Here is a 52028-nt window from a genome sequence, read left to right as displayed (position 1 = left end):
GGCGGAGGAGTTCTGCGGCGGAGCGGTGCGGGATCGCTCCGCCGGGCCCAGCAGCTCGCGCACCATCTCGATCAGGGCCGACGGTGGATAGGGCTTGGGGAGAAACCGCATTCCCTTCGGCAGATCTCCTAAGTCCGGTCTCCTGTACCCTGACGTGACGATCACCCGGATGCCGGGCCGCCTCATATCGACAATGCGTGCCAGGGCGAAGCCGTTCAGCGGACCGGGCATATCCACGTCCGTGCAGACCAGGCGAACGTCGTGCCTGGCTTCGAGGATGGAGAGCGCCTCGTCCGCGTTCACGGCCTCGATGATCCTGTATCCGCCCTCTTCGGCGAGGATCTCAGAAGCGACCATCCGCACCAATGCTTCATCCTCGACGAGGAGGATGATGGTGGGTCTGTTCTCGGACGTCATGGGCAGCCCTCTCGCGCGCGATGCACTCAGTCGGGAGTGCTGGGGCGCTCATGGCTGGGTGGTATGAAACCAAAGCCTGCCGGACGGGGCCGACGGCGAGGGACTCTATACCCCCGATTCCACAGGCTCGATAGTGTGGCGACATCGCACGCGGCAAAAGAAGTGCGGGCTCGATCCGGCAGGCGAGGGCGGCCGGATCACCCTTGGACGTCCGTTTCGGGCCGATCCTGTCCGCGGGAAACCTCGTCATGCCAGCGGCCGTCTTCGTCCTGGTATGCGATGGTCTCGGTTTCACCGGGGACCTGCTGTTCGGCAGCGGCGCGCTCAGCGGCCCGCCTTGCGTCATCGTGCGTCCGGAACGTTTCCGAGTAGACGTCCCCGACCTTGTAGGCCCAGCCGCCGTCGTGCTCGACGATCTCATAGTGAACAAGCGCCATGGCTGCTCTCCGAACATCTTCCTGGACTGAACAGCCTGTCGGGCGGGCAGTTCCCAAAATCGCCGCCGCAGCTTGTGTTGCGCCGGGCGGCCGCTCACGAACGGCCAAGGCCGGTCATCAGGCGGGCAATCTCGTCCAGAAGACGCTGGCGCTCACTCTCGCCGATCTTTCCGGACATGCTGGCCTCGACGCAGGCCTGAAGGTGATCGCGCAGCATGTCCACCTGCACACGCCGAAGCGCGGCGATGACCGCGTTGATCTGATCCGCCACGTCGCCGCAGTAGCGCTCGTCCCGGATCATCTGCTGAAGGCCCCGCACCTGGCCTTCGACGCGGCGCAGGCGCGGAAGCTGACGTGCATGATCGACGGCGACGCCGCCGTGCTCTTCCTCCGAACCAGCCATGGCGTTCCAACCACCTCCTCCGCATCAACGCGTGAGCCGCCGATTGGTCCGGAACTATACCCCCTGCTGGTATGTTGGTCCGGCAACGGCAAGACCGCGGCGCGACGCGACGCGCCTGGAGGCGGTGATGACGCCGGTGGGGACGCCTTCTCGATTTTCGACCCGCCGCACCACTGTTCTCCTTCCTGACGTGGAGGCGACCGGAAAGATGGCGGACGAGAAGAAGACGGGCGCGGCCCGGCACAGGAAGGGCACTGGCCTCGGCATTGCTGCCGGTGCCCTGGGCGTCCTTGCGTTGCTCGGGGTCGCCGGCCTGGTGGTCGTCTATACGGGCGCCTACAACGTGGCCGCGACGGAGGAGCATGCCTCGTTCACGCGCTGGGCCTTCGACACCACGTTCCACAATTCCGTCGAGCGCCGGGCGGACGACGTCGTCGCGCCCGCCAACTTCACGCCGGACATGATCGCGGCGGGAGCGACAGCCTACAAGTCGATGTGCCAGCACTGCCATGCCGGACCGGGCGTCGAGCGCTCCGAATGGGCGAGCGGGATGCGTCCGAGACCGCCGCACCTGACCGAGGCGGCGGCCGAGTGGGAGCCGCAGGAGGTGTTCTGGATCGTCAGGCACGGGGTCAAGATGTCGGGAATGCCGGCTTTCGGCCCGACCCATGACGATCGGGCGATCTGGAACATCGCCGCCTTCGTCAAGCAACTGCCGGCCATGACGCCCGAGCGCTACGCGCAGCTCGGCAGCGCGCAGCATGGCGGCGGGCATGGCGGCGGAGCGCAAACGACCGGAGCGACTGGCGGTGCGGCGCAGGGCGGCGGGATGCAGAGCCCGGCGCCCGGTGGTGCGCACGGCGCGCATCCGCACTGACTTGGAGCAGGCTTCTCATGGGTATGTCCTACTGGCGCTTCGCTACGATGATCGCGACCTCGACCGTCGTGATGTACGGGTTGATGTACCTGAACACCTACGCCGCCGAGCACGTGTTCTGGAGCGAGACGCGCGCCTGGATGGCACTCGTCATGGGGGCGACCATGTCCGTGATCATGCTCGCCTTCATGATCGACATGTACAAGAAGATGGCGCTCAACCTCGCCATCTTCGGAGGCTCCATCGTGGTGTTCGCCTTGAGCCTCTGGCTCGTCCGCAGTCAGGCCACGGTGGACGACGTCGAGTACATGAAGGCGATGATCCCGCACCATTCCATCGCCATCATGACGAGCACGCGCGCGCAGATCTCCGATCCGCGCGTCCGCAAGCTCGCGGACGAGATCATCGAGGCGCAGGAGCGGGAGATCGCCGAGATGAGATACCTGGTCGACGATCTGGAGGCGCGGGATTGATGCGGGCGCTTTCCTCACAAGCCCGTCAGGCGCGGCTGGCCCTGGCCGCCGCAATCGGCCTGCTCGCGGGATGCGGCGAAAGCGCCGCGCCGGACGATGTGGTCGATCCTGTCAGGGCGCCCGGGATCGCCCGGATCGTGCCGGCTGGCGAAGCCCTGTCCGGGGCGCACATTCCGACCATTGATCCCGCCACGATGGTCGATGCGGAAATCCAGAAGGCGCTGGGCGCCGGTCCCCGTTGCGATTTCCGATATACGGGCGGAGGGAAACCTGTCCTGGCGATGAACATGCAGCCGGATGGGACGGCCTCGGGCGGGGTCGTGAAGCTGAACGGAAACCTGGTTCCCCTCAGCCCGGCACCGGCCGACGCCACCGGGCCCGAGGGTCGCCTTCTGCTGACGGCCGACCCGGTCCGGGTGGTCGTGGCGCCCGCGGCCGACAACGAGGCCGAGGATCGCGAGGGCATGAGGCGCCGGGAGGCGACCATGATGTTCGAGATCGGGCAGAACCTCAGGGTCGGGTATCGCGGCTACATGGATTGCGGGGCCGCGCCGCCGGTGAGATCGTCCCGCCAATAGGTCGGGATGCCGCATCGGCCCTTTCGCTACGCCCGGATCGGCGAAGGGCTTTCTTCGCGGCCCGAGCCGTGAAACAGGTAATCCGCAGTGAACTCGCCCGCCTCCTGAAGGCGGGCCCGGTCCAGAACCCTGATCTCGGCACCCCGCGTGACGATCAGCCCCTCGCCGCGCAGCCCATCGGCAGGCCGCCGAGGTCGCACAGGTCGCCCGCGATCTGGAAGCCGATGATCTGGCGCTTGCCCTCGCGCAGGAGCTCGTAGCGGCCCTCCCTCGCGCCGCCCCGGCGCGAGGGTGCTGATCCTGCCCTTCGCCGGAGGCGGGACCGAGGGCTGATTCCACCAGCAGAGTGATGGTACGCCTGCGCGCCGAGACGCTTCGTCCGTGCTCCTGCCGGGCGGCAACTTCCCCGCACCGCCTGCGTTGACGAGAACTCTTCAGGTCCGGTCGGACCTTGAGCGTTTCGAGAGCTCGACCCGAACAGTAACAGGTGCCATGAGCCGCCCCAGGTCTTCACATGCGACGAAGCCCATCCTGAATGCAGGACGGAACTGCTGGCGCATCGAGACCGCCCGCCGAGCCGCCTGTCTGGTCGACGGCGAGGAGTACTTTGCCATGGTCAAGCAGGTCCTGCTGGAAGCACGGCATTCCGTTCTGCTCCTCGCCTGGGACTTTGCCGAGCGCGCTCGCCTGGAGCCTGGCAATCCTGATGCGAGCCGGCCGGACCGGATCGGCGATCTGCTCCGGACGCTTGTCGAAAGCAGGAAGGATTTGCAGGTTCGGATCCTGGTCTGGGACAAGGCGATGTGGCTGGCTCTTCAGCGCCGGCGCGTGCCCGGCGCACAGGCCCGCCACCTCGATGGCGAGCGCCTGCGGTATGTTCTGGACGACCGGCACCCGGCCTTGGCCTGCCATCACCAGAAGGTGCTGGTCGTCGACGATGCCGTTGCCTTCTGCGGCGGGTTCGACCTTGCCGCCAACCGCTGGGACACACGCGCGCACCCGAGAGCCGATCAGCGGCGCCACAAGCCCTCCGGCCAATCGTACAAGCCGCATCACGACGTGATGTTGGCCGTCGACGGCCCAGCCGCCAGAGCGCTCGGGGACTTGGCGCGAGAACGGCTCTGTCGTGCGACGGGCGAGCGTCTCGAGCCGGTTCCGCCTGGACATGATCCCTGGCCCGACAGCCTCGAACCCGACTTCCGGGACGTTCCTGTCGGGATCGCGCGAACTGTGCCGGCATGGCACGGACGTACCGAAACCCGGGAAGTGGAGCGGCTCTATCTCGATGCCATCGAGGCAGCGCGTCGGACGATCTACATGGAAAACCAGTACCTCGCCTCGAGGCGCATCGGCGACGCTCTGGCGAAGCGGCTGGCCCAGCCGGATGGGCCCGAGATCGTCGTGGTCAATCCAAGGAACGCGCCAAGCGCGATCGAGAAGATGGCGATGGATCACGTCCGGACGGTGATCGTGCAGCGCCTGCGGGAGGCCGACCGCTTCGATCGCTTCCGCTGTTATGCGGCTCTGACGGAGGATGCCGAGATCGTCATCCATTCCAAGGTCATGGTCGTGGACGATCGTTTGCTGCGGGTCGGCTCGGCGAACCTGAACGAAAGGTCGATGGGCACCGACATCGAATGCGACCTCGCGATCGAGGCGGTGTCCGGACGGGAAGACGAAGCGAGGATCCGCGGGACGATAGCGCAAATACGGGACGGGCTCATCGCCGAGCATGTTGGCACCTCCGCTCGCGATTTCGCGAATGCCGCCGATGAAGCCTCCTCCCTCATCGGCGCCATCGAACGGTCGAACGGTCGCAGTTCCCGGAGGCTTGCGGAGTTTCCGGATGCACGGCCTGCTCATGCCTCCACCTTCGCGCACGACCGCCTCACCGATCCGGGACGGCCGCCCATCGGCAGCACGGGACTGCAGCATGGCTTCGGCAGGAAGTCGCCCGGCGCCAAGCTTGCCCTGTATGGGCTGATCTCGCTTGCGGGCTGCGCCACCTTATGGAGGATGCGCGGCCTCTTCGTGAACGGAGCGGGGAACGGCCGCTGATGCGGGATGTGCCGAACGGGAGGGCAGGCGCTGCAAGACGTGCTGAACGCCGGCGCCTCCCGCATTCGGGCGAGCTTGGCCGTCAATCCATTAACAGGTATCATCCGCGTCGATTCCAACCATGCGAGGACGGTGAATGACGCGTAAGGATTCGATGGCGACGTATTGGCGGATCGGGCTCACCGTAGCGGCCTTCGCCCTCATAGCCGGCATTATCGCCGCACCCATCTTTCCGAAGCTTGGATCACCGGACGTCGTCGCCTCCACGCCGCACCAGGGACCGGCCCCGCGCCTGCCGGTCTCGCCAGCGAGCCTCCAGACCGACTAGCGATGCGGTTCGCTTGAGCCGTCTTCGGCCCCGCGCATTCCGGCGACATGGGAGGCATGGCCCTTTCCGTCCGGCATACCAGGCGGCAACCGGGCGAGGGAGGTCCGGGCTCGGCCGTGGATGAGGTCTTTGGCACCAATGGGAGCGAGGCCGGGACCGTCCGACCTTGCCTCGAACGCAGGATGCGATATGAAGGGCTCGGACCTCCTCCGGGCCATTCCCTTCCGATGGGATGAACCGGTTGCGGGGCCCGTTCAGGGTCCGAACGACCGTGAACGGCGCATGACGAGGGGTGACGAACGGGACCCCTTCGATTATGCGATAGCCTTACATCCCTTCGGGGCCTGTAGCTCAATGGTTAGAGCCGGCCGCTCATAACGGTCTGGTTGCAGGTTCGAGTCCTGCCGGGCCCACCAATGCAAACCCTTGCATAGCAAGGGTTTCTGAAGCCCTCCGGCATCACCCGCCGGAGGGCTTTTTGCGTACAGGGACCGAAATGGGGACCGATACACGTGAAAAGGTCCCGGAAAGCGGTGCTCGCCAGGAGGACGGCGACCGGGGGACCGTCTATTCAGTAGGCGGTCCGGCATGTCGCGAATCCCAGGCTGCATCGCGGGGCGTGACCGGAAACAGGCCACGTCAAAGAAAAGGGCCGGCACCCGAAGGCCCGGCCCGTGACGTCGCTTTGGCGGTGTGCAGTCGAACGCAGTGACCCATTCCGCAGCGCGTGGACACCATTCTATGCAGCGCGCCGGATTCGGCTAGTCGCCTGGCGATCTCCGTAGCGCCTCACCATGCGGTCACACCCCGCCTCATCGGCGACGGGGAACACCGCGACCATGCCGTTCCCGTTCGGGTTGTCGCGAACGATTTCCAGCTCGACCGCCATGCGGCCGCCGACCATGACGGGCCATAGGGCGATGACCCTGCTGGCGTTCCCGATCAGCCACCGCTTGGCCTGCTTGCGGTTCGGCTTCGAGGCGATGAACTCCTCGGTGCGCCTCATGGTGTCGAGCAGAGCGGTCAGGTCCTTGGCGAGCTCCGCCTTCGGCACGATGTCGTTGAGCACTACGGCCACGTGTCTCTCCTTGTTCGGTTGCTGCAGACACCATGCCGGAATCCTGCTGCGCGTCCAGCATCCCGAACACGCTTGGTTAGCTCCGGCTTACCTGCGAGGACTCCGCTGGCCGGTTGACGGCGTTCTCATTCCGTTCGCATTCTGCGGCATGGAAGAATCGGACCGGCTATCCAGCTATCCCTTCGTTGTCGTGCGCGTGGGCTGCGCGCTGTGCGGGCGCAGCGGCCAGTACCGGCTCGCCCGCCTGGCGGCGAAGTTCGGCCCGGAGATCGCGATGCCGGACTTGCTGGAGCGCCTGGCGCTGGATTGCCCGTGGCGGCGTGAGCCTGGCCGCCGCCCGCCCGGCAAGTACGACGCCAGATGCGGCGCCCGCTTCATCGACCTGGACGGTCCGCCGAGGCCTCCGGACGTTCCCCCGCCCATGCGCAGGCTGACGGTGATCCCGGGCGGCAAGGGATAGCCGGGCAGCACAGCCCACCACCAGGTCACCGCAGGCCCGCCGTCAACCGTCTCCCGGGCGGACGGGAGACGCACGCCGACCTCTCTCTTTGGCGGGTCATCGCCTACCGGTCCCTGTCCTCCGCAACAGCAAGCTGTCCTCCACTTCGTTCCGGCCTCCGGTGCGGATCGGTCCCGTGCGGCGCCCAGACCGCCACGACGTCGCGCGGTGCGACCCCAACCGAAGGAGACGACAATGACGACGACGAACCTGGGTTCTTTCCGCAAGGTGGGCACCGGCTGGACCGGCCACATCCAGACCCTGGCCTTCAAGGCTCCCCTCGACATCATCCCCGCCACGGATACCGGGTCCGACAAGGCCCCCGACTTCCGCGTCCTGCACGACATGCGCGAGGTCGGCGCCGGCTGGAGCCGCACCAGCAAGAAGGGCGGCGAGTACGTCAGCCTCAAGCTCACGGATCCCGCTCTCGGCGGCCTCCCGATCTACCCCGTCCTCGTCGAGGGCCGGGACGGATTCTCCCTCCTCCTCAACGGCCGCGAGCAGGCCTGAGCAACCGGGCCCGCCTCCAGCGGGCCCCGCCACTTCACCCGGAGGACAGCATCATGACCGGCACATTCGACATCCACGCCACCGTCACCCAGCACATCCTGGACGCCCTCGAAACCGCAGACGTCAGCAACTGGCAGTGCCCCTGGCACCGCACCCGCGGTGGACTCCCCCGCAACGCCCTGACCGGCAAGAGCTACCGCGGCATCAACACGGTGTCCCTGTGGGTAGCCAACCAGGTCCACGGCTACGGCGACCCGCGGTGGGCCACGTACCGCCAGTGGCAGGAGCTCGGGGCCCAGGTCCGCAAGGGCGAGAAGAGCTCCCTCGTGGTCTTCTACAAGGACTTCCAAGTCGACCCCTCCGAGGAGGGCGACGACGGCCGCCGGATGGTGGCCCGGGCGTCCTACGCCTTCAACGCGGCCCAGGTCGACGGCGCCGAGCCCCTCGACACCATCCCAGCCGGCGGGTTCGACCCGATCCAGCACGCGGAGGACTTCTCGATCAGCAGCGGGATCCGCATCGAGCACGGCGGTGAGGCAGCCTGCTACATCCCGGCCCAGGACCTGGTGCGGATGCCATCACGCGACCGATTCGTCGGCGCCGACGGCTACTACGGCACCCTGTTCCACGAGTTGGTCCACGCGACCGGCCACGAGAGCCGGCTCAACCGGGACCTGACGGGCCGGTTCAAGACCCGCCAGTACGCCGCTGAGGAGCTCGTCGCCGAGTTGGGCGCCGCGTTCCTGATGGCGGAGCTCGGCCTGGAGGCCTCGGAGCCCCACCCGCAGCACGCCATCTACATCAAGAGCTGGATCAGCCTCCTGCAGGACGATTCGCGCGCCGTCTTCACCGCGGCTTCCCTGGCGTCAAAGGCCGTCGACTACCTCAAGGGGGCCGGGGCGCCGTGAGCGCCCCGCAACCCTTTGTCAAAGCAGGCGATTTTAGAGCGTGCGCCTTTCGTCAGGCGCACGTCGGCCCGACGTCGGCCTGACCGAGGGGGAAGGCAACAAAAACGGCGAAAGACGCCCGCGGCCATTGTGGCTTGCAGCGGCGGGGATTCCTCTCATGGCGGTAATACAGGAGGCCCTTTTGCTCCACGCCCTCATCAGATTCTTCGGGTTCGACCGACCCGCGCGACCGGACCTGTTCACGGGCGCGCTTGCCCAGAAGTACCCGCCGCCGCCCCGCGCGGGCACGGCCGGTCGGCCTCTGCGGCAGATGCCCCCGACGCCGACGTTCGCGTTGAGCTGCACGTGGATCGCCAAGGCCCTGGACGGCAACAGCCTGCGCCCGTCCTCCGACAAGATCCGCGCCGCGAAGATCAAGTTGGGCGGGATCGTCTACCAGTACCTCAGAGCGATCTACTTCGCAGGCGGGCGGATCCCGATGATGGGCAACACCGGCCTCGCCAACAAGCGCATGTGCGCGGCCTTCGAGCGCGACCTGCGCGAGCGTGCCGTCACCGACATCAACACCTGGGAGCGCGGCCGCGAGGAGCTCACCAAGATCCAGGTCCGGGCCCACCGGCTTGCCCGCAGGGCGCCGCCCGACCTGATCATCCCGTCCGAGGTCCGCATCGCCCTTGCGGCGCTGGCGGAGGAGCGCGCCAAGCGTGCCGCCGAGCGTGGCCGCCGCGGCCAGGCAGGGGCTCCGGCCAGACCCGCAGGGACGCCCGGGCAGGTTCCCGGCCAGGGCACCACGGGCGTCATGGAGGCCATCGCGGAATAGGCCGCAGCGCGCATGCCGGCCCTGACCCCGACCACCACCGGCGACGATTGAGGAGGCCTGTATGACCGACTTGTATGACACCGCGGAAACGGAAACGGCAGAAAAGGGAGTTAAGCCAGCCATGGAGGTAATACAGCCGTCCCGGCTTCCTCACCTCCAGACGCCTCCGGCTGACTGGGCAGGGGCTCCGCCCCGTGCACCCCGGGTAGACCACCGCAAGCTCGGTGGCGTCATGACCATGCGCCTGTCGGGCGACCTGCGCTGCGGCCTGCAAGCGGCCGCCAAGGCCGAGGGCATCACCGAGTCCGCGCTGGTGCGCCGGCTCATCCTCGACAGGCTCGGCCTGGAGAGCGACGCCGACCGGGCCTCGGGCCGCCGCCCGCGCATTCCGGACCAGGACCTGCAGGTGCTGGCCGGCCTCGTCAGGGAAGTCGGCAGCCTCTACGGGCCGGCCCGGTCGCAGCCGCCGAAGATCGACAAGATCATCGGGGGCCTGGACCGCCTGCGGGCGGCGCTGGTGCCCATGGTGGCCCGGGCCGGGAGGGATGTGTGATGGCGCGCCACCTCACCCCCGATCAGGTCGCCGAGATGCGCCGACGCGTGGCGGCCGGCGACTTCCTCGAAGACGTGGCGCGCGACCTCGGCGTCACCGTGCCGTGCGTCAGCAAGCGGACCCGTGGCCTGTCGCCGCTGTCGCCGGTGGCCAAGCGGTCCCGGGCCCAGGCTGCCCGCAAGGGCGTCGCGCTCGCCGTCGACCAGGTCGCGGCCTACCTCGCCCTGAGGAAGGCGATGCCGGACCTGACGACGGAAGAAGCCGCCAACTCGATCCGGAGGGCGGCATGAGAGGCGGTCGCACCCCCAAGCAGTTCCTGCGCGACTTCTGGCCGGCCATGGTCGGCCTGTCACTGTCGTTCGGGACGATCCTGTCCGTCATCATCGGAGGTGGCCGATGATCTCCGGTGCAGTCCGCGGCAAGGGCGGGAAGGCTTTGAGCGCTCACTTGCTGAAGGCCGAGAACGAGTCCGTGCACGTCGTCGAGCCGCGCGGCCTGGGCAGCCCGGACCTGCATGGGCAGCTCGCCGAGCTAGTGGCCGGCGCGCTCGGCGGGCGGACCGACAAGGTGTGCTACCACGTCCACGCCGATCCGGATCCGGGGATCACGGATTCGCAGGCCGCCCTGGACCGGTTCTGGTCCCTGTTCGAGGCCGAGTTCGGGCTCACCGAGCAGCCCTACTGCGGGGCGCGGCACGTCAAACATTCGAGGCACCATGAGCACCGCGTCTACAGCCTCGTGCGCCCGGACGGCGGTGTCATCGACCTGTCCTGGGACTACCTGCGCAGGGAGATGTGCTCGCGCATCGTCGAATGCGAATTCGGCATGCATCCGGTGCCCAGCAAGCACGCCCGCGCCATCGAACGGCGGCTGCGCGAGGACAACCGGCACGACGTGGCCGACTGGCTCATTTTGAGCGGGCAGACCATGACCGAGCGACCGGTCGCTGACCTGTCGCCCGAGGAGCGGCTCATTCAGGAGCGCACCGGGATCCCGCTCGACGAGATCCAGCGCAAGGCCCTGGACGCCTGGAAGGCCTCGGCCGACGGCGCCGGGTTCGTGACCGCGCTGCGCGAGCGCGGCCTGGACCTCAGGCAGGGGCGCAGCGGGGCCGTCATCGTCGACGCGACGGGGACAGCGCACCTGGCGACGCGCGTCCTCGGCGCCGCGTCACGCCGGATTGACGGCGACAGAATTCCGGCAGCCGCCGTCAAGGCGCGGCTCGCCGGCATGACACTCATTGATCACGTTCCAGGAGAAGCCAATGTCTTCACACTCATTCAATCCCAATGCCCAACAGGACCTGGCCCGGGACGTCAGGACGCTCTCGACCGTCGTGCAGGCGCTGCTGTCGGCGCTGCAGCCGCCGGAGAACGAGCCGGACCCGGCGGGCGACCTGCTGACGGTGCTGGGCGAATTGGTGGCGGCGGTGGACGACCAAGCGGCAGCCCTGGAGCTGCTGCGCTCCGACGTCTCCAGGCTCTCCCGCGAGCTAGCCGCGTTGCGCTCGCTGCCCGCGTGAGGGCGGAGGCGCGCTGGATCCGCGAGGCGGAGCACCTGGCGGACAGGCTGGAGGGCATGCGGAAGAGATACGCCGGCCCGGACGATTGGGTCTGGACCGGCGAGGTTTCGATTTGGGGCGTTCCCATCGACCGCGCATGGGAGCGCAAGAACGGGCGCTGATCCAGGGCGTTGCGTTGGGGACAATCCCTCGTAACGCCTTGAGCGCCGGCGCATTTTCCTGGACTCTCTGAGGTCAACAGAGGAGGCCGACGTGAGAGCGGCAGCACTGATACTCGTCGCGACGGCCGGCCCGGCGCTGGCGCAGCCGGACCTCGACGCGCCGATGTGGAGCGCCGAGACACGTCAGGTCCGCGGGCACGTGTCGCATGACACGGTCGCCCTGTTCGAGCGCACGGGCCCGGGCGCGTGGAACGTGCAATTCGACTGCCAGGTCACCGACACCCGGAGCAAGAGGTGGACCTCCCACAAGAGCGTCGGCCAGGGCCGCCTCCACCAGGGCTTCATCGTTGGCGTCGCTGGCCCGCTCGGCCGGTTCATCCTGGCGGGCGACCGCCTGTCCGTCGACAGCGACCGCTGCGCCTCGGACGTCGTCACCTTCGGAACGGGAGACTGATCATGCTGGATTTCCACCGCATCGGGATGGCGCTCGGCTACCGTCATTCCGTCGAGGCCGTGCGCGACGTGTTCAGCGCCCGTCTCGACAACGCCAACGCCGAGATCGGCAGGGCCAACGCGGTCATCGCCGATCTGCGGGGCCGGCTCGCCGCGCAGGATGCCGGCCGGCGGGCGCAGCTCGCCGTGCTCCGGGCGGCGCTGCCCGCCGGCCACGAGCTGCTCCAGCCGACCGGATGCGTGTACGCCGACGGGCAGCCCGAGGTCGCCTACGAGCAGGCCTACCATGAGGCCCATGACCAGGTCGCCGGGCAGTACGGGATCCCGTCCAGCGTGCGGGCACGGACGCCGGCCGAGTGGCGGGCGGAGCAGGCCGAGCGGGAGGTCCTGGCGGAGGGGGTCCAGGCCTCACGCTTCCTGTGGTGGGGGCGCTACCATTGGAAGGGCCAGGATTACCGGACGCGGACCGGGGCGGAACGGGCGCGCCTCGACGCGGCCCAGGCTGCCCGGCAGGCAGCGCTGGCAACCGCGGCTTAACCAAGCGGCCTCGCCATCGTTGCCGAATCCGGGCGGCCAGGGGTAGTGTGGGTCATCCGCTCCCAAGGAGCGGGCAGACCACACGTCTGGACTGTGGTCCTCCTGGACGACGACATCCGCTCCCTGAGAGCGGGCAACCCTTTGATCGCTAGCGCCTGCCGCTGGCGTGTCCCATCCGCTCCCTGTGAGCGGGAAATCAAAAGCCCCGGCCTTGCGGTCGGGGCTTTGTTATTCAAGGGCTTGGGCGGCACGTGCGTAGCGCAGGCCGGTTTACTTCCGATTACTTGGGGCGGAATGGAATGATCGTGCCGTCGACCACGGAGACGACGACGCCGGGCTCCAGCGGCTCGTCCGCCGGCAGGTCCTCGTGCACGCCGTCGGCCGTCTCGGGCCAGGGGTCGGCCGTCGCGGCGTAGAGGACGAGGAGGACAGCGTAGACCGCCACCGCGTGGCCCAGGGCGACCAGGGGCAGCACCCAGGTCCAGCCGACCACCGCCAGGCCCAGGGCGCAGCCGAGCACGAGGGACGCCCAGCGCAGGAAGCCCCGGTGCGCGTCGGCCCACATCTCCATCTGCAGGGCGGGGATCCGGCCCATCAGCGCCCCCCGGTCCGCTTGTGGATCTCGCGCTCGATCCGGCGGAGGCGGAGCACCGCGAGCACGAGGGCGACCAGGTAGATCGCGGCGACGATCCAGATCGGCGACAGGACCCAGAGCCAGCTCCAGGCGATGTAGCCCATGAGCTTGAGGGCGATGAAGAGGATAGCGAGGGCAGGCACAAACGGCATGGCGAGGAGGCCTTCAGATCGCGCTGTCGCCCTGCGCTTGTTGTGTGGCTTCAGGCGCCTGCGCTCGGCCGACGGGGACCAGGGCGCAGGCCACCAGGATGGCGACGAATCCTAAGACGATGTTCAGGGCTCACGTTGCGAGCCTCCAGCGCGCCGACGGCCTCGGCAGCGCCCACACCAGGACGACGGCGAGGACGAGCAGCCGGATGACCAGGTCGGCGATCACTTGGCGGATTCCTGCGCGTCCGCCGCAGCGTTGACCACGTCGGCCGCGGGGGCGCCGGCCGGGAGCCGCGGGCGCCGGGCCCACGCGTTCCCGAGGCTGATGACGCCCTCGGCGAGCGACATCCCGATCAGGCCCAGACCAAAGGCGATGGCGTTTTGCGTCGCCATGTCGGCATCGGCAAGCCCGAGCCAGGTCTTGACGACGGGCGTCGCGTAGGCCGCGCAGAGCACGCCGACGACGGCGGTGGAGACGTTCGCGGCCAGGGTCTGCCCGGGCCGGGTGAGCGCCCGGACGACGCCCCCGGCGATGCCGGCGACGATGTGGCCGACCTCGACCCCGAAGAGGTTGTTCATGTCGGCCATCACTCGGTTCCTTCCAGCTTGAGGATTCCGCGCACGCTCCCGAGCTTGGTGCGGCAGTCGCGGCCGGCCTTGGCCAGGTCGACCTGCCAGTGCGCCACCGCCTTCGGGTCGCGGGGCTTGCCGGGCCGGGGCGAGCGGGCGGGGCCGGCTCGTCCTGGCAGGTCAGCAGGTGCTCGGGGACGTCCGGGCCGGTGGCCTGGACGGTGATCTGCGGGCGCTCGCCGCAGCCGCCCAGGGCCATCGCGAGCACGATCACGGCGACACCGAAGGGCCAGAGCGGGATGAATGGGATTCGGTTGATCAGGTTCACGGCTTGCTCCCGAGGATGTCCAGGGCCTCGTCGATGACGGCGGGCGTCCCCGGGCAGGCCGGGTCGACGGGCACGCGCTCCAGCCGGGCGTGCGCGTCGGCCATGGCGCGCTCGCGCTCGTCGGCCTGCAGGCGCTCGCGGGCGACGGCGTCGAGCACGGCCTTGTGCTGGCTGTCCTGCAGGATCAGCAGGGCCTCGGCCCCGGCCAGCTTACCCTCCGCGACGATGGCCGCGGCCTGCGCTTCGACCAGGGACCGGCGCAGGCCGGCGACGTAGAGCCAGGCAGCCGCCGCGGCGACAACCAGGAGGCCGGCGCCGAGCAGCCGGCGGGCGAGCGGAGAGGCGAGCAGCGCGGTCATGCGAAGGCGCTCCCGGCGAGCTCGGCCTCGAAGGCGACCTGGACCTCGTCAGCCATGTTGTCCTCGAAGGTGACGCGCAGGCCGTAGACCGGCTCGCCCGAATCCTTCCTGCCGTCGAAGTCGAGGTCCCGGATCCCGAGGTAGGCCAGGCGCTCGGAGTTGCGGCGCCGGGTCAGGCCGGCCAGGGGCGTGAGCACGCCCTTCACCCGGGCCTTGTTCCAGGCGAGGAACGCGTCGGCCGCGCCCTGGGTGTCGCCCGCGTTGTGCTTGCGCAGCACGGTGCTGCCCGAGAGGTTGCCGAGTCCAATGTTGAACGCGAGGGATGTCAAAGCATCGAATTCGCAATCCTTCGCCGGCCGCTTGAGCAGACGCTCGACCCCGGCCTCGAACTTGTCCAGGTCGGCCCGGAGGATGGCCATGGCCTGGTCACGGGTGATGACCATGCCGGCCGTCACGACCGGGGATCCGGCGGCGCTGGTGTGGCCAACGCCGATGGTGAGGACGCCCGCGCTGCAGCGGTAGGCCTTGAGGACACAGCCCTCGAAATTGGTGATCAGGTTCTCGCCCCAGGGGGTGACGTTTCTCATGCGCGGTGCCTCTTCGCTTTGACCGTCACCACCCGGTCCTCCATCAGGACGAGCCCGATCCCGTCGATGACGAGGCCGTCGGCGCCGAACTGCAGGAGGACGCCGCCGAAGTAGGCGAGCCGGTCGCGGATCGCGCCGACGGGGAAGCCCATGCCTTTGAAGGCCTCGACGGCGTCCCTGTCGGAGACGCCGTCCATCAGGTCCTCGCCCACGCGCAGCGCGCGCTCGACGTAGCGGCGGACGGCATGGTGCGTGACGCGGGCGCGCAGGCCGCCGGAGCGGTCGACGCGGACGTCGCAGGGGACTGGAGAGATCGACTGCACGGGCTGCCTCACGGTGACAGCACCAGGGTCAGCCACGGACGGGACCGGTCACGGAAAGGCACCGAATCGACGGCCTGGATTCGCGCCCGCGGATTGACGATTCGGCGCCCTTTCACATGGATTCGGCACCGGATTCAGGCCCCGGCGGGCCCGGAAAGCCCGCTTGGACCTGAGCGACCAACTTTATTTCAGGGGGGTTTTAGGCCTCTGGAGGCACCTTCTGGCGGCCTGTTTTTGGGAATCGCCGGACAAGGGTCGGCGCGGACTCGACCCCCTGGCGGGCGTCCTGGCGGCTTATCGGCGGGGTCGCGCCGCCGCCGCGGCGACGGGTTAACCGGCGGGTAAGGTTAAGCAATTCGGCATTTTGACCTGGCTAGGCGTCATGGCAGCCTGGGCTTGCGACGGGGCAGAGGTGCCCCCGGTTCGCGAGCGACACACCATCCCCGAGGCCCCTATGATCCCCCAGATCGCCTACTACCCCGATGCCCCGATCCCGCTGCCGGTCGAGCCGGCCGAGCGCGCCTTCGAGTACACCGGCTTCACGGCCGACCCGGACGAGGTCGACGAAGACGACGCCGAGGCCTGCGCCCGCGCGTTGATCGCGTCGTTCGCCCGCACCGCCCCGGCCGTTTCCGCCCCCGTCGCCGAGACGGTCCCCGTCCAGATCGAGCAGCCCGCACCGGCCGCCACCGGCGACTACCTGCCGGTCGACGTGGTCGCGGCCGAGACCGCCGCCGAGCACGCCGACGACGCCATCCGCTTCGACCGCCTCGTCCCCGCGGAGGTCGTCGAGCGGATCCTGGCCGAGGCCGGGGTCGAGCTGCCCGCGCCCTCCACCCGCAAGGACCGGAAGGGCCGCCGCGGCGAGGTCCTGACTGCCTTCGGCGCGATCTTCGGTTCCGCCCTGATGGCCGCCGACGCCGGCCGCCGGTGCTCCGTGTCGTTCCACCGCCCGCACTACACCCGTCGGGCCCAGTACGAGGGCAAGAGCTACACCCACGCCAACATCGCCGATGGTGTCCGCAAGCTGGCAACCGCCGGCCTCCTCGGCCTGCGCGTCGCCGGCGGCGGCAAGAAGCGGGTGCCCGGCACCCAGTCGACGTTCTGGGCCACGGACCGCCTGCTGGAGCTCCTCGACGGCGTCGAGCTGCAGCACAACCCCGAGCTCAAGGCGCCGCTGCGCCTGAAAGACGAGAACGGCAACCTTTTGCCCTTCAAGCACAGCGCGGTGACCAGGGCGCTGATGCAGGATTTGAATGCCCTGAACATGTGGATGCGCTCCTTCACGGTCACCCTGCCGGGGGTCGAGCCGACCGAGCGCGGCCAGTGGCGCTTCCCGAAGGAGATCATCCACGACGACGGCACTAGGGAGACCGTCGAGAGCGTCGTCTGCCCGACCCTCTACCCGCAGGTCTACCAGGTGTTCTCCCGCGGCCGCTGGGACCTGCACGGCCGCCTATATGGCTACTGGCAATCGATCCCGTCCGACTGGCGCCCAGGCCTCATGCTCAACGGCATGCGGACGGTCGAGTTGGACTTCTCGGCCATGCACCCGACCATCCTCTACGCCGAGCGGGGCCATGACATCGTCGCCGAGGGATTCGACCCCTACAAGGTGTCGGGCTTCGAGGACCTCCGCGCGGCCTGCAAGCTGGCCCTGAACATAGCCATCAACGCGGCCAGCCTGGAAGAGGCCGTCGGCGCCCTCATGGCCCGTCGCAAGGCCAAGGACCCGAAGAAGCGGTGGCGCCTGAGCCGCAAGCGCACCGTGGCCCTGCTGGAGGCCGCCATCGCCCACAACGCCAGCATCGCCGACGCCATCTGCTCCGACGCCGGCATCCGCCTGATGCGGGTCGACAGCAGGGTGATGAGGGAGGTCCTGTTCGACTGCATGGCCGCCGCGATCCCGGCCCTGCCGGTCCATGACAGCGTGGTCGTCCCCGCCCGTTACATGGAGCAGGTCAAGGCCATCATGCAGGCCGCCTACCTCCGGATCGTGAATGTCCTAACCCCTTGCGTCATCAAGGATTCTTCCAAAAAAGTGACACAAGTGGTAGCTGGGGGCCTGCCCGCCCCGGTGGCCCTGCCGGTCCCGGCACCCCGGACCTCCGTCCCGGTGACCCTGGTGCGCCGGCCCGCCGTCACCCAGGTGCCTGTCGCCGGTGCCCTGGAGGGGGGATCGCGTGGTCCCGTGTCCCTGGTCGCCTCCCTGCGCCGCCCTGTCCCTGCCGTCTCCTCCGTGACCTCCTCGGACCTGTCCAAGGGCGTAGCCTCCGCCCCGTCCTCTGACCGTCAGGCCCCCGTTTCGACGGTCCAGGCCCTGGGAGGCTCCGTGGAGACCCTTGAGGCGTCGGACGTCTCTTCACCCGTCCCGTCGCAGAAACCCTGCCCCTTGGCCGCCCTGGGGCTTCGGGTTATCGACCATGACGACCGCGACGAGGCCCAGCGCCTGGCCGACGACGCGGCTGATGCCCTGTTCGAGGCCGCCCTGCACGCCCCGCTGCCCCCGGCCCCCGTGGCCGTGCGGGACGAGGCGGCGGAGGCGCGTGCCGCCGAGGCGAAGCGCAAGGAGGCCGCCCGGCGCCGGGCGAAGCGCAAGGACGCGGCCGACCGGGTGCTGTGCCGGGGCAAGTACCGCCGCGTGGCCGGGCGGGACGCCGACATCGTCCTCCCGAACGACCCGTGGGGGATTGTCCCTCGCAACGGCACGCACTAGATTCGGAACTGCCAGGGATGGCGCTCAGTTTGCACCTCACTCTGAGAGAAACCCGTCTTCCGTAACCCGGAGGGCGGGTTTCGTCGTTCTGGCACCCGTGCGCGGTCCCGGCCCTGGCCCCATCCTCCCGGCATGAGCATGGACATGGGCGTCACCGTCGACCTCAAGGCCTGGGAGGCATACCTGGGGAGCTATGCCTCCTTCATCCTCCCGGAGGCGACCGCGTACGCCCTAAACGGGTCGATGTACGCCGCCAGGGACGCCCTGAGGGCCCACGTCAAGGACGTGCTCGACCGCCCCACCTCGTTCACCGTTCGGCAGGCGTTCGGGGTCAAGGCGGTCTCGAAGCAGTCCGTGCTGCACGGCAACCCGACCGCCCGCGTGTTCGTCATGAAACGGCAGTCGGCCTACCTGTGGTTCCAGGTCCAGGGGGGCGGCGGTGGCGTCCGCCGGCCGGGCAACATCGGCCCCGGCGCCGAGTGGTTGTTCATGCCCGTCGCCAAGGAGCTCATCGACAACCGGCACGGCGGCATGAAGCGGGGCATCCTGCGCGGGTTCACCCGCCGGGCCGGCCTGACGGGGCAGGACAAGCCCGTCTCGGCCCGGACGCAGCAGCGCGACCAGGCCCGGCGCCCCGTGTTCTTCGCCCGGCTGTACGGGGTGGACGGCATCTGGGAGCGCCCGGACCGCAGCACCATGATGATCCCCCGCCAGCGCGGGTTGCGTCAGGTCATCAACATGTCGACGCCCCGGCTGCTCGTGGCCGCCTACCGGCAGGAGACCTACGACAAGCCCCAGTTCGACTTCGCCGGGGTGGCCGCCAAGGCCCATGACGACTTCGCCTTCCGGTTCTCCGAGGCGGTCGACCTCATGCTCACGATGGAGCAGGCGAGGACGGGCCTGGACTAGGCCGGCGCGCGATAGGGGCCGGTGGAGGGTTGTTTCGCTATTGCACACCCCCGCTGTCCAATACCCCATCCAGGTCCTCGTCAGCATCAGCATTCGTGCGCAAGTCAAAAGGACTGGCTTTCTCCCATAACACCTGGTTTCATCATGGTTCCAGGCGAAGAAGGACCTCGGAGTAATAATAGAAGCGTCAGGAGGAAACGGTGAAAGGCAAGCATGCATCTCAACCAGCTCTGACAATACACTTTGGTAGCGCGAACAATCTTGGTCCCGCCCACACAGAGTTCCCCTCGGTACGGAAGGCTGTCCTTCGACTGATCAGTGAGGCCCAAAGCAGCAGTAAGATCGCCTATTGGACGCATAACCTGGGGAGGTACATCGAGTACCTGCAGTACTATCGCCCGTGCTGAGGGTAGCAGGCCAGGACACCATCATGATGGTCTATCCGGCGGGCCTGCGCGGCCAGGAGGCGTGACAGCTTCACTCATCTCTCCCGACGCAATCGCGGCGCGACCACGACCAACATGCAAGCCGACGCCAGGGTGTACCCCGCCAGCATCAACAGTTGGCTTGTAACCGACACCCCATAGTCGAGTAAGACACCCATGAGCCCTGGCGCCAGAGCCGAGGCAAAGACACCACCGGCGGATGCGACGGCGCGGATCGACCCCAGGTGTCGGGTTCCGTAGAGCTCCGCCCACATGGCGCCCAGAACCGTGTTGGCGCTGCCCAGGCTGAGGCCGGACAGGACCATGAACACCGGAGCGGCGTAAGGGCTGTCGAACAGCGCGAGAACACCAATGCCGATAATCAGGGGCGCGAGAAAACCCGGGAGGATACGGGACGAGCCGAAGCGGTCGACGGCCCATCCCGTGGCGAACGTGGCACCAATGGTGGCCAGCGCATGCGCAGCGTACCAGCCGACGAACCAGGCCAGATCCCAGCCCTTCGCATGCACGATGGAGACCTGGTGGAAGAAGATCCCCGTGACCACGAACGGTGACGCAAGCACCCCCGGCATCAGGGCGTAGAAGATCGGATCCCGCAGAACCTCGGCCCGCGTCCATTGGCGCCTCGCCGGTGCGGCCCTCGGGCTGGCCTGATCCTCGGAAGCCGCCTCAAACCCTCCAGGCTCCCTTCGGAAGAGATAAATGGTCAGCGGGGCCGCAACACCCAGCAGAGCCGCGGCGCCGAGCAACCAAGTGGTCCGCCAGCCATAGGCGCCGGTGAGTGCGACCGCGACGATAGGGATGACGGCCTGGCTTGCGGGAAATCCCATCGCGGCGATTGAGATCGCGCGGCCCCTGCCGGCGACGAACCATCGGGCCATGGCTGTCATGGATATATGGCCGAGGAGCCCCTGGCCGAAGAGCCTCAGGCCGAACAGCACCGGGATCAGCATCCAGGCCGATGCCGTGGCGGCCATGGCAGCCGAGACGAGCGCCAAGCCGCCGAGCGTCAGCACGGCAACCCATCGCAGGTGGCTGCGGTCCGCCACGCGACCGATGGACATCAAGGTGGCAGCGCTCGCGAGTGTTGCGACCATGTAGAAGGCCCCGAAACCCCCGTCGCTGAGGTCGAATTCCGCTTTGAGGTCGTTGGCGAAGACGGCGATGAAGAAGGTCTGGCCGAACGCGGACGAAAACGTCAGCAGGAACCCGCCGGCCAGCCAGTGCAGCCTTCTGAGGCCGCTGGAGTGAGCGCTCAACACTATTCGATCCAACTGTGATGGGGCGTCAGGACAGCACCTGGGCCGGTGCGGTCAATTAGGTCGCAGCGATGGGCGACCCTGGATTTCTAGCGTGCCCTGCCAGCAAGAGCAACTCAGATGTGACAGTGCATGCGTGGCCTGGCTGGTGTGGCGGAGCAATCTCGGACTGACGTGGAGCGCTCATGGTGGGGCGACAGCGCGCCCTCCGATCCCATCACCCTGTCCTCGGCTGCCCGGGCGTGGGTCTGCTTGGTACCTCTTGCGGCGTGCCCGGCGGGATGCCGAGCGGCACGTCCCGGGCGGGCACCTCGCTTGGCGATCCTGGCGGAATGCCGGCAGGCGCGTCATTGCCTGGCAGCCCAGGAGGTCCGGGAGGCGGCAGGATGGGATCAGGAGTAGGGGCCGGCACACTCGGCTGCGGAGACGGAGCATCGGGCTGTGGCGTGTCGGACATGCGGCGTTCCTCCCATCCGGGTCTCCTCTGGGGAAGCCTTCACACCGGCCGCGGTTCCCTCTCGCCGTGGGATCCCTCGCCGGCCCAAGCTCCCGCCGCGGCGGAGCAGCGCCTTGTCACGAGTTGGTGACAGGGCGAAGGAGCGCGAATTCCCGATACACAGACGCGCGCCCAAGCACTATGTTTGACGGAGCGGCCAGTTGGCCGCTCCCCACCATGATCTGGTGGGCTTCGATGCGCGCAATCGCGGAACAGCTAAGGCGAAATGATCCATGGGATCGTGGATCCTGCCGTCCGTGGTCGCCCAAACAACAAGGGTTGTTCTGGCTAGCGCGGCAGGATCCCGTTCGACGGTGCATAGCTGCGCCCCGTCAACTCGCCGTTGGCTGCCCCGCCACATGACGGAGGCAAGCATGGCGCTGGACAAAGAAGATTTCGCACTGCCGGAACAGGGCGGCCTCGTTCTGGGCTCGTCCGCGGACGAGGTACACGCTGATCCCGACGGAGACCATTCCGGCTCAGGAAAGGCCTCAACCCCCAAGCCGCCCTGGGAGGGAAATGGGCAACCTGTGGGGCGCCGCGACGTCCCGCTGGTCGATGGGGCCATCGCAAGGGTTTATCTGCGACGGGAGATCAGCGTGTCCCAACTGCGCCAGATGCGGGAGCACCTCGACAGCAGGGCGCAGGGGCAGTTTGCCTTCGGATCGGTTCTCAAGTGGACCGTGATCGAGCTGGACCGCGAGGAGGACCTGCTCTCGATCCGGGAGTATTTCCCCCGCCTGATCGACGGCTGGAGGGTGCTCCCTTGACCCCGTCCGTCCTGCGGGTGCCGCTTCACTTTTCTGAGCGGGCTCCTACTTACCGCACCATGACGCCTTTCGCGCCCTCGCATTCCCGCTCTTCAACGCCGCCGTAGGTCCGAGGCGGCTGGTCCGAGGATCAGCCCAGGCCAGGCCCCACTGGGTCCGCCTGTCCCGGCCGTCGTTCACGCGTGTGAACGTCACTCTCATTCCTGACACCCACAGTGGCGAAGTGGATTGCGCGATGCCGCTCCCGCACATCAGGGAGGTCGCATGGACCTCCTAGAGCGTCTGATTTTGGAGAACCCGTCGTTCCAGGCCTGGAGTGACGGCACGCCGGCCAACTGGTCCGTTCATCCCGACGTCCTCCGTTTCATCGTCCGCCACGTCACGCCGGGAATGCGGACCCTGGAGACCGGCTCGGGGCAATCGACGGTGGCCTTCGCCCTCGCCGGGGCCCGGCATACGGCGATCACCCTGGATCCGGGCGAGGCGCAGCGGATTCGCGCCTGGCTCGCGGAACACGGGGCGCCGGCCGACCTGACCTTCATCCATGAGAGCTCGGACGTGGCGTTGACGCGGGACGCCGGAATACCGAGTGAGCTGGACTTCGTGTTCATCGACGGGGCGCATCGCTTCCCGTTTCCCTGCCTGGACTGGCACTACACCGAGCAAAGGCTCAGGGTCGGAGGCCTGATGGCCGTCGACGACTACGCCATGCCCTCGGTCCGTATCCTGCATGACTTCCTCCTCGGCGAGGACGAGTGGGACCTGCTCGAAGTCATCGGCCGCACGTCGTTCTTTCGGCGCGTGCGCGAGACCGTGGTCATCAACGACTGCCAGGGACAACGGATCAACCAGCGCCCTTGGCAAACCATCATGGAACGCGTCGACGAGGAAATCTCATATGGCAACTAAGGATGGGCCGCTGAAGGTCGCGGCAATGGCAGACCTTCACATCAAGGAAACGCAGAAGTCTGCCCATCGGGAGCTCTTTGCGGAGATCTCGGAGAAGGCAGATGTTCTGGTGCTGGCAGGGGACCTGACGGATCTCGGCAAACCGAGCGAGGCGGAGATCTTCGTCGATGATCTGAAATTCTGCTCGATTCCTGTTGTGGCGGTCCTGGGCAACCATGACTACGACTGCGGGCACGTGGAGGAAGTGTCACACATCGTCAGGGATGCCGGTGTCCACCTGCTCGATGGCACGGCGGTTGAGATCGGCGGCGTTGGCTTCGTCGGCGCGAAAGGCTTTGGCGGCGGCTTCGGCCGTCGGATGCTCGGAGCCTTTGGCGAGCCGCTCTACAAGCAATTCGTCTCCGAGACCGTCAACGAGGCGCTGCGTTTGGAAAACGCCATGCGGACGGTGCGGAGCGAGCGCTCTCTCGTCGTCCTCCACTACGCTCCGGTCACCGAGACAATCGAGGGAGAGCCGTTGGAGATCTATCCCTTCCTGGGCTCGTCGCGCTTGGCCGAGACCATCGACCGCTTCAAGGTCAGCGCCATCGTGCATGGACATGCCCACGTGGGCAAGTATGAGGGGCGCACCCCGGGCGGGCAGATCGTGTACAACGTCGCCTCCCATATCGAGAAGCCGACCGGGCGGCCCTATGCGATGCTTGAGCTCTGATCCGCCATACGAGGATGAGCCCGCCCAAGCAGGGTGAGCTCGTTCAGGATCAGTGACCAGCCTGTCACCTCAGGACTGGTCCTGCGGTATCGGCCCCCTCAGGATGGCACCGGCTGGATGTTATTCAATGCGGCGACGAGCTCCGGGCGCAATGTCCACATGATCAGGTGCGGATCAGCAGCCTCAGTGGCCTCGGCAAGGGTCAGAATGGGCTTGAGACGTGCATCCAACCCGGCTGGCCTGAACTTGAGGATGGTCGAGAGGCGGCGCCCAAGCCGCAAGTAGGCTCCGGTGACGTCCTCAGGATGCGATCCGGCGAGCCGGGAGAGGTCGCCGAATGTGGTGCGCTGATCCGGTGCTCGCAGATGCCAGAACAGGAAACCGCGGGCGCCGTTCAAGGCGGAGGCGCCGCGTTCGAGGGCTTCACGATACTCTTCAGCCGAGGGGATGCCCTCGATGCGAGCCTCCGCGTAACGCCGGCGGCGCTCGTCGAGGCTTTCGATGAGGCTAGCGACAGCATCCTCAAGACGGTCGGCGACCACCTGGTCGATCCGGCGTTCCCCGAGATAGGCGATGGCAACATTGAGCCCTTTGCGCTCGCCCGCGATCACACGGTAGTGGCCATGGGTGAACTCGCGCCGTCCCGGCTGCAACATGCCGGCGGACGCGGTCAGCCTCGTCCGTGTCTGGTTGTCGTCGCCGGCACTGCGGCTGTCCCGCTCATCGAGTGGGATCAACACTTCACGATTAGTCACATGATCCATTCAAGGCTCCTTTTCCGATCATGCCGCGGCAAGGCGCGGCCTCGTGGAATGCGAAGCTATCGGGATCACTGACGATGCATCCGGGATGCCGGACCATCGATGCGCCAAGCCCAAACCGGAGCGGGCGCATTCAGCTCATCTTCCCAGGCTGCCTGAACAGGCAAGCTGTGCGACGAGCGATCAACGACCGCGATAGTTCTGAACTTGGCTCAACCAAAATGTGGGGGAACCGAGACGCTCAATAGAATAAGCCGTCCGGTTTGTGAATACCTTTGGGGGTGTGAAGTTCCAGATCTGGCCCAACCGAGGTTGCTGTGCGCAGGCGGTTTCCCAAGCGTTGCCGTGTGGCTTGACTGATCTTCCAGAATGTTGCTGACGCCCAATTGGGTATTCACAAGCGCAATCGGGTCGCCTATATAAACATCTGGTTCCCCGAAAAATTCGGTTGAGCCAAGTTTAGATCGGTGTGGACGCTGTTCCGCTCGTCTGACCGCAAGCGCATCGCGCTTGCGCATCTGACGCAGCAAGCGCGCCACGATTTGAGCTTGGCGCGCATGTTCCCTGGTTTCCAGGGAAATCGGCGTGCGCATGGGTCATTGGTAACAAACCCGTGAGCATTTATTTTGGAATTGCAAACTTTCATCAAACCAGACCGTCACAGTGAGGCCGGGCCTCCAGAGCCGGTCAGCACCGTGTATTTCATGCGGCTGATGCTGGCCCTCGTCGATTTGGCAGGCGAGGAAGGCCTACATCTCACCGCCGACAGCCCCCTAGTCGAGCAGGCAAGATCCCTGCTTGAGAATTCGCCCTCCACGCCACCTTCCACGGCAGCCGCCCTTCGGGATCTGGTGTGGCGCATCGATACGGCGCGGTACCTGTTCGATGATCTGACATCGTTGCAATACGAGCAGCTTTTCGAACTCCTGGACACCACCCATGCACGGAGGTCCTTGGGCCAGGAACCATAGGTCGCCGTCATCCACCCTTTGGCCCAACTGGATGACGGATCATGCTGCACGTTTCACCTCTTTCGCCCACCCCAATCGCCACTGAGGCCCGGCAACGCCGCACCTTTGCCATCATTTCGCACCCGGACGCGGGAAAAACCACGCTCACTGAAAAGCTGCTTCTCTTCGGAGGGGCCATCAAGCTCGCCGGGCACGTGAAGGCCCGCGGTGAACGCCGCCGGACGCGCTCGGACTGGATGGAGATCGAGCAGGCCCGCGGGATCTCGGTCACAAGCTCCGTCATGACCTTCGAGCGGGATGGGATCGTCTTCAACCTCCTCGACACGCCCGGCCACTCCGACTTCAGCGAGGACACGTATCGCACCCTCAGTGCCGTCGATGCCGCCATCATGGTCATCGATGCCGCCAAGGGCATCGAGAGCCAGACCCGCAAGCTGTTCGAGGTCTGCCGCCTGCGCGACATTCCCATCGTCACGTTCATCAACAAGGTCGACCGCGAGGGGCTGGACCCGTTGGCCCTGCTCGACGAGATCGCCTCGGGCCTGGCCCTGGATCTGGTGCCGATGACGTGGCCCATCGGCATGGGATCGGATTTCCGGGGCTGCCTCGACATCAAGGGCAAGCGCGCGCTCCTGCCGGTGGCGGAGCGGACGAGCCCGTTCGGGCACGCCGTCGCCCTCGACCGCCTTGATGATCTGGCGTCCCGCACCGGGATCGAGGAGCGGATCGCAGGCCCCGCTCTGGAGGAGGTGCAGATCGCCCGGGGGGCTCTGCCCGACTTTGACGCGCAGTCCTTCAACGAAGGCCATCTCTCGCCGGTGTTCTTCGGCAGCGCCCTTCGCAATTTCTGTGTCAGTGAACTGCTGGACTGCCTCGCCCGCTGGGTGCCGGGGCCGTCGGCCCGCCAAACCGATGAGCGGACCGTCCAGCCGCACGAGGAGACCGTCACTGGTTTTGTGTTCAAGGTCCAGGCCAACATGGATCCGAACCACCGCGACCGGGTCGCCTTCGTGCGCCTGTGCTCGGGCCGGTTCCGGCGCGGCATGAAGCTGTTCCACGTGCGGGACAAGCGCTTCATCACCGTCTCGTCGCCGATCCTGTTCTTCGCCCAGGAGCGCGAAACGACCGACGAGGCGTATCCCGGCGACATCATCGGCATCCCGAACCACGGCACCCTCAGGGTGGGCGACACCCTGACGGAAGGCGAGGTGCTACGCTTCGGCGGCATCCCGAACTTCGCCCCGGAACTCTTGAGACGGGTGCTGATCGAGGATCCGATGAAGGCCAAGCAGCTCAACCGGGCCCTGCAGGACCTCGCCGAGGAGGGGGTGGTCCAAGTCTTCCATCCGGTGCTTGGCTCGCAGCCCATCCTTGGCGTGGTCGGAGCCCTGCAGCTCGACGTGCTCGTCTCCCGCCTCAAGCAGGAATACGGTGTGCCGATCCGCTACGAAGCCGCGCCGTCCGAGGCCGCGCGGTGGATCACCAGCCCGGATCCTGATGTGGTAGAGCGCTTCTCGGCCCAGCATCGCGCCAACCTGGCGGAGGATCGGGACGGTAATCTCGTCTTCCTCGCGCGCAACGATTGGACGCTGCGCCGGGTCATGGAGGAATGGCCGGCCATTACCTTCGCGACGGTCCGTGAAAGGGGACAGGTATGACCAGGGACCTCGACCGCCTGATCGCCCGCATCCTCGTGGCCCGTCCTGCCTCCAGCGCCTTCGACATCCGCCGTCTTGTGCCGGAGGCCAGGGGCATGAGCGAGAGCGCGCTTGCGCAGAAGATCGACTACCTGCGGCCCCGCGCCCGTCAGCGGGCGCTCGCCCGACCACAGTGATTGATGAAGAAGGAACAGGAAATGCCACCCCTCACCGAACAGGATGTCGAACGCTGCAGTCGCTTCCGCCCCCGGCTACTGGAAGAGCTGAACGAGCTCGACACGCTGTTGCAGGAGAACGCCAGCGCCACGGCTCCGGTCCAATTGGACCAGCAGAGCGTCGGCAGGCTTGCCCGCATGGACGCCATGCAGGTCCAGGCCATGGCCAAGGAGGGCGAGCGCCGGCGCAAGGTCCGACAGCAGAAGATTCTCAGAACGCTGGCTCGGATGGACGAAGGCGAGTTCGGCTACTGCACAGACTGTGGCGAGGAGATCTCGGAGGGCCGCCTCAATGTCGACCCGACGTTTCACCTCTGCGTCGCCTGCGCCGGCAAGGCCCATTGAGCCATGGAGGCCTGAAATGGACGAAGATCTCAACGAAGGGCATTCCACCTCGTCAATTCCGGCCAGGACCATCGGCGTGGTCGGTGCAGGTCAGATGGGCAGCGGCATCGCCCAGGTTTGTGCCGTTGCAGGGTTCGATGTTCGCCTGAACGATCTCACTGAGGAGCGGACCAGCGCCTGCCTGGAGACCATCGACAGCAACCTGGCGCGGCAGGTTTCCAAGGGGGTGATCTCCGAAGAGGCCCGCCAAGCCGCGTTGGGCCGGATCGTTCCAGCGCCCAGCTACGACGACCTGTCCATGTGTGACCTCGTCATCGAGGCCGCAACCGAGAACGAGGAGGTGAAACGCGAGCTCCTCGCCGACCTCTGCCCATCGTTGCACCCCGATGCGATCATCGGGACCAACACGTCGTCGATCCCGATCACCCGCCTGGCGGCCGCCACCGACCGTCCTGAGAGGTTCATCGGCATCCACTTCATGAACCCGGTGCCCGCAATGCAACTCGTCGAGCTGATCCGCGGCATCGCGACCGAGGACTCGACCTACGAAGCGGCGAAGGCGTTCGTCAGCACGCTTGGCAAGATCGCGACCGTGTCCGAGGACTCGCCCGCCTTCATTGTCGACCGCATCCTGCTGTCGATGATCAACGAAGCCATTTATGCCGTCCACGAGCGCGTCGGTTCCGTCGACGCCATCGACACGGCCATGCGGCTTGGGGCGAACCATCCCATGGGACCACTCCAGCTCGCCGACCTCATTGGCCTCGACACCTGCCTGTCCATCATGCAGACGCTGCACGAAGGGTTCGCGGATACGAAGTACCGGCCTTGCCCATTGCTGGTGAAGTATGTCGAGGCCGGGTGGCTGGGCCGAAAGACGAGGCGCGGCTTCTATGACTACCGCGGTGAGAAGCCGGTGCCCTCGCGATGAGAGCTGAGGCCGGGATCGACAGGAGAGGTGATGATGTCTTCGACTGGTTTTCCTGACGCGACGGCCCTTGGCGTCAAGTTCTGGGGGGTGCGGGGATCTTTCTGCGCCTCAGGACCGGACTATTCCGAGTTTGGAGGACACACCGCCTGCGTGGAAATCCGCTGCGGTGAACGTCTGTTTGTCGTGGACGCCGGAACGGGTCTCACGGCCCTCGGGATGGAGCTTGTCGACAAGGCTCCTCCGGAGATCGATCTGCTGCTGAGCCATCTCCACCCGGATCACACCTCGGGCCTGCCCTTCTTCAAGCCCGTTCTCCTCGGGGGGCACCTCCGTATTCACTGCGGCAACCTCGGGGGCGATAGCTCCGAAGCCGCTCTTGAGCGGATGTTTTCGCCGCCGTTGTTTCCTGTGCATCTCGATCAGCTGCCAGGGGACATCGAGCATGTTGGGTTCAGGGCCGGCGAGACGCTCCGCTTTCCTGACGGCCAAGAGGTGCAAACCCTTCCGCTCAACCATCCTCAAGGGGCCACCGGATATCGCTTCGAGCATCGCGGCCGGGCTGTCTGCTACATCAGCGACATTGAACATACCGAGCCCTGGCCCCCGGAGCCGCTCCTTCATTTCGTCCGGGAGGCAGACCTTGTGATTTTTGACGGCATGTTCCTGGAGGCAGAGTACCCCGACCGCAAGGGGTGGGGCCACTCAACGTGGAAAAAGGGTGTGCAGTTGTGCCAGGCGGCGGGAGCGAAGGCCTTGGCCATCGTCCATCTCAACCCAGCCCACGACGATGGCTTCCTGAGGGATCTCGAAAAGCACGTCAAAAGCGAAATGCCAGAGGCCTTCATTGCCCGGGAGGGCCAGAGCCTCGTGTTTCCGGCCGATCCGCTGTCCGCGCCAGGTACACGGTCTGGGTGAAGTCCCGATCCTGAAGCGGATTGTGAAAGGTTACGCGCTCGGAACGAGCCTCCGCGAAAACCGTAGCGAGGCGCGCCGTGAACGCCTCGTCCGGCAACGCGTCGGACCAGAGGCCGAAAACGCCGCCCGGGTTGAGATGGCCTGCGAGCCGGCGCAGCCCCTCAGGCTGATAGAAAGCGGCACTCCGCGGGTCGAGCAAAAAATCCGGGGAGTGGTCGATGTCCACGAGGATCGCGTCGAAGCGCCGGCCGGGCGCATTCGGATCGAACCCCTGCGGTGATGCCGCCATCGCAAAGAAGTCGCCGAGCACGAGCCGGCACCGGGGATCGGCCTTCAGAACGGGGCCGAGCGGCAACATGCCGTTCTCGTGCCAGTCGATCACCGGCTCCAGCATCTCAATGACGATGAGCGATTTCACCACCTCATCCTCCAGCACGGCCTGTGCCGTATAGCCGAGGCCGAGACCGCCGACGACCACATCATGGCCGGAGCCGGCGAGCTCCGCCAAACCAAGGCGAGCCAACGCGATCTCCGATGCGGTGAAGAGGCTGGACATCAGGTGCTCGTCGCCGAGCTTGATCTCGAAGACATCGATGCCCAGAGAGTGTTCCCGGCGGCGGCGCAGGCTCAGCGCCCCAATCGGCGTTGGCCGGTAATCGAGCTCCTCAAAGTACAGGCTCATTCGCTTGCTTCCTCTCCCAACCTGTCCCTGCGTTTCCTGAGCGGCCTTGATGTTGCTGACGACGCGTTTCGCAAGTGCCTTGAGCAGCGGTCCAATCGGATAATCCATGGATGACCACCATCTTCTCGGAGACGTTGTCCTCAATCGCTCCCCTTGCGGATGGCCAAGGCCAGCCTTGGCCAAGAGGGCATAACCTCCATGTCTGCGTTGGACAGTGTCATCACAGCTGTCCGACGGTGGAACGCCGGGGCTAAAGGGCATCGGCGTTCCGCGCTTGGCCGAAGAGCCTTATCGGAAGAGCAGCACCGGGACCTTGCAGCGCTGGATCATGGCCGTGGTCGTGCTGCCGACCATGAGGCTGCGGATCCGGGTGTGGCCGTAGGCGCCCATCACCAGAAGGTCGATCCCATCCTGCTCCACCCTGCTGCCGATCACCTCCTCGGGGCTGCCGGGCAGCAGGTGCGCCTCGACGTTGTAGCCCGCATCCCGCAGCCGCTGGGCCGCAGCGTCAAGTTGGAACCGCGGCTGGCCCTCGCCGGAGCCGACCATCAGGATCTCGCAATCCAGCCCGCGCAGGAGAGGCGAGCGGATCACGTGGTCGACGGCCTTGTTGGCGCTGGCGCCACCGTCATAGGCGATGAGAAAGCGGTTGATCGGCCGGAAGGCCCGGGCCGCCACCAGGATCGGCTTGTGGCTGGAGCGCACGACGCGCTCCAGGTTCGATCCGAGATGCCCCTTGGCGAAGTCCGCCGCCTCGCCCCGCTTGCCGATCATCAGGAGGTCGGCGCCGCCTTCGAATTCCTCGACGGCCTCGACGATGTCGCCGTTGCGGAGCTTGGTGGACACCTCCGCGACGTTCGCTGCCTTCAGACGGGCTTTCGCCTCGTCAAGAAGAAGGCGGCCCCGCTTGAGCGCCAGCTTCGAGCGCTGCTCGTCGAGGGCCGCGAGCTCGCTCAGAAGCTCGTCACGCTCGTCGACCTTCAGGTTGCCGCTCAGGTCGACCGGGGCGCTGGCGACCTGGCGCCGGCCCAGGACGTGCAGGATCTCGACGGAGGCCGGGGCCCGGCTGGCCGCCCAGGCGGCGAGGTCGCAGACGCTCTGCGCGTACTGCGACCCGTCTATGAAGGCGAGTATCTTTGTCATGGCGTTTCCTCCTTAGTGGCCCATCAGGCGCTCAAGGGCGCCGGGCTTGTCGTGGATGGCGAGCTTGTCGACGATGGTCGTGCTCGCCTCGTTGAGGCCGATGATCTCGACCTCGGTGCCTTCCCGGCGGAACTTGAGGACCACCTTATCGAGCGCGGCCACCCCGGACAAATCCCAGATGTGCGAGCGGCTGACGTCGATCCGGACCCGCTCCAGCGCTTCCTTGAAGTCAAAGGCTGCCGCGAAGTCGTCCGCGGAGGCGAAGAACACCTGCCCTTCGACGATGTAGGTGCGCTGGGTCTCGTCTTCCGAGAGTGTGGAGGTGACGCGGAAGATCTGCGCCACCTTCGAGGCGAAGAAGATGCCCGACAGCAGCACGCCGATGAGCACGCCGATGGCCAGGTTGTGGGTGGCCACGACGCCGATGACGGTTGCCAGCATGACGATGCTCGACCGGCGCGGATGGACCACGAGGTCCTTGAGCGAGGTCCAACTGAAGGTGCCGATGGACACCATGATCATGATCGCCACCAGGGCCGCCATGGGGATGATGCTGACCCAGTCACCCAGGACGACGATCAGGAACAGGAGGAACACACCCGCGGCGAAGGCGGACAGGCGCCCGCGCCCGCCGGACTTCACGTTGATCACCGACTGGCCGATCATGGCGCAGCCCGCCATGCCGCCGAGGAACCCTGTCGCGACGTTGGCGATGCCCTGGCCGACGCACTCCCGGTTCTTGTCGCTGGGCGTGTCGGTCAGCTCGTCGACGATGGTCGCGGTCATGAGGGATTCGAGCAGGCCAACCGCCGCCACGGCCGCCGAATAGGGCAGGACGATTAGGAACGTGTCCAGGTTCAGCGGCACGTCCGGCAGCAGGAACACCGGCAGGGTGGAGGGCAGTTCGCCCATGTCGCCGACGGTGCGCAGATCCAGCCCGAGCACCAGCGAGATAGCGGTCAGCACGACGATGCACACCAGTGGCGACGGGATCACCTTCGTGATCCGGGGAAAGCCATAGATGATAGCCAGCCCGCCGGCGACCATGACATAGGTCAGCCACGGAACGTTGGTCAGCTCAGGGAGCTGAGCCATGAAGATCAGGATGGCGAGCGCGTTGACGAAGCCCGTCATGACCGACTTCGACACGAACCGCATGACGTAGCCGAGGCGGAGGATGCCCGCCAGGATCTGGAGGACGCCCGCCAGGATGGTGGCGACCAGCAGGTATTGCAGGCCGTGCTCCTTAACCAGGGTGATCATCAGCACGGCGGTGGCTGCGGTAGCCGCCGAGATCATGCCCGGGCGGCCGCCCACGAAGGCGATGATGACCGCGATGGAGAAGGAGGCGTAGAGACCGACCTTGGGGTCGACCCCCGCGATGATGGAGAAGGCAATCGCCTCGGGAATGAGGGCGAGCGCGACGACGAGGCCGGCGAGGAGGTCGCCGCGGATGTTGCCGAACCACTCGGCACGCAGACGTGCGAAATTCATGGGAAAATGCTCCAGGATGCTCTCGGGCCTAACCAGGCCAGAAGCTGGATGTGAAGAGGTGTGACAGGAAATGGAACGCAGGATGCGTGCAAGCCGAGATAAGGATGTGCTGATCAACACCACGGGTGCCGCGAGCCCCGAGAGGGCGCGACAAGACGTACAAGGGTGGCGGATTAGACTACATCGGCTCGCTTTGTTCTGGGGTTGAAACCGTGCTGCGCTGCAGCAATCAGGTGCAGTCCTCCTAACACAGTCGAACTGTCATTGAAAGAGGAAGCCTTAGTGAAGCCTTAGTGAAGCTTACCCTGAGCCATGATGCGGCTTACCAGTCTCTAGGGGCTAGATTCGCGTTTTTGTGACTACGAGACCGTAGGGTAGTTGGAGCGCAATTTGCTTGGCTGTTCCTGTTTCTGATCCCACTTCGGGCTTGCATCATTCCCAACCGGCCCACAAGCAGCAGGCCTTATAATACTGATCACCCTGCTCGGCGCCGGCGGCATGCTGGCTTTCGAGCCCGCCTCGGAGGTACAGGGGGGCTTCGCCAGCTATTGGGATGCTCTGTGGTGGATCGGGATGCTCCTGACGACCATGGGAAGCGAGTTCTGGCCCAAGAGCCTGGAGGGCCGCATCCTCTGTTTCCTGCTGTCGCTGTATGGCTTTGCCGTGTTCGGCTACATCACCGCAAGCTTCGCCTCCTTCTTCGTTGAACGCGATGCCGCGTCCCCGGAGACGGACACCGCGAGCAGTACCGACTTGGCCGCCCTGCGGGCAGAGATCGCGGCTCTGAGAGCGGACATCGCCGCCCGCATGTGACCCTGCTTGGGATTTGCAGAACTCTTTGCGGCGGTGCCGGCTCCTCCGCACAACAGTGCTCCAAGAGTCCGTTGATCGCGGACGCCGCAACCGATGTGGGCTTTTCCTTTTTGACCGTTCGAACGCCTGAGGTCGGGCTCTCGGCGGAAAGTTTCTGCTTCCCGGCGCGTTGAGCCAGCATGACCATTCTGAAGCTGGACATTGCCAATGATGACCGCCTCGCGCTGGAACAGGCCGTCGCAATCTTGGAGCAACCCAACTGGATCACCCGGCTGGCGGGGCTGGCCGGCAAGCCGGTGGAGATCATCGGCAACCTGACACCTAAGGCGATCTCTGGGCTGGTGGCCCGCACCAGCCAGAAGGCCCTGATGGTAGCTTTGCGGCTGGCGATGACGACCATGACCGCGAAGCCCTTGTGGCGCAGCGAGCTGCTGCACAAGGTGGCTGCCGCCAGTTCAGGCGCTCTTGGCGGCGCCTTTGGTCTCGCCACGCTGCCGGTGGAACTCCCCGTCTCGACCACCTTGATCCTGCGGTCCATCGCCGAGATCGCGCGTCAGGAGGGCGAGGACTTGTCGGATCCGGAGGCGGCGCTGTCCTGCGTCCAAGTCTTCGCTCTGGGCAGTGGCAAGGAGGACGCGAACCCTGCGGAGAGCAGCTACTTCGCCGTGCGGGCGGCGCTGGCGCAGTCCATGGCGGAGGCGGCGCGCTTTATCACTGAGCATGGCTTCGTTGGGCAGGGCGCACCGGTGTTGATCCGGCTGGCCTCGGAGATCGCCACTCGCTTCGGCATCGCGGTCTCGCAGAAGGTCGCGGCGCAGGCTGTCCCCGTCATTGGGGCGCTCGGTGGCGCGGCGGTAAACACGGCCTTCATGGACCACTATCAGGACCTCGCCCGGGCCCACTTCACCGTGCGGCGGCTGGAGCGGACCTATGGCCGGGCGGTAGTACGGGAGGCCTACGACGACATCCAGGACCGGGCGGGCATCGGCCCCGCCTCCGACAAGGAGCCGGCCTCTCTGCCGCGGCCGTAAGGCGCATTCGGAGCCGAGTGCCGCTTGACCAGGTCACCTGGCTCACGGGCCAAGGCTTCGAACGGGACGGCGTCACGGCATTGTTGGCGTGATTGCGTTGACATGACTTCTAGGCCACAGGCCGGGGCTGTGGTGTCCGGCAGAGTTCGTGCTCGCGCGATGCGGATCGCGTACCGGTGAACGGAGGCGATCCGATATTGCGACTCTGCTGTCTCTGGCGGGATGCAGGTGATAAGGGTGCGCCGCGATCAATCCTCCACGGAGGGCTTCCGCCTTGCCGCGGCATCTTTCGCTTGAGGGCCCAAAGGGCCCGGTCAACGTTGTCTCTGACCAAAACCTGCAAAGCGTGTCCATTCTTGGTACCGGGAGCTCATCTCCCCCGGGATTCGCTAGCCTGGTGTGCGCGTGATCTTCTTGATCGGAACGCGGGGGCGGCCAGCTTTCTCGGCAATCGCATTGTCCTGCTCCTCAATGGTTCTCCGGGCGGGCTCATCACCTTCGAGCCCACCCAGAAGAGCGCGCGGGACGCGCCGGTTCGAGCTGCGGGAGCCATCCTCGTAGACAACGTCGAACAGGGCATAGCCGCTCTCAACGGGCTTTGACTTCTTGCGGGCCAATGGTCGTTTTCCTTTCCTTCGACGCGTGGAAATGTTGGATCAGCAAAAACGCAGAGGCCGCCCCATGGTTGGGCGGCCTCTGTCGCAAAACGGATGAAAGGCCTGATCAGGCCGTCTTCAAGTTCCCAGCCGACTCCTTGCCGGTGCGGCGGTCAGACTCGACTTCGTAGGAGATCTTCTGTCCCTCAGCCAGACCGCGCAGGCCGGCACGCTCCAAGGCCGATGCATGGACGAAGACGTCCTTGCCGCCGTTGTCAGGCTGAATGAAGCCATAGCCCTTTGTTTCATTATAACACTTCACAATACCCGTCGCCGTTGAAGATTCCTTCAGTCTAGTAGGTGCGCTTGTGCAGGATTATCCTGCCGCGCCTGCCCAGGAGGTCAAGAGCCTGCCGCCGGCTGGGGTTTGATTTCGGCGTTGTGCCGGATTGTTGAGGACAGCGCGTCCGACCATCCAGCCGCCTCGGACTGTCTCAAGGCTTATGACCAGGCGACTTGGCCCGGGTTTGCTTTATCGCTTGGGCAGCTTCATGAGTGAGCTTGTTGAACGAGCCCTGGCCCTGTTCCAAATGGCTCAAACTGCTCTGGGATTAGTCGGATCGTTGGAAGTAGGCATGACAGGTGACCGCAAAGTGATGGGATGCTCAAACTGTTCTGCTTGGTTCCCCTACAAAGGGGCCAGCAGAAACTAACATAGGTTAATGCCTGCGGTTGACCCGGATGTGACATCTAGTCCTAAGGGATCCTCTAAAGCTTAAACCCAGGCGTCGAGGTATAACAGATTGACACCACCCGCAGGGAAACCTGCACCCTCCGCGCTTTTCCCGCATTATCACCATGACGACACGATCCCCACCCTCATCCCCACCCTCAAAGAAGACGGCCACAGGGGCGGCCAAGAAGGAGGCCGTGGAGGCGGCACTGGAAAGCGCCGACAAGCTCCGCCGCCACATGCGGATCATCGTTGATCTGGGTCGGCTTGCCTCCCAGCAACTCGACCTCAACCGCTTCTTCGATCAGGCTGTTGTCCAGGTCGCACGTGCAGTCGAGATCAAACACGTCAAGATCTTGCAGTACCGCCGTCAGACTGGCGACCTTTTGCAGGTGGCCGGGATCGGCTGGAAGGAAGGCGTTGTCGGCACCGCAACCTTCTCCACCGCTCTCGGATCCCCGGCAGGACGCGCTTACCAGACGGGAGAGGCGGTGGTCGTCACGGACACTGGCACTACGACCGAATTTACGATCTCACCCGTCATGAAGGAGCACGGCATCGTGTCTCTCGCGAACGTCCCGATCCTTGTCGATGGAGCGGCTTGGGGTGTGCTGGAGGTAGACAGCGCCACACCCCGTGAGTTCAGCGCCGACACCCTGAACTTCATGACGGCAGCGGCGGCCACGCTCGGCACCGTCATCCGGCGCTTTCAGGCGGCAGAAAGGGAGGCTGAGGCTATCGCCACGGCCTCCAGAGGGGCGCAGCAGCGGCAGGAGCTCCTGGCCGAGATGCAGCACCGGGTGAAGAACAACTTCCAGATCATCCTCTCGATGATTGCCTTACAGCGCCGGCGCATCGATGAGGAGCCCGCACGACGGGTTCTGGACCACGTTGCGAACCGCATCAACGCGATCTCCCTGGCGCATGACCAGCTCAACCCCTCGCAGGGGCTTGGGTCTGGTACGCGGTTGATCGATCTTTCAGCCTACCTCCGGGCATTATGCTCCAACATCGAGCAGCAGCTTGAGAACATCACCATCGAGGTTCAGGCGGATGAGATCGAGCTTCTGATCGACCGGGCTGTTCCCGTGGGGCTAATCGTGAATGAGACCATCACCAACAGCGCCAAACATGCCTTTGGGGTCGACGGAGGGGCAATCACGGTTCGGCTCGTGACGGGTGTGGGTGTGGGGGAGGCTCGCTTGACTGTCTCCGACAATGGCCGCGGGATTGACCCGTCCCGACCTGAGGGGTCGGGTACGCGGCTGATCGCCTCTCTCGCGGCTCAGGTTGGTGGTCAGGTCGAACAGGACAGCTCGAAGAAGGGCACCACGACCACCGTCCAATTCCCGGTCATCACCTGATCCCTGCGAGTTCGAAAAGGGGATTTTGCGAAATGTGTGGCCTATGTGAGCGATCAGGCGCATGATCGGGTAGCATGCCGGACCAACAGCAAGAACGCGAACACTTGGCCAAGGCTAACCGGGACATCGCTGCGGGTGAGAGGCGTGTGGCCGAGCAGATCATCCTCATCCAGCAAATGACCGAGAGGGGGCAGGATACGACCCAAGCCGAGCGACTGCTTCAGAACTTCGAAGAGGCGCTTGAGCAGTGGCGTATCCACCGGCAGCTCATCCTGGATGCCATCGCGCAAGGATGAACCGCCTGTCAAAGGGGCGTCTTCTTGAAGTTTCTGCCCTCAGGCATGCAATGTATTCAAGACGCCAACCACGTGAGCCATCCTGTAGGGCTTCGAGATGATGATCCCTCCGGGGACAGGCTGCATTTGCTCCGCATACCCTGTCACATACACCACGGGCAGATCGGGAAAGCGCTCGCGGCAGGCCTTGGCGACCTCCCAGCCATTGGCCTCCGGCATGCGAATGTCGGTGAGCAGGGCATCAACGGTAATCCCGGCGTGCAGGAGCCGCAGGGCTTCCCCGCCGCTTGCCGCTTCGACGACCTCGAACCCGGCATCTTCCAGTCCCGCCACAGCCATCTCACGCACGAAGGCATCATCTTCTACGACTAGAATTTTCATACTGCTCACAGGATATGGCGTGCGTGCACGGACAGCCAGATTACTTCATCAACCCTATCCGGCTGCATACGGCTTACCGGAACGACGCGGCTCTATTGTGCAGCCTCAGGGAACGAGATCGTCACCGTCACCCCCGGATCGCTGCGCACGTCGATCTCACCCCGGATCTGTTGAATGAGGGACCGAACGAGGCCGTATCCCAGCGATCCTTCTCGAAGCTGCGATACCCCAATTCCATCATCCCGGACAACCAATTCGACCCATCCCGGCTGGCTGCGGTACCCCTGGACAAGGATCGTCCCTGATCGTGGTGCCGGGAAAGCGTACTTGACGGCGTTAGTGACGAGTTCGGTGAGCACAATCCCAAGCGGCACCGCCGTGTCGGCATCCACCAGGATCCCATTCTCCATAGTCGTCTCAAGGCGGATGCGATTATCGTTTTCCGTGATCGGCCTCAACGCCTGGCACAAGTCTGCCACGTACACGGAAACGTCGACGCGTTGAGCCTTTTCCGACTTGCTGAGGAGGTCGTGTACCCGCGCCATGGCGTTGAGACGTTCCTGAGCCTCCTCAAACTGAGCCCTGACGGCCGGATCGGGCTGCCGCCGTCCCTGGATCGCCAGGAGGGAGGCCGCAATGGCAAGGCTGTTCTTGGCGCGGTGGTTGACCTCCACCAGGAGCATCTCCCGCTCGGCGACCAGAGCCGACAGCCTGGTGTTGGCTGCTTCCAGCTCCCGGGTTCTGGCCGCCACTCGGACTTCCAGTTCCGAAGCAAGGATCCGAAGGTCCTCTTCGGCGTCGTAGCGTCGGGTGATGTCGAGGTAGGAGAGAAAGTGGCTGGTGACGGTACCCTGTCCGTCATCAATAGGACTGGCGAACAGCATGGCCCGAAACGGGGTGCCGTCCTTGCGGTACTGGAGGATCTCCAGCGTCTCGTCCCGTCGCTCCAGAATCGCGGCCTCATAGCGCCGGATGGCCTCCGGGTCGGTACCCTCGCCGTTCATGAAGTGCGGGTCTTGCCCGAGCAGCTCGTCCATGCTGTAGCCCGACAGGTCGACAAACGATTGGTTGGCAAAAACAATGGGGTTGCCCGGCAGGGTGGCGTCGGTTACGAGCATCGGCATGCGGGTCCGCCGAACAGCCTCGACGAACAGCCCGCCTTCCTGCCGAACACCCTCGATGTGGCGTTCAGAGACAGTTCGTTCAGGGGTGCCTGCCTTGTTCTCCTCAAACTCGTTCATGGCCACTCCGGTGTGATGTGGGTGAAGTGACAGGTCGCTAGGTGTTCTGCCGATATCCCGGCTCAGCTCACTTGCGCGCCTTTCGGGCGGCATAGCGGGCATCGCGAGCTGCCTTTTGCTCGGCTTCCAGAGCAATCTGACGCTCGGCTGCCTCTGCTCTCTCTACAATTTCGTTAGCTTCCTGAGCAAGGAGCTGCTCCTGTTCGGCAGTTTGGCGCGCCTCCCGCTCCGCAGTCTCGCGGACCTGCTCGGCGATCTTGGCGGCCTCGCGTTCGGCCAGCCGCGCCTCACGGGCGGTGCTGATCGCCTGCCGTGCTGCTCTGCGCTCAGCCACAGCCGGATCGTCGGCACCTGGCTTTGCCCGGACGCGCTCCAGCATGGCCTTGCGGGCGTTCTGGGCCGTGCTCAGCCGGTCGCTAAAACCCTTGTCCCGGAAGCCGCTCATGCTCTGATCTCATGCTCTCGAACAGCACGCTCCGTCGCACCTGATCGGATCCGGTACGAGACTTCGCCGGTCTCGTCGGCCGGCATGAGGCGGGTCACCTCGTAGACGCCGCTGCCGCTGACACGGCTGTCGGAGATCGGCGCACGTACGAGGCGCACCATCTGTCGGATCTTGTATTTATGAAACATCTTGGTTCTCCAGTGTGGGACTGCGCAGTGGCAGCACCATGAAGGCAAACAAAAAAGCCGCTCCCATGGGGAGCGGCCTTGATGGCTCGGTGCAGGTAAGACTGCACCGAAGAGACGCGCTTTATGCCGCCTCGATGTTGTTGACGGCGATCTTGCCGGAGCGGCGGTCTTCGGCCGTATCGAAGGAGACCTTCTGGCCTTCGACGAGGTTGCGCATGCCGGCGCGCTCAAGCGCGGTGGCATGGACGAACACGTCCTTGCTGCCATTGCTCGGCGCGATGAAGCCGAAGCCCTTCATGTCGTTGTAGAATTTTACGGTGCCCGTATCCATGGGAATATCCTTGAGTATGCGTGAGTGCACGTGAGCAAAGGCGCGCAGAAGCGCGGCCTGAACTCGGTTCGTCGATGTAATGGTGAGAAAGTCCGAACGTGCGCCTGGCAATACCAAAAGCGAAACGACCCGATTGTCCGGCCAAAATCCGATAATACTTATATAGAACGTATCTTAGATATTAACAAGTGCTGTGTGTCTTGCTGTTTGATTTAGACAAATCTTGAATGTGCCCATATGCAAACCAGCGGCAGGAGAACATGCCATGAGCGCCCTCTTCCAGGAACTTGATTACCGTCCCACTCCGATGGGAGTGCTCAGCCTTCGGCCCCGGCGCGATCTCCTGAGTGGACGTGACATCTACGAGATCAAGCTCAGCGACGAGTTCCTGATGTCGAGCCTGTTCGCCGCATTCGAGATCGCCCTCGCACGGCTCGGCCCTCGCAGCGCTGTCCGGAACGTCCCTTGATGTGATCGTTGGCGGCCTCGGCCTCGGTTACACCGCACGCGCCGTGCTGGAGCATGCCCAGGTGGGCTCGCTCCTGGTAGTCGACGCCCTTGCAGAGGTGATCGAGTGGCACCAGCGGGGGCTGCTGCCCCTCCGAGCCGGGCTGACCTTCGATCCGCGCTGCCGGCTGGTTCTTGGCGACTTCTCTGCCGGGGCTGCTTCGGAGGCGGGCTTCGATGCCGACCAACCAGGACGCCGCTACCACGCGATCCTGGTCGATATCGACCACTCGCCAAAGAACGTCCTGCATCCGAGCCATGCAGCGCTCTACACTGTCGATGGTCTGACGCGCCTTGCAGCGCACCTTCATCTTGGCGGCGTCTTTGCCCTGTGGTCGAACGATCCTCCGGATGATGAGTTCCAACAGGCCCTTCGCCAGATGTTTGCCACCAGCGAAGGCCCACATCATCGCCTTTGACAACCTGCGGAACGATGGCGAGGTGACGAACATCGTCATACGTCGCAACGCGCGGTCGCTAACAGCCTTGGCGGAGCTCTCGTTCCTTGGGCCGGCGCCACCCACTGTCCATCCGCTCGCTTAGAGTGGATCACTCGCGGGTGCACAGGTGTTCTCGCTATGCTACGGAGACACGCATGACCCAATTTCCTATCATGAAGACTATCGCCCACGTTGCCGTCACCCATGTTGATGGAGAGTACCGCATCCGGATTGAGGATGAGTCCGGCGACACTGCGGTTTTTCGCGCCTCGTCCGATCAGGTGGTGGATCTTGCTGACATGCTCGACGATCTCCTTTCTGACGAAGACGAGGAGCAGACCGCTGGTTAAGGCTCTCGGAAGCGATCTGTGACCAGGAGGGACACGAACTGTTCCAGCAGGCGTTTACAGAGCGCATCGCTTCCTTGGGGAAGACGCACTCCCTCCTGACCGAAGTACGCTGGCGGGCTCTCACGCTGCGTGAGCTCGTCTGCCCGGAACTGGAGCCGTACGACCATGCTGGCGGGAAGCGTAATCAAATCCTTAGGGCCACAGGTTGAGCTGTCGCCGGATCTGGTCGTGCCGATTGGCATGGTGATCTCGTAAGATGACAACCAACGCGGTGAAGTATGGCGCCCGGTCGGAATTCGGCGGGATGATCACGGTGGTGTGGAGCCTGCTGACCGACGAGGGCCGGCGAATGCTGCAGTTCGAGTGGATCGAACGGAACGGGCCACCGGTTGAGCCCCGGACGCACAGGGCTTCGGCTGACATCTGCCGGAGCGCGTACTCACGTCCCCAGATCCACGCGGACGTGACGACCGATTACAGGCCCGAGGGATTGCACATCCAGGTTACGGTTCCGCTGACGTAGAGAGGCAGGCCAGAGGAGCAGGCCGGTCAATGAAGGGCCGGAGCCCGACGGGGCAGAGACGTCTCCTTGGCCGGGATCGTCGCCTGTGCATCGCTGAGCGACACCAGCATGCGGCAGCCAAGACCCTCGACAGCAAAGTCAAGGTGAGTTTCGCCATCCAGATCCCGGGCAATCCCCTGTTGGAGGAGGCGTGACCCAAATCCCGTGCGGGACGGCTGGCTCACGGCCGGACCGCCCATCTCCTTCCAGGTCAGGTGCAGGCCGCTGCCGCCGCCGTTCGTGGTCACCTCCCAGCGCACCAGGACCCTGCCTTCCGGAACGGATAGGCTGCCGTGCCTGGCCGCATTGGTTGTCAACTCGTGGGCTGCCATGCCGAGCGCAACCGCAACCCGAGGGGCCAATGGAACAGGTGGACCGTCGAACACGACCCTCCGTCCGGAGCCGTCGTCGTAGGGCTCCAGCTCGGTGCGGAAGATGTCGCGCAGGGACACCGTCTCCCATGCGGCCTCTGTCAGAAGGTTGTGAGTTTTAGAAAGCGCCAGGATGCGTGCCTCCAGGCTGGCTTTGTAAGCTTCCGTGCTTGGGGCCGACCGGGCCGTGAGGGCGGCCATGGTCTGCACCGTGGCCAATGTGTTCTTCACCCGGTGGTTCAGCTCGTTGATCAGGAGGGTCTGGCGCCGGTCCCTCTCGGCAAGGTCGCGCGATGCCGCCGTCAGCGCATCAGCGACCCGGCCGACCTCGCTCGGGCCACGCTCCTGCACCCGGATCGGTTCTCCTCGTCCGAGGGCTTCTGCTGAGCTGGCCAGCGCCCGAAGTGGACGGGCCACCAGCTCGGCGGCAAACCAGGCGAGAACGGCCGTGACAAGAGCCACGAGCGCGCCCCAGCCGGCGATCCTTTGTTGCATCTGGCCCACGGGTGCAAACGACGTGGTTGCGTCCTGGCGCACGAGAACCGACCAGCCCAGACCCGGGTAGTCCCGGTAACCTGCAGTCCCTGTGTAGCCGCTCAGGTACTCGCGCCCGTCGGGCCAGGTCTCGACGCCTGATCCGGTAGCGCCAGCCACCGCGCCTTTGGCGCTGTCTATCGAAAGCGTGGTTTTCAGCAAGGTCGTGGGGCCGAGCAGCACGGTGCCATCGCGGGCCAGGATCAGAACCTCGATGTCCGGGTGCCGCCTTGATGCGGCGCTTCGGAGCGCCTGCTCCAGTTCCTGGGCCCATCTCCAGTGGAGATGGGCGCCGATGACTCCCACGAGCGCTCCGTCCGCGGCTCTAACCGGGACGGCGAGATCGACGAACCGAGGCGGGTTGGCCGGGTCGCCGCCGAGGATCTTGGCGAGCAGAAGGGCATCGTGAACATCTCCCACGAACGGAGCCTTGCTGCCCTCGACGAAGAAGTCGCGTTCGGCGATGTTGGCGCCCACCATCTGCGGGATGGTGGCCGTCCTGATCTGCCCGTCAGGGCTCATGAAGGCGATGGCGGCATAATCGGGATAGGTTGAGCGCAAGCGCTCGATCACGGCACTCTTGGCATCGAGGCTGACATTCGGATCGCGCATGGTGTCGAGGGAGGCAGCAACCTGGATGTCGCGCCAGCGCTCAAACATGCCCCGGTCGAGGTTGTCGGCCAGGTGGGTCGCGAGTTCGGTGAGGTTTGCACCGATGTCCTGGCGCAGGCGCTCGCTGGTCTCCCGTGTGGCAAGGATAACCAAGGCAGCGGTTGCAAGCAGCCCGATGGCCGCAATGGTGGTCGCGAACACCAGCCTCAGAGACAGCCTTTGGGCCGAAATCATACCCGACCCTTTCGAGCGCTCAGGCGGATACTTAACGCGCTTGGGCGTTGGCGACAACCCCAGCACTGTTAACGCGACGGCAAGATGCAGGAGGCGGCTCGGGTCCTGCGTCAGGCGACGCAGGAGATGCGGAGGCATCCCGCCTGTTTCGCCCTGAAGCTTGGTGTTTTTGTCTAAAAGGATCGCCCTTACGCTAATGGAACGACCTATGTGCAAGGCTGGGAATGACCGCAGTTGGCGCATCCCGGAAGTCAACAGAATGTCCGCTCAAGGAGGCTACACCTGACATTCCTGAAGGGCAGGCGACTTTCTAGCCCGTTCGCCATCAGCTGGTGGGTGGTCTGTGGAATCTTTCGCCACCTTTACGGCGTCCTGCCCAGACCCTATCTCACCGATCCTCCTATGAGGTCACCCCGGAGCGCTGTACCCAGCTGTGCCACAGGACAAGCCATGACTATCGCCATGAGGCGCACCAACAAGATCGACCGCAATGCACGGTAGTGTTGGGGCGAGCACCAGACTGGACTTCCTCTCGGGCGGTGGCGAGATGGGGGCGCTCATCCGCGCCCACGACTGGGCGGCGACGCCGCTCGGCTCACCGGGCGGGTGGCCGTATGGCCTCAAGACCCTGGTCGGCGTGATGCTGGGGTCCAACCAGCCGATGTTCATCGCCTGGGGCCCGGAACGCACGTTTCTCTACAACGATGCCTATGCCGAGATCCTCGTGCGCAAGCATCCCACCGCCCTCGGCCGCGACTTCCTGGAGGTCTGGCACGAGATCCAGGATGATCTTCGGCCCATCGTTGAGCAGGCGTACAGTGGTGAGCCGGTCCACATGGATGACATCACCCTCATCATGGAGCGCCGCGGCTACCCGGAGGAGACGCACTTCGCCTTCTCCTACACACCCGTACGTGACGAGAGTGGCGCTATCGCCGGGTTCTTCTGCCCCTGCACCGAGATCACAGGCCAGATCATGGCCGAGCGGCGGCTGGCGGCCGAGACCGAGCGCCAGCGGCGGCTGTTCGAGCAGGCGCCCGGCTTCATCACGGTCCTGACCCAGCCGGAGCACAGCTTCGAGTTCGTCAACCAAGCCTTTAGGCGCCTGTTCGGCGACCGTGACTTCGTCGGCAGAAATGTGCGTGAGGTCTTCCCTGAACTTGAGGGGCAGGGCTTCTACGAGCGGCTCGACCGGGTCTACACGACGGGCGAGCGCTTCGTTGCCCATCATCTGCCAATCCGTTTCCAGCGCTCGCCCGGCGCGGCTGCGGAGGAGCGCTTTCTCGACTTCATCTACGAGCCCGTGCGGGACGAGGCCGGCCATGTGACCGGGATCTTCTGCGAAGGGCATGATGTCACCGAGGCGCACCTCGCGCGGGCTGCCATCAATGCCAGCAACGCCCGCTACACCAGCGTGCTGGCCGCCATGAGCGAGGGCTTCCTCGTTCTGGACGAGGACTACCGCGTCACCGAGATCAATGCCGAGGGCCTGCGGATCGACGGTCGTCCGGAGAGTGAGATCCTCGGCAAGACCCATTGGGAGCTGTTCCCCGGCTCGGTCAGCACCCAAGTCGAGGCGGCCTACCGCCGGGCTGTGACCGAGCGTGTGCCGGTCGAACTGAACCACCACTACCAGGATGCAGCCACGGGGCACGACCTCTGGCTGGCGCTGCGCATCTATCCGGTGCCGGGTGGGGTAGCCGCGTTCTACCGCGACATCAGCGAGCAGATGCGTGCCGAGGAGGCGTTGCACCGCCTGAACGAGGAACTGGAAACCCGCGTGATCCATGCCGTCACTGAGCGGGAGAGGACCGAGGCGGCCCTGCGCCAGTCGCAGAAGCTTGAGGCGGTGGGGCAGCTCACGGGCGGCGTGGCGCATGACTTCAACAACCTGCTCACGATCATCCGCTCGTCCGTCGAGTTCCTGCGCAGACCCAACCTGCCCGAGGAGCGCCGGCGCCGGTACATCGATGCGATCACCGATACGGTGGAACGTGCCGCCAAGCTCACGGGGCAGTTGCTGGCCTTCGCGCGAAGGCAGGCGCTCAAGCCTGAGGTGTTCGACGTGCCCGAGCGGATCGGGGTGGTCACCGACATGCTGCGCACCATTGTGGGAAGCCGCATCCGGATTGAGACCGACACGTCCTGTAATCCGTGCTTTGTCGAGGCTGACGTGACCCAGTTCGAGACGGCTCTCGTCAACATGGCGGTGAATGCCCGGGACGCCATGAACGGGGAGGGCACCCTGACGGTGCATGTCGACGCCCTCGCCCAGATGCCGTCCATCCGCGGGCATGCGGGCGGGCCCGGCAAGTTCGTGGCAGTGTCGGTCAGCGACACGGGATCGGGCATCCCGGCCGATCAGCTCGGACAGATCTTTGAGCCGTTCTTCACCACGAAGGAAGTCGGCAGGGGCACCGGCCTGGGCCTGAGCCAGGTCTACGGCTTCGCCAAGCAGTCGGGCGGTGACGTGGCTGTCGAAAGTGAACCCGGGAAGGGCACGACCTTCACGCTCTACCTGCCGAAAGTCGAGAGGGAGGGAGCATCCGATGACGCCGGGGAGCATGCGCAGAGCAACGCTTCAGATGAGGATGGCCGCGGCTGCCGTGTGCTGGTGGTCGAGGACAACATCGAGGTGGGCCGGTTCTCGACCCAGCTTCTCCAGGATCTCGGCTACGAGACCACTTGGGCCGCGAACGCCGGCGAGGCGCTCAGGCTACTCGAAGAGGATGCCACACGGTTCGATGTGGTGTTCTCGGACGTGGTCATGCCTGGCATGAGCGGGGTGGAGCTGGGGCGTGAAATCCGCCAGCGCTATCCGGGCCTTCCCGTGGTTCTGACCTCCGGCTACAGCCACGTTCTGGCCGAGGAGGGGCGACACGGCTTTGAGCTGCTGCACAAGCCCTACGCCGTTGATGATGTGTCGAGGGTGTTGCGGCGGATGACGCAGGGACGCGGTGTCGTCTAGGGGCTTGAACCCCGGCGGTGGCTAATTCTGCGGGTTTTAGCCGGCTCCACGCCCCAGGTTCGTCCGTCGATCCGGATCGGCACATTCAGGGCTGAGACGACGCTATGCTCGCGCCAGGATAGGTGGAACTGGAACTCGGGATCGTTCGGTAGGTCCTCAACGGGAACCGGGGCTGAGGTTTGCATGGTCCGGCCGGCGACCGAGGCGCTGTCGAGGGGGAAGGTCGTATTGCCCGCCACGCTAGGCTTCCAGCCGACGCCCGCTACGAGCAGGAGATCGCCATGGTCCGGGTGGTAGCGCATCACCTTGACGTGCCGGATGTGGGTGACGCGCGAGACCTGGGCGGTGACGTAGTGCAACAGCCGCTCGGTCGGGAGAATATCGGAGGCGACACGGCCGAAGGCCGCCAGCGCCCTTGAAGACTCCCGCAACCGCTTCGGTTTGGGGACGGGGTCACCAGACTTTTCCGATCCTTCTGCTCGACAGCGCCCAATCGGCACGTTCACTTTCGACTTAAAGGCTTCGCCATTCGGCCGCTTTGACCTCGTGGAGCATGGCTTCCGTGGCGAGGCGCTTGGCTTCCTTCTCGCCTGTCTCCTTGCGCTCGCTGTAGCGGTCGGTGAGGTAGTCCGAGCGGTCGCGGGTCAGCAGGGTGAACTTCACCAACTCCTCCATCACGTCCACGACCCGGTCGTAGTAGGAGGACGGCTTCATCCGCCCGGCTTCGTCGAACTCCTGGAACGCCTTGGCGACGGAGGACTGGTTCGGGATCGTCACCATGCGCATCCAGCGCCCGAGCACCCGCAACTGGTTGACAGCATTGAAGGACTGGGAGCCGCCGCAGACCTGCATCACGGCCAACGTACGCCCCTGCGTCGGGCGCACCGATCCCGTGGCGAGCGGGATCCAGTCGATCTGCGCCTTCATCACCGCGCTCATGGCGCCATGCCGTTCGGGGCTGCACCAGACCTGACCCTCGGACCACAGCGACAGCTCCCGCAGCTCCTGCACCTTGGGATGATCGCTGGCGGTGGCGTCCGGCAGCGGCAGGCCATGCGGGTCGAAGACCCGGGTCTCGGCGCCGAAGTGCCGGAGCAGGCGCTCCGCCTCCAGCGTGAGGAAGCGGCTGTACGAGCGTTCCCGCAGGGAGCCGTAGAGCAGGAGAATGCGGGGAGGATGCTTGGACACCCGCCGTGGCTCAAGCCTGCCGAGGTCCGGCACGTCGAGGACGGAGAGATCGATGTTGGGAAGGTCACTCACCGGCCGCGACCCTCCCTGCAGAAGGGGCCGACCGCGTAGCACCGCGCTCATACCAACCCTGGCTGCGGTTCACGATCCACACCACCGAGAGCATCACGGGCACCTCGATCAGGACGCCGACCACGGTCGCCAGCGCCGCGCCCGAGTTGAACCCGAACAGGCTGATGGCAGCGGCGACTGCCAGCTCGAAGAAGTTGCTGGCACCGATCAGGGCCGAGGGGCCGGCGACGCAGTGCTGTTCGCCCGCAACCCGGTTGAGCAGGTAGGCCAGCCCGGAGTTGAGGTAGACCTGGATCAGGATCGGCACCGCAAGCATCGCAATGATCAGCGGCTGCGCGAGGATCTGCTCACCCTGGAAGCCGAACAGCAGCACTAGGGTGGCGAGCAGGGACACCAGCGACAGCGGCTGCAAGACCCGGAGCAATCCGGTCAGGGACGCCTCGCCACCGCTCGCCAACAGGCGCGAGCGCAGGAACTGGGCAAGCACGACCGGGATGACGATGTAGAGCACCACCGAGAGCAGGAGCGTGTCCCACGGCACCGTGATCGCAGACAGGCCGAGAAGCAGGCCGACGATGGGCGCGAAGGCCACGACCATAATGATGTCGTTGAGCGCCACCTGCGAGAGCGTGAAATGCGGTTCGCCCTTGGTCAGGTGACTCCACACGAACACCATCGCCGTGCAGGGTGCCGCCGCCAGGATGATCAAGCCGGCGATGTAGGAGTTGATCTGGTCGACAGGCAGGTAGGGTCGGAAGAGATAGCCGACGAAGAGCCAGCCGAGTGCCGCCATCGAGAACGGCTTTACGGCCCAGTTGATGAACAGCGTCACGCCGATGCCGCGCCAGTGCTCGCGCACCCGCCCGAGCGACGCGAAGTCGATCTTGATTAGCATCGGGATCACCATCAGCCAGATCAGGGCCGCAACGGGCAGGTTGACCTTGGCGATCTCCAGCGCGCCGACGGCCTGGAAGACCCCGGGGAAGAGGTGCCCGAGCGCGATGCCCGCAACAATGCAAAGCGCGACCCAAAGGGTCAGGTAGCGTTCGAAGATGGACATGGAGGGATCCTTCAGGTGATAGCCGCGCGACGTCCGGAGGCGTCGACGACGATCTCGCCGTCCTCCTTGCGGAACTCGCCGAGCTGTTGCGGCAGGAGGTCGAGAACGGCCTCCGACGGACGGCACAGGCGCACGCCCTTGGGCGTCACGACGATGGGACGGTTGATCAGGACCGGATGGGCCATCATGGCGTCGAGGAGCTGGTCGTCCGTCAGGTCAGGGCTGTCGAGACCGAGCTCGTGATAGGGCGTGCCCTTCTCACGGATGACATCGCGGACCAGAACGCCCATGCGTTCGATGAGTTGGCGCAGCAGAAGCCGGGTCGGCGGGATCTTCAGGTACTCGATGACGTGCGGCTCGATGCCGGCGTTGCGGATCATGGCCAGCGTGTTGCGCGACGTGCCGCAATCGGGGTTGTGGTAGATGATGACGTCCATGGGAAACCTCAGGCTTGGCGGCGGTCGAAGGGAAGGACGGTCGCAGGCGTGGCGCCCTCAAGGCGTCCGATTTCTTGCAGGCGATGAGTGAGGGCGATCTGGTCGAGGCTCGCCACGGGCAAAACCAGGAAGGCCGAGATCCGGTTCTTCAGGAACTTGAAGGCCTGGACGAAGGCGCGTTCCTTCTCGATATACAGACCCTGGACTGCTGCAGGATCCTCGATGCCCCAGTGGGCGGAGGCCGGGTGGCCGGGCCACACCGGGCAGGCCTCGCCTGCGGCGCTGTCGCAGACGGTGACGATGAAGTCCATCACGGGCGCATCCGGCCCGGCGAACTCATCCCAGCTTTTCGAGCGGAACCCGTCGGTCGGGTAGTCGAAGCTCCCCAGAACCTTCAAAGCAAACGGATTGACCATGCCCTTGGGCTGGCTGCCAGCCGAGAAGGCGTTGAACCGGCCGGCGCCATCCTTGCGCAGGATGCCCTCGGCCAGGACCGAGCGGGCGGTGTTGCCCGTGCAGAGGAACAGCACGTTGTAGGGGCGATCAGCCATCGGCGGTCTCCTTGGCAGGGCAGCAGGGCGTCAGGAAGTTGAGGAGGGGGGCGCACACGTCCGGGTGTCCGCCGCAGCAGTCTCTCAGCAGGAACGTCACGACCTCCCGCAATCGGTCGAGGTCGGCGCGATAGATGATCGAGCGGCTGCGGCGTTCCGAGCGCACCAGGCCGGCCCGAGACAAGATGCCGAGATGGCTCGACATCGTATTGTGAGGGACAGCCAACTCGCGAGCGATGTCGCCGGCAGGCAGCCCGTCCGGCTCGTGCGTCACCAGCAGGCGGAACACGTCGAGCCGGGTCGACTGGGCGAGCGCCGCAAGGGCGAGGATGACGTTCTGTGATTCCATATGTCGGGATATATCGACATATCTCTTACGATGCAAGCGCCTTCAATAATGCAAGTTGATTGTGCCACTCCGTTCTTAGGATATTAGGTATTATTCTAAACAACGATTTCAACAACAACATGATGTTGAAATCGTTGTGAATGATGCATCCTGTGTTGATGAAACATACGTCCAGAGTTGACGGCAGGTCAGCACATCGGAAGTAAACGCGTCTACGCTACGTATCGAGAGAAATATTTGTAGCGTTGCCGCCTGCGCCTCTTGTTAAACAAGAGCGAATCCAGATCATCTTGACGTACGCAGATTTGGAGACGGGGATGAGAGGACAGCATCGAATGACCGGGGAGGCCCAGATCAACGCCACGATCTACGCCGAGCCCGACCCGAAGAAGGTGTGGATCATCGCTCGGGACTACGGCCTGCACGCGGCGTTCGCCCGCTGGTCGTGGATGCCGAAGCAAGCAGTCGGTCGCCTTGCCGAACGCGGGCGAGCACTGACTGAGGGCGGCCGCCGTTCGGGCAACACGCGCCGCACCATCAGCGAGGCCGTCGAGCGGGAGATCGTCGCCGCTGTGTTCGAGCTCGGCGGCGTCAGCTACGCCTCGAAGATATTTCGGGTCACCGACGGATTCGTGGCCAAGCTGCTCCGTGAGCACGGCTACTCGACTTGGCCCCGCGCCTCGCGCAAGCCCGAGGCCGTGGCCGCCGCCAAGGCTCGCGTCGCCGCTTACCTGGAGGCCCGGGTATGATGCTGGAGTTCGCCCGTGGCAAGGTCCTCGGCCTGCTGCGCGGCCATCGCCTGGGCCGTTCGCAGGCCACATGGGCCAGCACGAACGCGTCTCACCGCAGGCTCGGGGCGCCTCGCTTCGCCGGAAACTCCTGCATCCTGTTCTGACCGCTGGGGTGTCTCGCGACGCGAGGCGCTAACCTCAACTCTAGATCACGGAGATCTCGTCATGGCGTGGCGCCACCGCTACCGCGACTACTCACGCGACTACAGCCATCTCAACGCGCCTAAGGATGTCATCCTCGCTAAGGCCATCGAGGCCTGTGCGTTCGCAGGGGGATCGAGGTGGGAATTCTATGTCAACCGCGACCTGCTTACGCTTTTTGGGAAGCTTCAACAGGTCGCTCTGCCCGACGTGGTCGAACGGTACCTGGACATGCTCCAACAGACGCGCGGCGGAAAGCGGCAGGAGCCGACACCGTTCAACCATGACCGGGCGGGCAATTTGGTGGGCTGGGGCTTCCGGCTCGGCCTGCTGAGCGAGGTGACCGATCCGTCAGGCCACCGGGCCTGGAAGCTGGTTGCCTGCGAGATGCAGTGGGATGTCCACAAGGGCCGGGCCCGCCAGATCCGCGGCCTCCCGCCTGGCGAGCAGGCCGCGATGGATCGCAAGCGCGAGACGGAGCGCAAACGCGCGGCGACCTTGGCCCGCAAACACGCGGCAAAGATCGCCCCCCAGATCAAGATGGA

At 65.5% G+C, this 52028-nt stretch carries 68 protein-coding genes and 1 tRNA gene (2 of these 69 only partly in view); 39 read left to right on the top strand and 30 right to left on the bottom strand.

The genetic code is table 11. The annotated features are described in order from the left end of the window. The 3 genes from ACFOYU_RS11845 to ACFOYU_RS11835 form a co-directional block, all read right to left on the bottom strand. Nucleotides 1-417, bottom strand: partial view of a response regulator gene (locus ACFOYU_RS11845; protein ID WP_377033719.1) — the 5' portion only. Its footprint begins 111 nt before the window's first position; only the first 417 of its 528 coding nucleotides appear in the window; the start codon lies at nt 415-417; its stop codon lies off the left edge, out of view. A gap of 197 nt (nt 418-614) precedes the next feature. Further along, nucleotides 615-854: a DUF2188 domain-containing protein gene (locus ACFOYU_RS11840; protein WP_377033718.1), complete on the bottom strand. Its 240-nt coding sequence runs from the start codon at nt 852-854 to the stop codon at nt 615-617. Between the two features lie 94 nt (nt 855-948). Then, nucleotides 949-1257: a metal-sensitive transcriptional regulator gene (locus ACFOYU_RS11835; RefSeq protein ID WP_377033717.1), complete on the bottom strand. Its 309-nt coding sequence runs from the start codon at nt 1255-1257 to the stop codon at nt 949-951. A 127-nt stretch (nt 1258-1384) separates the two neighbouring features. Between ACFOYU_RS11835 and ACFOYU_RS11830 the strand changes: the two genes are divergently transcribed. The 3 genes from ACFOYU_RS11830 to ACFOYU_RS11820 are packed head-to-tail and all read left to right on the top strand — an operon-like array spanning nt 1385 to nt 3185. Then, entirely contained in the window at nt 1385-2134 is a 750-nt protein-coding gene (locus tag ACFOYU_RS11830) for a c-type cytochrome (protein WP_377033716.1), read from the top strand. 17 nt (nt 2135-2151) lie between these two features. After that, a complete protein-coding gene (locus ACFOYU_RS11825; RefSeq protein WP_377033715.1) occupies nt 2152-2607 on the top strand; it encodes a DUF305 domain-containing protein in 456 nt (151 codons plus the stop codon). Continuing rightward, a complete protein-coding gene (locus tag ACFOYU_RS11820; RefSeq protein WP_377033714.1) occupies nt 2607-3185 on the top strand; it encodes a DUF6692 family protein in 579 nt (192 codons plus the stop codon). The genes ACFOYU_RS11825 and ACFOYU_RS11820 overlap by 1 nt, the downstream gene beginning before the upstream one ends. Nucleotides 3186-3339: 154 nt before the next feature. Here ACFOYU_RS11820 and ACFOYU_RS11815 read toward each other — a convergent pair whose 3' ends face one another. After that, nucleotides 3340-3597, bottom strand: coding sequence for a hypothetical protein (locus ACFOYU_RS11815; protein ID WP_377033713.1), 258 nt, complete (start codon nt 3595-3597; stop codon nt 3340-3342). 80 nt (nt 3598-3677) lie between these two features. On the opposite strand from ACFOYU_RS11815, the gene ACFOYU_RS11810 reads away from it, so the two are divergent. From ACFOYU_RS11810 to ACFOYU_RS11800, 3 genes are all read left to right on the top strand, one after another. Next, nucleotides 3678-5243, top strand: coding sequence for a phospholipase D-like domain-containing protein (locus ACFOYU_RS11810; RefSeq protein WP_377033712.1), 1566 nt, complete (start codon nt 3678-3680; stop codon nt 5241-5243). A 154-nt stretch (nt 5244-5397) separates the two neighbouring features. Beyond that, a complete protein-coding gene (locus ACFOYU_RS11805) occupies nt 5398-5571 on the top strand; it encodes a hypothetical protein (RefSeq protein ID WP_377033711.1) in 174 nt (57 codons plus the stop codon). Between the two features lie 340 nt (nt 5572-5911). Beyond that, nucleotides 5912-5987: transfer RNA gene (locus tag ACFOYU_RS11800), tRNA-Ile, on the top strand. A gap of 323 nt (nt 5988-6310) precedes the next feature. Here ACFOYU_RS11800 and ACFOYU_RS11795 read toward each other — a convergent pair. Next, the gene (locus ACFOYU_RS11795; protein WP_377033710.1) at nt 6311-6649 is read right to left on the bottom strand and encodes a hypothetical protein; all 339 of its coding nucleotides are present in this window, start codon (nt 6647-6649) and stop codon (nt 6311-6313) included. A gap of 148 nt (nt 6650-6797) precedes the next feature. On the opposite strand from ACFOYU_RS11795, the gene ACFOYU_RS11790 reads away from it, so the two are divergent. The 9 genes from ACFOYU_RS11790 (at nt 6798) to ACFOYU_RS11750 (ending at nt 12612) form a co-directional block, all read left to right on the top strand. Beyond that, nucleotides 6798-7109, top strand: coding sequence for a hypothetical protein (locus ACFOYU_RS11790; RefSeq protein WP_377033709.1), 312 nt, complete (start codon nt 6798-6800; stop codon nt 7107-7109). A gap of 234 nt (nt 7110-7343) precedes the next feature. After that, entirely contained in the window at nt 7344-7658 is a 315-nt protein-coding gene (locus ACFOYU_RS11785) for a DUF736 domain-containing protein (protein WP_377033708.1), read from the top strand. Between the two features lie 53 nt (nt 7659-7711). Continuing rightward, complete coding sequence (locus ACFOYU_RS11780; RefSeq protein ID WP_377033707.1) at nt 7712-8566, top strand: ArdC family protein; 855 nt, start codon at nt 7712-7714, stop codon at nt 8564-8566. A 157-nt stretch (nt 8567-8723) separates the two neighbouring features. Beyond that, complete coding sequence (locus ACFOYU_RS11775; protein ID WP_377033706.1) at nt 8724-9386, top strand: hypothetical protein; 663 nt, start codon at nt 8724-8726, stop codon at nt 9384-9386. A gap of 61 nt (nt 9387-9447) precedes the next feature. Further along, nucleotides 9448-9939, top strand: coding sequence for a hypothetical protein (locus ACFOYU_RS11770; RefSeq protein ID WP_377033705.1), 492 nt, complete (start codon nt 9448-9450; stop codon nt 9937-9939). Next, entirely contained in the window at nt 9939-10229 is a 291-nt protein-coding gene (locus ACFOYU_RS11765) for a hypothetical protein (RefSeq protein ID WP_377033704.1), read from the top strand. The genes ACFOYU_RS11770 and ACFOYU_RS11765 overlap by 1 nt, the downstream gene beginning before the upstream one ends. A 106-nt stretch (nt 10230-10335) precedes the next feature. After that, nucleotides 10336-11622 carry a relaxase/mobilization nuclease domain-containing protein gene (locus tag ACFOYU_RS11760; protein ID WP_377033703.1) on the top strand — a complete coding sequence of 429 codons (1287 nt, stop codon included), beginning with the start codon at nt 10336-10338 and terminating at the stop codon, nt 11620-11622. Nucleotides 11623-11713: 91 nt separating this feature from the next. Continuing rightward, entirely contained in the window at nt 11714-12076 is a 363-nt protein-coding gene (locus ACFOYU_RS11755; RefSeq protein WP_377033702.1) for a hypothetical protein, read from the top strand. A 2-nt stretch (nt 12077-12078) separates the two neighbouring features. Then, on the top strand, nt 12079-12612 hold the full coding sequence (locus tag ACFOYU_RS11750) for a hypothetical protein (RefSeq protein WP_377033701.1): 534 nt from the start codon (nt 12079-12081) through the stop codon (nt 12610-12612). Between the two features lie 280 nt (nt 12613-12892). Here the strand turns inward: ACFOYU_RS11750 and ACFOYU_RS11745 are convergent, their stop codons facing one another. The 6 genes from ACFOYU_RS11745 to ACFOYU_RS11720 form a co-directional block, all read right to left on the bottom strand. Next, complete coding sequence (locus tag ACFOYU_RS11745) at nt 12893-13207, bottom strand: hypothetical protein (RefSeq protein WP_377033700.1); 315 nt, start codon at nt 13205-13207, stop codon at nt 12893-12895. Next, nucleotides 13207-13398, bottom strand: coding sequence for a hypothetical protein (locus tag ACFOYU_RS11740; RefSeq protein WP_377033699.1), 192 nt, complete (start codon nt 13396-13398; stop codon nt 13207-13209). Before ACFOYU_RS11740 ends, ACFOYU_RS11745 begins: the two co-directional genes overlap by 1 nt. 222 nt (nt 13399-13620) lie before the next feature. Then, a complete protein-coding gene (locus tag ACFOYU_RS11735; protein ID WP_377033698.1) occupies nt 13621-13986 on the bottom strand; it encodes a hypothetical protein in 366 nt (121 codons plus the stop codon). Between the two features lie 306 nt (nt 13987-14292). Next, nucleotides 14293-14655 carry a hypothetical protein gene (locus ACFOYU_RS11730; RefSeq protein ID WP_377033697.1) on the bottom strand — a complete coding sequence of 121 codons (363 nt, stop codon included), beginning with the start codon at nt 14653-14655 and terminating at the stop codon, nt 14293-14295. After that, nucleotides 14652-15242, bottom strand: coding sequence for a lysozyme (locus tag ACFOYU_RS11725; protein WP_377033696.1), 591 nt, complete (start codon nt 15240-15242; stop codon nt 14652-14654). Before ACFOYU_RS11725 ends, ACFOYU_RS11730 begins: the two co-directional genes overlap by 4 nt. Further along, nucleotides 15239-15565, bottom strand: a complete 327-nt coding sequence (locus tag ACFOYU_RS11720) for a hypothetical protein (protein ID WP_377033695.1) — start codon at nt 15563-15565, stop codon at nt 15239-15241. Before ACFOYU_RS11720 ends, ACFOYU_RS11725 begins: the two co-directional genes overlap by 4 nt. Nucleotides 15566-15947: 382 nt before the next feature. Between ACFOYU_RS11720 and ACFOYU_RS11715 the strand changes: the two genes are divergently transcribed. Continuing rightward, complete coding sequence (locus tag ACFOYU_RS11715; RefSeq protein ID WP_377033694.1) at nt 15948-18281, top strand: hypothetical protein; 2334 nt, start codon at nt 15948-15950, stop codon at nt 18279-18281. A 144-nt stretch (nt 18282-18425) separates the two neighbouring features. Next, nucleotides 18426-19190: a hypothetical protein gene (locus tag ACFOYU_RS11710; protein WP_377033693.1), complete on the top strand. Its 765-nt coding sequence runs from the start codon at nt 18426-18428 to the stop codon at nt 19188-19190. Nucleotides 19191-19671: 481 nt separating this feature from the next. On the opposite strand, the gene ACFOYU_RS11705 is transcribed toward ACFOYU_RS11710, so the two are convergent. After that, complete coding sequence (locus tag ACFOYU_RS11705) at nt 19672-20895, bottom strand: MFS transporter (RefSeq protein ID WP_377033692.1); 1224 nt, start codon at nt 20893-20895, stop codon at nt 19672-19674. Between the two features lie 870 nt (nt 20896-21765). On the opposite strand from ACFOYU_RS11705, the gene ACFOYU_RS11700 reads away from it, so the two are divergent. From ACFOYU_RS11700 to ACFOYU_RS11690, 3 genes are all read left to right on the top strand, one after another. Then, nucleotides 21766-22161 (top strand): hypothetical protein, encoded by a 396-nt coding sequence (locus ACFOYU_RS11700; RefSeq protein ID WP_377033691.1) that lies wholly within the window; start codon nt 21766-21768, stop codon nt 22159-22161. A 264-nt stretch (nt 22162-22425) separates the two neighbouring features. Next, on the top strand, nt 22426-23070 hold the full coding sequence (locus tag ACFOYU_RS11695; RefSeq protein ID WP_377033690.1) for a class I SAM-dependent methyltransferase: 645 nt from the start codon (nt 22426-22428) through the stop codon (nt 23068-23070). After that, on the top strand, nt 23060-23782 hold the full coding sequence (locus ACFOYU_RS11690; protein ID WP_377033689.1) for a metallophosphoesterase: 723 nt from the start codon (nt 23060-23062) through the stop codon (nt 23780-23782). The genes ACFOYU_RS11695 and ACFOYU_RS11690 overlap by 11 nt, the downstream gene beginning before the upstream one ends. Before the next feature lie 98 nt (nt 23783-23880). Here ACFOYU_RS11690 and ACFOYU_RS11685 read toward each other — a convergent pair whose 3' ends face one another. Beyond that, nucleotides 23881-24546, bottom strand: coding sequence for a hypothetical protein (locus ACFOYU_RS11685; RefSeq protein WP_377033688.1), 666 nt, complete (start codon nt 24544-24546; stop codon nt 23881-23883). A 623-nt stretch (nt 24547-25169) separates the two neighbouring features. Here ACFOYU_RS11685 and ACFOYU_RS11680 point away from each other — a divergent pair. Genes ACFOYU_RS11680 through ACFOYU_RS11655 form a run of 6 tightly spaced genes read left to right on the top strand, consistent with a single transcriptional unit; the run spans nt 25170 to nt 29578 of the window. Next, on the top strand, nt 25170-25514 hold the full coding sequence (locus tag ACFOYU_RS11680; protein ID WP_377033687.1) for a hypothetical protein: 345 nt from the start codon (nt 25170-25172) through the stop codon (nt 25512-25514). 41 nt (nt 25515-25555) lie between these two features. Continuing rightward, nucleotides 25556-27172, top strand: a complete 1617-nt coding sequence (locus ACFOYU_RS11675; RefSeq protein WP_377033686.1) for a peptide chain release factor 3 — start codon at nt 25556-25558, stop codon at nt 27170-27172. Further along, entirely contained in the window at nt 27169-27348 is a 180-nt protein-coding gene (locus ACFOYU_RS11670; protein WP_377033685.1) for a hypothetical protein, read from the top strand. Before ACFOYU_RS11675 ends, ACFOYU_RS11670 begins: the two co-directional genes overlap by 4 nt. Nucleotides 27349-27369: 21 nt before the next feature. After that, nucleotides 27370-27732 (top strand): TraR/DksA family transcriptional regulator, encoded by a 363-nt coding sequence (locus ACFOYU_RS11665; protein WP_377033684.1) that lies wholly within the window; start codon nt 27370-27372, stop codon nt 27730-27732. A gap of 16 nt (nt 27733-27748) precedes the next feature. Further along, complete coding sequence (locus tag ACFOYU_RS11660; RefSeq protein ID WP_377033683.1) at nt 27749-28663, top strand: 3-hydroxybutyryl-CoA dehydrogenase; 915 nt, start codon at nt 27749-27751, stop codon at nt 28661-28663. Between the two features lie 30 nt (nt 28664-28693). Continuing rightward, entirely contained in the window at nt 28694-29578 is an 885-nt protein-coding gene (locus tag ACFOYU_RS11655; protein WP_377033739.1) for an MBL fold metallo-hydrolase, read from the top strand. On the opposite strand, the gene ACFOYU_RS11650 is transcribed toward ACFOYU_RS11655, so the two are convergent. From ACFOYU_RS11650 to ACFOYU_RS11640, 3 genes are all read right to left on the bottom strand, one after another. Beyond that, the gene (locus tag ACFOYU_RS11650; protein WP_377033682.1) at nt 29505-30260 is read right to left on the bottom strand and encodes a spermidine synthase; all 756 of its coding nucleotides are present in this window, start codon (nt 30258-30260) and stop codon (nt 29505-29507) included. The two genes, ACFOYU_RS11655 and ACFOYU_RS11650, sit on opposite strands and share 74 nt — an antisense overlap. Nucleotides 30261-30548: 288 nt before the next feature. Further along, nucleotides 30549-31403 carry a universal stress protein gene (locus ACFOYU_RS11645; RefSeq protein WP_377033681.1) on the bottom strand — a complete coding sequence of 285 codons (855 nt, stop codon included), beginning with the start codon at nt 31401-31403 and terminating at the stop codon, nt 30549-30551. Between the two features lie 12 nt (nt 31404-31415). Further along, nucleotides 31416-32897 carry a SulP family inorganic anion transporter gene (locus tag ACFOYU_RS11640; RefSeq protein ID WP_377033680.1) on the bottom strand — a complete coding sequence of 494 codons (1482 nt, stop codon included), beginning with the start codon at nt 32895-32897 and terminating at the stop codon, nt 31416-31418. 465 nt (nt 32898-33362) lie between these two features. On the opposite strand from ACFOYU_RS11640, the gene ACFOYU_RS11635 reads away from it, so the two are divergent. Next, the gene (locus ACFOYU_RS11635) at nt 33363-33710 is read left to right on the top strand and encodes an ion channel (RefSeq protein ID WP_377033738.1); all 348 of its coding nucleotides are present in this window, start codon (nt 33363-33365) and stop codon (nt 33708-33710) included. Between the two features lie 179 nt (nt 33711-33889). Further along, nucleotides 33890-34741 carry an EcsC family protein gene (locus ACFOYU_RS11630; RefSeq protein WP_377033679.1) on the top strand — a complete coding sequence of 284 codons (852 nt, stop codon included), beginning with the start codon at nt 33890-33892 and terminating at the stop codon, nt 34739-34741. A gap of 389 nt (nt 34742-35130) precedes the next feature. Here ACFOYU_RS11630 and ACFOYU_RS11625 read toward each other — a convergent pair whose 3' ends face one another. Then, nucleotides 35131-35358, bottom strand: a complete 228-nt coding sequence (locus ACFOYU_RS11625) for a hypothetical protein (protein ID WP_202065424.1) — start codon at nt 35356-35358, stop codon at nt 35131-35133. Between the two features lie 106 nt (nt 35359-35464). After that, entirely contained in the window at nt 35465-35689 is a 225-nt protein-coding gene (locus tag ACFOYU_RS11620; protein WP_377033737.1) for a cold-shock protein, read from the bottom strand. A 506-nt stretch (nt 35690-36195) separates the two neighbouring features. Between ACFOYU_RS11620 and ACFOYU_RS11615 the strand changes: the two genes are divergently transcribed. Both ACFOYU_RS11615 and ACFOYU_RS11610 read left to right on the top strand, forming a co-directional pair. After that, a complete protein-coding gene (locus ACFOYU_RS11615; protein ID WP_377033678.1) occupies nt 36196-37434 on the top strand; it encodes a sensor histidine kinase in 1239 nt (412 codons plus the stop codon). Between the two features lie 74 nt (nt 37435-37508). After that, complete coding sequence (locus tag ACFOYU_RS11610; RefSeq protein ID WP_377033677.1) at nt 37509-37730, top strand: hypothetical protein; 222 nt, start codon at nt 37509-37511, stop codon at nt 37728-37730. 39 nt (nt 37731-37769) lie between these two features. Here ACFOYU_RS11610 and ACFOYU_RS11605 read toward each other — a convergent pair whose 3' ends face one another. The 5 genes from ACFOYU_RS11605 to ACFOYU_RS11585 all read right to left on the bottom strand — a co-directional run bounded on the left by ACFOYU_RS11605 (nt 37770) and on the right by ACFOYU_RS11585 (nt 40316). Beyond that, nucleotides 37770-38111 (bottom strand): response regulator, encoded by a 342-nt coding sequence (locus ACFOYU_RS11605; protein ID WP_377033736.1) that lies wholly within the window; start codon nt 38109-38111, stop codon nt 37770-37772. Between the two features lie 92 nt (nt 38112-38203). Beyond that, on the bottom strand, nt 38204-39352 hold the full coding sequence (locus tag ACFOYU_RS11600) for a histidine kinase dimerization/phosphoacceptor domain -containing protein (protein ID WP_377033676.1): 1149 nt from the start codon (nt 39350-39352) through the stop codon (nt 38204-38206). A gap of 67 nt (nt 39353-39419) precedes the next feature. After that, complete coding sequence (locus tag ACFOYU_RS11595) at nt 39420-39797, bottom strand: DUF6481 family protein (protein WP_377033675.1); 378 nt, start codon at nt 39795-39797, stop codon at nt 39420-39422. Then, entirely contained in the window at nt 39794-39985 is a 192-nt protein-coding gene (locus ACFOYU_RS11590; RefSeq protein WP_377033674.1) for a hypothetical protein, read from the bottom strand. The genes ACFOYU_RS11595 and ACFOYU_RS11590 overlap by 4 nt, the downstream gene beginning before the upstream one ends. Before the next feature lie 121 nt (nt 39986-40106). Further along, nucleotides 40107-40316, bottom strand: a complete 210-nt coding sequence (locus tag ACFOYU_RS11585) for a cold-shock protein (protein ID WP_377033673.1) — start codon at nt 40314-40316, stop codon at nt 40107-40109. Nucleotides 40317-40581: 265 nt separating this feature from the next. On the opposite strand from ACFOYU_RS11585, the gene ACFOYU_RS11580 reads away from it, so the two are divergent. The 5 genes from ACFOYU_RS11580 (at nt 40582) to ACFOYU_RS11560 (ending at nt 42136) form a co-directional block, all read left to right on the top strand. Further along, on the top strand, nt 40582-40785 hold the full coding sequence (locus tag ACFOYU_RS11580) for a hypothetical protein (protein WP_377033672.1): 204 nt from the start codon (nt 40582-40584) through the stop codon (nt 40783-40785). A 1-nt stretch (nt 40786) separates the two neighbouring features. Next, nucleotides 40787-41242 (top strand): hypothetical protein, encoded by a 456-nt coding sequence (locus tag ACFOYU_RS11575; RefSeq protein WP_377033671.1) that lies wholly within the window; start codon nt 40787-40789, stop codon nt 41240-41242. A gap of 176 nt (nt 41243-41418) precedes the next feature. After that, nucleotides 41419-41613: a hypothetical protein gene (locus tag ACFOYU_RS11570; protein ID WP_377033670.1), complete on the top strand. Its 195-nt coding sequence runs from the start codon at nt 41419-41421 to the stop codon at nt 41611-41613. Nucleotides 41614-41627: 14 nt separating this feature from the next. Next, a complete protein-coding gene (locus ACFOYU_RS11565; protein WP_377033735.1) occupies nt 41628-41822 on the top strand; it encodes an HWE histidine kinase domain-containing protein in 195 nt (64 codons plus the stop codon). Nucleotides 41823-41869: 47 nt separating this feature from the next. Then, nucleotides 41870-42136 carry a hypothetical protein gene (locus ACFOYU_RS11560; protein ID WP_377033669.1) on the top strand — a complete coding sequence of 89 codons (267 nt, stop codon included), beginning with the start codon at nt 41870-41872 and terminating at the stop codon, nt 42134-42136. Between the two features lie 26 nt (nt 42137-42162). Here ACFOYU_RS11560 and ACFOYU_RS11555 read toward each other — a convergent pair whose 3' ends face one another. Continuing rightward, nucleotides 42163-43926, bottom strand: coding sequence for a sensor histidine kinase (locus ACFOYU_RS11555; protein WP_377033668.1), 1764 nt, complete (start codon nt 43924-43926; stop codon nt 42163-42165). A 490-nt stretch (nt 43927-44416) separates the two neighbouring features. Here ACFOYU_RS11555 and ACFOYU_RS11550 point away from each other — a divergent pair, with 490 nt between their 5' ends. Further along, nucleotides 44417-46894, top strand: a complete 2478-nt coding sequence (locus ACFOYU_RS11550) for a PAS domain-containing protein (protein WP_377033667.1) — start codon at nt 44417-44419, stop codon at nt 46892-46894. On the opposite strand, the gene ACFOYU_RS11545 is transcribed toward ACFOYU_RS11550, so the two are convergent. From ACFOYU_RS11545 to ACFOYU_RS11520, 6 genes are all read right to left on the bottom strand, one after another. Further along, on the bottom strand, nt 46891-47253 hold the full coding sequence (locus ACFOYU_RS11545) for a GAF domain-containing protein (protein WP_377033666.1): 363 nt from the start codon (nt 47251-47253) through the stop codon (nt 46891-46893). The two genes, ACFOYU_RS11550 and ACFOYU_RS11545, sit on opposite strands and share 4 nt — an antisense overlap. 154 nt (nt 47254-47407) lie before the next feature. Further along, nucleotides 47408-48205, bottom strand: a complete 798-nt coding sequence (arsH, locus tag ACFOYU_RS11540; protein ID WP_377033665.1) for an arsenical resistance protein ArsH — start codon at nt 48203-48205, stop codon at nt 47408-47410. Then, entirely contained in the window at nt 48147-49214 is a 1068-nt protein-coding gene (gene arsB / locus ACFOYU_RS11535; protein ID WP_377033664.1) for an ACR3 family arsenite efflux transporter, read from the bottom strand. The genes arsH and arsB overlap by 59 nt, the downstream gene beginning before the upstream one ends. Before the next feature lie 11 nt (nt 49215-49225). Next, nucleotides 49226-49651: an arsenate reductase (glutaredoxin) gene (gene arsC, locus ACFOYU_RS11530; protein ID WP_377033663.1), complete on the bottom strand. Its 426-nt coding sequence runs from the start codon at nt 49649-49651 to the stop codon at nt 49226-49228. Between the two features lie 8 nt (nt 49652-49659). Continuing rightward, a complete protein-coding gene (locus tag ACFOYU_RS11525; protein ID WP_377033662.1) occupies nt 49660-50202 on the bottom strand; it encodes an arsenate reductase ArsC in 543 nt (180 codons plus the stop codon). Further along, entirely contained in the window at nt 50195-50551 is a 357-nt protein-coding gene (locus tag ACFOYU_RS11520) for an ArsR/SmtB family transcription factor (protein WP_377033661.1), read from the bottom strand. Before ACFOYU_RS11520 ends, ACFOYU_RS11525 begins: the two co-directional genes overlap by 8 nt. Before the next feature lie 317 nt (nt 50552-50868). Here ACFOYU_RS11520 and ACFOYU_RS11515 point away from each other — a divergent pair, with 317 nt between their 5' ends. The 3 genes from ACFOYU_RS11515 to ACFOYU_RS11505 form a co-directional block, all read left to right on the top strand. Next, a complete protein-coding gene (locus tag ACFOYU_RS11515) occupies nt 50869-51300 on the top strand; it encodes a hypothetical protein (protein ID WP_377033660.1) in 432 nt (143 codons plus the stop codon). Further along, entirely contained in the window at nt 51297-51446 is a 150-nt protein-coding gene (locus ACFOYU_RS11510; RefSeq protein WP_377033659.1) for a hypothetical protein, read from the top strand. Before ACFOYU_RS11515 ends, ACFOYU_RS11510 begins: the two co-directional genes overlap by 4 nt. 61 nt (nt 51447-51507) lie before the next feature. After that, on the top strand, nt 51508-52028 hold the 5' portion of the coding sequence (locus ACFOYU_RS11505; RefSeq protein WP_377033658.1) for a hypothetical protein. It continues 277 nt past the right edge of the window; only the first 521 of its 798 coding nucleotides appear in the window; its start codon is at nt 51508-51510; the stop codon falls past the right edge of the window.

The organism is Microvirga sp. GCM10011540, assembly GCF_042650665.1.
GTDB lineage: Bacteria > Pseudomonadota > Alphaproteobacteria > Rhizobiales > Beijerinckiaceae > Microvirga > Microvirga lenta.
The sequence above is the reverse complement of the archived record's forward strand: the minus strand, read 5'-3'. Positions and strand labels throughout refer to the sequence as shown.

Bases quoted from the DNA above. Each gene is read 5' to 3' on its own strand.
- ACFOYU_RS11840 (WP_377033718.1), bottom strand. From the start codon at position 854: ATGGCGCTTGTTCACTATGAGATCGTCGAGCACGACGGCGGCTGGGCC.
- ACFOYU_RS11835 (WP_377033717.1), bottom strand. From the start codon at position 1,257: ATGGCTGGTTCGGAGGAAGAGCACGGCGGCGTCGCCGTCGATCATGCA.
- ACFOYU_RS11830 (WP_377033716.1), top strand. From the start codon at position 1,385: ATGACGCCGGTGGGGACGCCTTCTCGATTTTCGACCCGCCGCACCACT.
- ACFOYU_RS11825 (WP_377033715.1), top strand. From the start codon at position 2,152: ATGGGTATGTCCTACTGGCGCTTCGCTACGATGATCGCGACCTCGACC.
- ACFOYU_RS11820 (WP_377033714.1), top strand. From the start codon at position 2,607: ATGCGGGCGCTTTCCTCACAAGCCCGTCAGGCGCGGCTGGCCCTGGCC.
- ACFOYU_RS11810 (WP_377033712.1), top strand. From the start codon at position 3,678: ATGAGCCGCCCCAGGTCTTCACATGCGACGAAGCCCATCCTGAATGCA.
- ACFOYU_RS11805 (WP_377033711.1), top strand. From the start codon at position 5,398: ATGGCGACGTATTGGCGGATCGGGCTCACCGTAGCGGCCTTCGCCCTC.
- ACFOYU_RS11790 (WP_377033709.1), top strand. From the start codon at position 6,798: ATGGAAGAATCGGACCGGCTATCCAGCTATCCCTTCGTTGTCGTGCGC.
- ACFOYU_RS11785 (WP_377033708.1), top strand. From the start codon at position 7,344: ATGACGACGACGAACCTGGGTTCTTTCCGCAAGGTGGGCACCGGCTGG.
- ACFOYU_RS11780 (WP_377033707.1), top strand. From the start codon at position 7,712: ATGACCGGCACATTCGACATCCACGCCACCGTCACCCAGCACATCCTG.
- ACFOYU_RS11775 (WP_377033706.1), top strand. From the start codon at position 8,724: ATGGCGGTAATACAGGAGGCCCTTTTGCTCCACGCCCTCATCAGATTC.
- ACFOYU_RS11770 (WP_377033705.1), top strand. From the start codon at position 9,448: ATGACCGACTTGTATGACACCGCGGAAACGGAAACGGCAGAAAAGGGA.
- ACFOYU_RS11765 (WP_377033704.1), top strand. From the start codon at position 9,939: ATGGCGCGCCACCTCACCCCCGATCAGGTCGCCGAGATGCGCCGACGC.
- ACFOYU_RS11760 (WP_377033703.1), top strand. From the start codon at position 10,336: ATGATCTCCGGTGCAGTCCGCGGCAAGGGCGGGAAGGCTTTGAGCGCT.
- ACFOYU_RS11750 (WP_377033701.1), top strand. From the start codon at position 12,079: ATGCTGGATTTCCACCGCATCGGGATGGCGCTCGGCTACCGTCATTCC.
- ACFOYU_RS11745 (WP_377033700.1), bottom strand. From the start codon at position 13,207: ATGGGCCGGATCCCCGCCCTGCAGATGGAGATGTGGGCCGACGCGCAC.
- ACFOYU_RS11740 (WP_377033699.1), bottom strand. From the start codon at position 13,398: ATGCCGTTTGTGCCTGCCCTCGCTATCCTCTTCATCGCCCTCAAGCTC.
- ACFOYU_RS11735 (WP_377033698.1), bottom strand. From the start codon at position 13,986: ATGGCCGACATGAACAACCTCTTCGGGGTCGAGGTCGGCCACATCGTC.
- ACFOYU_RS11730 (WP_377033697.1), bottom strand. From the start codon at position 14,655: ATGACCGCGCTGCTCGCCTCTCCGCTCGCCCGCCGGCTGCTCGGCGCC.
- ACFOYU_RS11725 (WP_377033696.1), bottom strand. From the start codon at position 15,242: ATGAGAAACGTCACCCCCTGGGGCGAGAACCTGATCACCAATTTCGAG.
- ACFOYU_RS11715 (WP_377033694.1), top strand. From the start codon at position 15,948: ATGGCAGCCTGGGCTTGCGACGGGGCAGAGGTGCCCCCGGTTCGCGAG.
- ACFOYU_RS11710 (WP_377033693.1), top strand. From the start codon at position 18,426: ATGGGCGTCACCGTCGACCTCAAGGCCTGGGAGGCATACCTGGGGAGC.
- ACFOYU_RS11700 (WP_377033691.1), top strand. From the start codon at position 21,766: ATGGCGCTGGACAAAGAAGATTTCGCACTGCCGGAACAGGGCGGCCTC.
- ACFOYU_RS11695 (WP_377033690.1), top strand. From the start codon at position 22,426: ATGGACCTCCTAGAGCGTCTGATTTTGGAGAACCCGTCGTTCCAGGCC.
- ACFOYU_RS11690 (WP_377033689.1), top strand. From the start codon at position 23,060: ATGGCAACTAAGGATGGGCCGCTGAAGGTCGCGGCAATGGCAGACCTT.
- ACFOYU_RS11685 (WP_377033688.1), bottom strand. From the start codon at position 24,546: ATGGATCATGTGACTAATCGTGAAGTGTTGATCCCACTCGATGAGCGG.
- ACFOYU_RS11675 (WP_377033686.1), top strand. From the start codon at position 25,556: ATGCTGCACGTTTCACCTCTTTCGCCCACCCCAATCGCCACTGAGGCC.
- ACFOYU_RS11670 (WP_377033685.1), top strand. From the start codon at position 27,169: ATGACCAGGGACCTCGACCGCCTGATCGCCCGCATCCTCGTGGCCCGT.
- ACFOYU_RS11665 (WP_377033684.1), top strand. From the start codon at position 27,370: ATGCCACCCCTCACCGAACAGGATGTCGAACGCTGCAGTCGCTTCCGC.
- ACFOYU_RS11660 (WP_377033683.1), top strand. From the start codon at position 27,749: ATGGACGAAGATCTCAACGAAGGGCATTCCACCTCGTCAATTCCGGCC.
- ACFOYU_RS11655 (WP_377033739.1), top strand. From the start codon at position 28,694: ATGATGTCTTCGACTGGTTTTCCTGACGCGACGGCCCTTGGCGTCAAG.
- ACFOYU_RS11650 (WP_377033682.1), bottom strand. From the start codon at position 30,260: ATGAGCCTGTACTTTGAGGAGCTCGATTACCGGCCAACGCCGATTGGG.
- ACFOYU_RS11645 (WP_377033681.1), bottom strand. From the start codon at position 31,403: ATGACAAAGATACTCGCCTTCATAGACGGGTCGCAGTACGCGCAGAGC.
- ACFOYU_RS11640 (WP_377033680.1), bottom strand. From the start codon at position 32,897: ATGAATTTCGCACGTCTGCGTGCCGAGTGGTTCGGCAACATCCGCGGC.
- ACFOYU_RS11630 (WP_377033679.1), top strand. From the start codon at position 33,890: ATGACCATTCTGAAGCTGGACATTGCCAATGATGACCGCCTCGCGCTG.
- ACFOYU_RS11615 (WP_377033678.1), top strand. From the start codon at position 36,196: ATGACGACACGATCCCCACCCTCATCCCCACCCTCAAAGAAGACGGCC.
- ACFOYU_RS11610 (WP_377033677.1), top strand. From the start codon at position 37,509: ATGCCGGACCAACAGCAAGAACGCGAACACTTGGCCAAGGCTAACCGG.
- ACFOYU_RS11605 (WP_377033736.1), bottom strand. From the start codon at position 38,111: ATGAAAATTCTAGTCGTAGAAGATGATGCCTTCGTGCGTGAGATGGCT.
- ACFOYU_RS11600 (WP_377033676.1), bottom strand. From the start codon at position 39,352: ATGAACGAGTTTGAGGAGAACAAGGCAGGCACCCCTGAACGAACTGTC.
- ACFOYU_RS11595 (WP_377033675.1), bottom strand. From the start codon at position 39,797: ATGAGCGGCTTCCGGGACAAGGGTTTTAGCGACCGGCTGAGCACGGCC.
- ACFOYU_RS11590 (WP_377033674.1), bottom strand. From the start codon at position 39,985: ATGTTTCATAAATACAAGATCCGACAGATGGTGCGCCTCGTACGTGCG.
- ACFOYU_RS11585 (WP_377033673.1), bottom strand. From the start codon at position 40,316: ATGGATACGGGCACCGTAAAATTCTACAACGACATGAAGGGCTTCGGC.
- ACFOYU_RS11580 (WP_377033672.1), top strand. From the start codon at position 40,582: ATGAGCGCCCTCTTCCAGGAACTTGATTACCGTCCCACTCCGATGGGA.
- ACFOYU_RS11570 (WP_377033670.1), top strand. From the start codon at position 41,419: ATGACCCAATTTCCTATCATGAAGACTATCGCCCACGTTGCCGTCACC.
- ACFOYU_RS11560 (WP_377033669.1), top strand. From the start codon at position 41,870: ATGACAACCAACGCGGTGAAGTATGGCGCCCGGTCGGAATTCGGCGGG.
- ACFOYU_RS11555 (WP_377033668.1), bottom strand. From the start codon at position 43,926: ATGATTTCGGCCCAAAGGCTGTCTCTGAGGCTGGTGTTCGCGACCACC.
- ACFOYU_RS11550 (WP_377033667.1), top strand. From the start codon at position 44,417: ATGCACGGTAGTGTTGGGGCGAGCACCAGACTGGACTTCCTCTCGGGC.
- arsH (WP_377033665.1), bottom strand. From the start codon at position 48,205: ATGAGCGCGGTGCTACGCGGTCGGCCCCTTCTGCAGGGAGGGTCGCGG.
- arsB (WP_377033664.1), bottom strand. From the start codon at position 49,214: ATGTCCATCTTCGAACGCTACCTGACCCTTTGGGTCGCGCTTTGCATT.
- arsC (WP_377033663.1), bottom strand. From the start codon at position 49,651: ATGGACGTCATCATCTACCACAACCCCGATTGCGGCACGTCGCGCAAC.
- ACFOYU_RS11525 (WP_377033662.1), bottom strand. From the start codon at position 50,202: ATGGCTGATCGCCCCTACAACGTGCTGTTCCTCTGCACGGGCAACACC.
- ACFOYU_RS11520 (WP_377033661.1), bottom strand. From the start codon at position 50,551: ATGGAATCACAGAACGTCATCCTCGCCCTTGCGGCGCTCGCCCAGTCG.
- ACFOYU_RS11515 (WP_377033660.1), top strand. From the start codon at position 50,869: ATGAGAGGACAGCATCGAATGACCGGGGAGGCCCAGATCAACGCCACG.
- ACFOYU_RS11510 (WP_377033659.1), top strand. From the start codon at position 51,297: ATGATGCTGGAGTTCGCCCGTGGCAAGGTCCTCGGCCTGCTGCGCGGC.